This is a genomic window from Hymenobacter terricola (genome assembly GCF_017921975.2).
Classification (GTDB): domain Bacteria; phylum Bacteroidota; class Bacteroidia; order Cytophagales; family Hymenobacteraceae; genus Hymenobacter; species Hymenobacter terricola.
Genome location: NZ_JAGEMO020000033.1, coordinates 1 through 57,671, shown reverse-complemented (window position 1 = coordinate 57,671; position 57,671 = coordinate 1). Strand labels below are relative to the sequence as shown.

43 protein-coding genes and 1 tRNA gene (1 of these 44 running past the window's edge) are annotated in these 57,671 nt (G+C 60.8%); 14 read left to right on the top strand and 30 right to left on the bottom strand.

Going from position 1 to position 57,671, the window contains the following annotated elements; genetic code table 11:
* The 12 genes from J4G38_RS18730 to asnB form a co-directional block, all read right to left on the bottom strand.
* Positions 1-114: the 5' portion of a class I SAM-dependent methyltransferase gene (locus J4G38_RS18730; RefSeq protein ID WP_210519771.1), read on the bottom strand. It extends 711 nt beyond the left edge of the window; only the first 114 of its 825 coding nucleotides appear in the window; it begins with the start codon at positions 112-114; the stop codon falls past the left edge of the window.
* A 14-nt stretch (positions 115-128) separates the two neighbouring features.
* Positions 129-1,385, bottom strand: a complete 1,257-nt coding sequence (locus J4G38_RS18725) for an ABC transporter ATP-binding protein (RefSeq protein ID WP_210519773.1) — start codon at positions 1,383-1,385, stop codon at positions 129-131.
* Between the two features lie 60 nt (positions 1,386-1,445).
* The gene (locus tag J4G38_RS18720) at positions 1,446-2,342 is read right to left on the bottom strand and encodes an ABC transporter permease (protein ID WP_226163550.1); all 897 of its coding nucleotides are present in this window, start codon (positions 2,340-2,342) and stop codon (positions 1,446-1,448) included.
* A 276-nt stretch (positions 2,343-2,618) separates the two neighbouring features.
* The gene (locus J4G38_RS18715) at positions 2,619-3,545 is read right to left on the bottom strand and encodes a GDP-L-fucose synthase family protein (protein WP_210519777.1); all 927 of its coding nucleotides are present in this window, start codon (positions 3,543-3,545) and stop codon (positions 2,619-2,621) included.
* A 37-nt stretch (positions 3,546-3,582) separates the two neighbouring features.
* Entirely contained in the window at positions 3,583-4,695 is a 1,113-nt protein-coding gene (gene gmd / locus J4G38_RS18710; RefSeq protein ID WP_210519778.1) for a GDP-mannose 4,6-dehydratase, read from the bottom strand.
* A gap of 242 nt (positions 4,696-4,937) precedes the next feature.
* Positions 4,938-5,885, bottom strand: a complete 948-nt coding sequence (locus J4G38_RS18705; protein WP_210519780.1) for a glycosyltransferase family 2 protein — start codon at positions 5,883-5,885, stop codon at positions 4,938-4,940.
* Positions 5,886-5,924: 39 nt separating this feature from the next.
* A complete protein-coding gene (locus tag J4G38_RS18700; protein ID WP_210519782.1) occupies positions 5,925-7,022 on the bottom strand; it encodes a DegT/DnrJ/EryC1/StrS family aminotransferase in 1,098 nt (365 codons plus the stop codon).
* 9 nt (positions 7,023-7,031) lie between these two features.
* Positions 7,032-7,994 carry a GNAT family protein gene (locus tag J4G38_RS18695; protein WP_210519784.1) on the bottom strand — a complete coding sequence of 321 codons (963 nt, stop codon included), beginning with the start codon at positions 7,992-7,994 and terminating at the stop codon, positions 7,032-7,034.
* Complete coding sequence (locus J4G38_RS18690; RefSeq protein WP_210519786.1) at positions 7,976-8,398, bottom strand: sugar 3,4-ketoisomerase; 423 nt, start codon at positions 8,396-8,398, stop codon at positions 7,976-7,978. Before J4G38_RS18690 ends, J4G38_RS18695 begins: the two co-directional genes overlap by 19 nt.
* A 111-nt stretch (positions 8,399-8,509) precedes the next feature.
* Positions 8,510-9,457 (bottom strand): UDP-glucuronic acid decarboxylase family protein, encoded by a 948-nt coding sequence (locus J4G38_RS18685; RefSeq protein ID WP_210519788.1) that lies wholly within the window; start codon positions 9,455-9,457, stop codon positions 8,510-8,512.
* A 91-nt stretch (positions 9,458-9,548) separates the two neighbouring features.
* Positions 9,549-10,892, bottom strand: a complete 1,344-nt coding sequence (locus J4G38_RS18680) for a UDP-glucose dehydrogenase family protein (RefSeq protein WP_210519790.1) — start codon at positions 10,890-10,892, stop codon at positions 9,549-9,551.
* 85 nt (positions 10,893-10,977) lie between these two features.
* On the bottom strand, positions 10,978-12,885 hold the full coding sequence (gene asnB, locus J4G38_RS18675) for an asparagine synthase (glutamine-hydrolyzing) (RefSeq protein ID WP_210519792.1): 1,908 nt from the start codon (positions 12,883-12,885) through the stop codon (positions 10,978-10,980).
* 143 nt (positions 12,886-13,028) lie between these two features.
* Here asnB and J4G38_RS18670 point away from each other — a divergent pair, with 143 nt between their 5' ends.
* Both J4G38_RS18670 and J4G38_RS18665 read left to right on the top strand, forming a co-directional pair.
* On the top strand, positions 13,029-13,463 hold the full coding sequence (locus J4G38_RS18670; protein WP_210519794.1) for an acyl-CoA-binding protein: 435 nt from the start codon (positions 13,029-13,031) through the stop codon (positions 13,461-13,463).
* A gap of 219 nt (positions 13,464-13,682) precedes the next feature.
* On the top strand, positions 13,683-15,326 hold the full coding sequence (locus J4G38_RS18665; protein ID WP_210519796.1) for an amidase: 1,644 nt from the start codon (positions 13,683-13,685) through the stop codon (positions 15,324-15,326).
* Positions 15,327-15,598: 272 nt separating this feature from the next.
* On the opposite strand, the gene J4G38_RS18660 is transcribed toward J4G38_RS18665, so the two are convergent.
* Complete coding sequence (locus J4G38_RS18660) at positions 15,599-17,020, bottom strand: FAD-binding oxidoreductase (RefSeq protein WP_210519798.1); 1,422 nt, start codon at positions 17,018-17,020, stop codon at positions 15,599-15,601.
* A 44-nt stretch (positions 17,021-17,064) separates the two neighbouring features.
* Between J4G38_RS18660 and J4G38_RS18655 the strand changes: the two genes are divergently transcribed.
* The 4 genes from J4G38_RS18655 to J4G38_RS18640 all read left to right on the top strand — a co-directional run bounded on the left by J4G38_RS18655 (position 17,065) and on the right by J4G38_RS18640 (position 23,928).
* Positions 17,065-17,700: a C40 family peptidase gene (locus J4G38_RS18655; protein WP_226163549.1), complete on the top strand. Its 636-nt coding sequence runs from the start codon at positions 17,065-17,067 to the stop codon at positions 17,698-17,700.
* 210 nt (positions 17,701-17,910) lie between these two features.
* Positions 17,911-21,375 carry a TonB-dependent receptor gene (locus J4G38_RS18650; RefSeq protein ID WP_210519800.1) on the top strand — a complete coding sequence of 1,155 codons (3,465 nt, stop codon included), beginning with the start codon at positions 17,911-17,913 and terminating at the stop codon, positions 21,373-21,375.
* Between the two features lie 184 nt (positions 21,376-21,559).
* Positions 21,560-21,633 (top strand) — tRNA-Ala (locus J4G38_RS18645).
* Between the two features lie 354 nt (positions 21,634-21,987).
* Positions 21,988-23,928 carry a peptide-N-glycosidase F-related protein gene (locus tag J4G38_RS18640; protein WP_210519802.1) on the top strand — a complete coding sequence of 647 codons (1,941 nt, stop codon included), beginning with the start codon at positions 21,988-21,990 and terminating at the stop codon, positions 23,926-23,928.
* 359 nt (positions 23,929-24,287) lie between these two features.
* Here the strand turns inward: J4G38_RS18640 and J4G38_RS18635 are convergent, their stop codons facing one another.
* Positions 24,288-26,789, bottom strand: coding sequence for a GEVED domain-containing protein (locus tag J4G38_RS18635; protein ID WP_210519804.1), 2,502 nt, complete (start codon positions 26,787-26,789; stop codon positions 24,288-24,290).
* Positions 26,790-27,442: 653 nt separating this feature from the next.
* On the opposite strand from J4G38_RS18635, the gene J4G38_RS18630 reads away from it, so the two are divergent.
* Complete coding sequence (locus J4G38_RS18630) at positions 27,443-30,655, top strand: fibronectin type III domain-containing protein (protein ID WP_210519806.1); 3,213 nt, start codon at positions 27,443-27,445, stop codon at positions 30,653-30,655.
* 106 nt (positions 30,656-30,761) lie between these two features.
* Here the strand turns inward: J4G38_RS18630 and cysK are convergent, their stop codons facing one another.
* Positions 30,762-31,685 carry a cysteine synthase A gene (gene cysK / locus J4G38_RS18625; protein ID WP_210519808.1) on the bottom strand — a complete coding sequence of 308 codons (924 nt, stop codon included), beginning with the start codon at positions 31,683-31,685 and terminating at the stop codon, positions 30,762-30,764.
* A 116-nt stretch (positions 31,686-31,801) separates the two neighbouring features.
* Positions 31,802-32,635 carry a serine O-acetyltransferase gene (locus tag J4G38_RS18620; protein WP_226163548.1) on the bottom strand — a complete coding sequence of 278 codons (834 nt, stop codon included), beginning with the start codon at positions 32,633-32,635 and terminating at the stop codon, positions 31,802-31,804.
* A gap of 183 nt (positions 32,636-32,818) precedes the next feature.
* Between J4G38_RS18620 and J4G38_RS18615 the strand changes: the two genes are divergently transcribed.
* Together J4G38_RS18615 and J4G38_RS18610 are read left to right on the top strand one after the other, a co-directional pair.
* Positions 32,819-33,160 carry a cupin domain-containing protein gene (locus J4G38_RS18615; RefSeq protein WP_210519810.1) on the top strand — a complete coding sequence of 114 codons (342 nt, stop codon included), beginning with the start codon at positions 32,819-32,821 and terminating at the stop codon, positions 33,158-33,160.
* Between the two features lie 166 nt (positions 33,161-33,326).
* Positions 33,327-34,307 (top strand): aldo/keto reductase, encoded by a 981-nt coding sequence (locus tag J4G38_RS18610; protein ID WP_210519812.1) that lies wholly within the window; start codon positions 33,327-33,329, stop codon positions 34,305-34,307.
* Positions 34,308-34,410: 103 nt separating this feature from the next.
* Here J4G38_RS18610 and J4G38_RS18605 read toward each other — a convergent pair whose 3' ends face one another.
* The 7 genes from J4G38_RS18605 to J4G38_RS18575 form a co-directional block, all read right to left on the bottom strand.
* On the bottom strand, positions 34,411-37,620 hold the full coding sequence (locus tag J4G38_RS18605) for a PAS domain-containing hybrid sensor histidine kinase/response regulator (protein ID WP_210519814.1): 3,210 nt from the start codon (positions 37,618-37,620) through the stop codon (positions 34,411-34,413).
* A 180-nt stretch (positions 37,621-37,800) separates the two neighbouring features.
* The gene (locus J4G38_RS18600) at positions 37,801-38,616 is read right to left on the bottom strand and encodes a mechanosensitive ion channel family protein (protein WP_210519817.1); all 816 of its coding nucleotides are present in this window, start codon (positions 38,614-38,616) and stop codon (positions 37,801-37,803) included.
* A 51-nt stretch (positions 38,617-38,667) separates the two neighbouring features.
* Entirely contained in the window at positions 38,668-39,387 is a 720-nt protein-coding gene (locus tag J4G38_RS18595; protein WP_210519819.1) for a hypothetical protein, read from the bottom strand.
* A 93-nt stretch (positions 39,388-39,480) separates the two neighbouring features.
* Positions 39,481-41,535, bottom strand: coding sequence for a peptidylprolyl isomerase (locus J4G38_RS18590; RefSeq protein ID WP_210519821.1), 2,055 nt, complete (start codon positions 41,533-41,535; stop codon positions 39,481-39,483).
* A 111-nt stretch (positions 41,536-41,646) separates the two neighbouring features.
* Complete coding sequence (locus tag J4G38_RS18585; RefSeq protein WP_210519822.1) at positions 41,647-42,756, bottom strand: glycosyltransferase family protein; 1,110 nt, start codon at positions 42,754-42,756, stop codon at positions 41,647-41,649.
* 88 nt (positions 42,757-42,844) lie between these two features.
* Positions 42,845-44,419: a T9SS type A sorting domain-containing protein gene (locus J4G38_RS18580; protein ID WP_210519824.1), complete on the bottom strand. Its 1,575-nt coding sequence runs from the start codon at positions 44,417-44,419 to the stop codon at positions 42,845-42,847.
* 133 nt (positions 44,420-44,552) lie between these two features.
* Entirely contained in the window at positions 44,553-45,047 is a 495-nt protein-coding gene (locus J4G38_RS18575) for a redoxin domain-containing protein (protein WP_210519826.1), read from the bottom strand.
* Between the two features lie 257 nt (positions 45,048-45,304).
* Here J4G38_RS18575 and J4G38_RS18570 point away from each other — a divergent pair, with 257 nt between their 5' ends.
* The 5 genes from J4G38_RS18570 (at position 45,305) to J4G38_RS18550 (ending at position 51,406) form a co-directional block, all read left to right on the top strand.
* Positions 45,305-46,240 carry a hypothetical protein gene (locus tag J4G38_RS18570; RefSeq protein ID WP_210519828.1) on the top strand — a complete coding sequence of 312 codons (936 nt, stop codon included), beginning with the start codon at positions 45,305-45,307 and terminating at the stop codon, positions 46,238-46,240.
* Positions 46,241-46,361: 121 nt separating this feature from the next.
* Positions 46,362-46,838, top strand: a complete 477-nt coding sequence (locus J4G38_RS18565; protein ID WP_210519830.1) for a nucleoside deaminase — start codon at positions 46,362-46,364, stop codon at positions 46,836-46,838.
* A gap of 138 nt (positions 46,839-46,976) precedes the next feature.
* Complete coding sequence (locus J4G38_RS18560) at positions 46,977-48,524, top strand: FAD binding domain-containing protein (protein WP_210519831.1); 1,548 nt, start codon at positions 46,977-46,979, stop codon at positions 48,522-48,524.
* Positions 48,525-48,704: 180 nt separating this feature from the next.
* The gene (locus J4G38_RS18555; protein ID WP_210519833.1) at positions 48,705-49,076 is read left to right on the top strand and encodes a hypothetical protein; all 372 of its coding nucleotides are present in this window, start codon (positions 48,705-48,707) and stop codon (positions 49,074-49,076) included.
* A 20-nt stretch (positions 49,077-49,096) separates the two neighbouring features.
* The gene (locus J4G38_RS18550) at positions 49,097-51,406 is read left to right on the top strand and encodes a xanthine dehydrogenase molybdopterin binding subunit (RefSeq protein ID WP_210519835.1); all 2,310 of its coding nucleotides are present in this window, start codon (positions 49,097-49,099) and stop codon (positions 51,404-51,406) included.
* 122 nt (positions 51,407-51,528) lie between these two features.
* Here the strand turns inward: J4G38_RS18550 and J4G38_RS18545 are convergent, their stop codons facing one another.
* From J4G38_RS18545 to allB, 7 genes are all read right to left on the bottom strand, one after another.
* On the bottom strand, positions 51,529-52,965 hold the full coding sequence (locus J4G38_RS18545) for a DUF6986 family protein (protein WP_210519837.1): 1,437 nt from the start codon (positions 52,963-52,965) through the stop codon (positions 51,529-51,531).
* Positions 52,966-53,068: 103 nt separating this feature from the next.
* Positions 53,069-53,407: a hydroxyisourate hydrolase gene (uraH, locus tag J4G38_RS18540; RefSeq protein WP_210519838.1), complete on the bottom strand. Its 339-nt coding sequence runs from the start codon at positions 53,405-53,407 to the stop codon at positions 53,069-53,071.
* Positions 53,404-53,913 (bottom strand): 2-oxo-4-hydroxy-4-carboxy-5-ureidoimidazoline decarboxylase, encoded by a 510-nt coding sequence (uraD, locus tag J4G38_RS18535; RefSeq protein WP_210519840.1) that lies wholly within the window; start codon positions 53,911-53,913, stop codon positions 53,404-53,406. Before uraD ends, uraH begins: the two co-directional genes overlap by 4 nt.
* Entirely contained in the window at positions 53,891-54,175 is a 285-nt protein-coding gene (locus J4G38_RS18530) for a hypothetical protein (RefSeq protein ID WP_210519842.1), read from the bottom strand. Before J4G38_RS18530 ends, uraD begins: the two co-directional genes overlap by 23 nt.
* 68 nt (positions 54,176-54,243) lie before the next feature.
* Entirely contained in the window at positions 54,244-54,990 is a 747-nt protein-coding gene (gene allE / locus J4G38_RS18525; protein WP_210519843.1) for a (S)-ureidoglycine aminohydrolase, read from the bottom strand.
* Positions 54,991-56,241, bottom strand: a complete 1,251-nt coding sequence (locus J4G38_RS18520) for an allantoate amidohydrolase (RefSeq protein WP_210519845.1) — start codon at positions 56,239-56,241, stop codon at positions 54,991-54,993. It lies immediately after the preceding gene.
* Positions 56,242-56,245: 4 nt separating this feature from the next.
* Complete coding sequence (allB, locus tag J4G38_RS18515) at positions 56,246-57,583, bottom strand: allantoinase AllB (protein WP_210519847.1); 1,338 nt, start codon at positions 57,581-57,583, stop codon at positions 56,246-56,248.
* Positions 57,584-57,671: the final 88 nt, after the last annotated feature.

The window sequence follows — 57,671 nt, the reverse complement described above, 5'->3', positions numbered from 1 at the left end:
AGTTTGAATAAATTTGCATGATTCACATTGAAAATAAGATACTTGGTGCTTGTAAAGCACCTTACTTTCAAATAAAAAATGAGAATTTTTCAGACAAATTTTGCAGGTTTTCATATTAAAAATATTTATTATACTTTACTCCACTCACAATTGATAAATACACAGCCATAGTCAGTACCTGCATATTGAAACAATTCTGTTCCAGTTTCTTCAATCTCGAACATCAGCTTATCCTCAATAATAGTGATAATCTCAACGTTTGGAATATGTAATGCTACAGTAGGCGCATAGCTGTTAGGGGTTAGAACATTCGCAGGAATTATAGACTGAAAAGCATAAACACCAGGCTCTGAAACAATTGATTTTATATTAATTTCACTAGTGAATACTTTTCGTTCTGTCTGGTCCTTGATGTGAAATCCTAACGTGAAATTTTTCTCGGTATCCCGAATCACTATTTTGAATTTCAAGACTACTTCCTCTGAGAAGTAAAAACTTGTTGACGATTCACCTACTGTATTCAACAGGTCTACGCTTAGTAAATCATTCTCCTTCGGATTTTCATTTATGTATTTACTCGACGCCGCATTATTACCTAGCTTCAAATAGTAGTCCATTCCTTTGTTAACTGCCCCATCGAAAGCTACTAGCCCGTTGCTCATTACCAGCGCCTTATCACATAATGCGGTAACAGCTCCCATATTATGACTAACAAATAGAACAGTGCGCCCATCATTCACGCTCACATCCTTCATCCGGCCCAGGCATTTTTTTTGAAACTCCGCGTCACCCACGGCCAGAACTTCGTCCACAATCAGGATTTCAGGTTCCAAAAAAGCCGCTACGGCGAAGGCGAGGCGTACATACATGCCGCTGCTATACCGCTTTACAGGCGTATCGATATATCGTTCAACGCCCGAAAAATCGACAATCTCATCGAATTTGCTACGAATTTCGTCCTTCGTCATGCCCAGAATGGCACCGTTGAGGAAGATATTTTCGCGGCCGGTCAACTCCGGGTGGAAGCCGGTGCCCACCTCGAGCAAGGAAGCAATGCGGCCCCGCACCTTAACGCGACCGGTAGTAGGCGCGGTTACTTTCGATAGAATTTTGAGCAGTGTGGATTTGCCGGCACCGTTGCGGCCGATAATGCCCAGTACTTCACCTTGTTTTACTTCAAAGTTGATATCTTTTAGCGACCAGACAAAATCGCTGCTACCTTTAGCGGTACGGTCATTGGCTTCGCCAATGATAGCAGACGGGTCTTCCTTGCCACGTAACCGGGCCCAGGCCCTGTTCAAGTCGTGGCTGAGGGTACCGGTACCGATTTCACCCAAGCGATATAGCTTACTCAGGTCTTCAACTTTAATTGCGACATTGCTCATACTCACTCTCCCAGATGGTACTACTCTTGGTTCCTTTCCGACTAACGGGCTGCTCCAGGGCTATACGGTATCGGTAAAACTTTTTTCTACTTTATTGAACACCACTGTACCGATTACCAATACGACCAGTGTAACAACCGCGCTGTAGCCTAACGCGAGCCAACTAAACGAGCCGGAACCCAGGAAGGCAAACCTAAAGGTTTCGACAATGGCGCTTAGAGGGTTGGCCAGAATAAACGGCTTGTATTTTAGGGGTAGCTTTGATAAGGGATAAATGACGGGCGTGGCGTACATGAGGAGTTGCACCCCAAAGGTAAGTAGCATAGCCAGGTCTCGGTATTTGGTGGTGAGGGCACTGAAAATCATGCCCAATCCCAAGCCCAGAAGTCCCATCAATACGAGAAGAAGTGGCGTGAGCAGGATATAAAGGTTGGGATGCAGACTATTCCCCAGGACCAAGTAGTACCCCCACACAGCCAGAAACAGCGCGAACTGAATTCCAAAGCGCACCAAATTGGACACCACAATGGATAGTGGCATGGTAAGGCGCGGGAAATATACCTTGCCAAAGATGGCCGCATTGGTTGTGAATACCGTGGAAACGGTCGTCAGCGTTTGGGCGAAGTAGTTCCAGATGGTAACGCCCGCTAAGTAGAATGGCAGCTGAGGCAGCCCATCGGTGGAGAGATTGGCAATGCCCCCAAACACCACCATGTAGGTAATTGTGGTGAGTAATGGCTGGATGAAGAACCAGATAGGACCTAATATGGTCTGCTTGTAACTCGATACAAAATCGCGCCGGACGAACAGCAGCACAAGGTCACGATAGCGCCATACGTCGCGCAGGCCCAGGTCGAATAAGCGGGTGTGTGGTTGGATAACCTCCGACCAGTCCGCCTCGGGCGGGGTGCTAGGTGAAATGCGAGGAACCTCGTTTAAGACTTCGACAGATTGCACAGATAGCGGATTAGGAGGTACAACGGAAAGCATCCGAAAAAGCTGGACACTTTCAAAGCATGGCTGTCGAACAAGACGCCGGATGCTGCAAAGATAGTGACAAGGCGACGATGATACAGACGCAGCTAGGGATAAGCAACATAATCAGGCTCGTACTCAGAAGCCTTAGCACTTGGTTTATTGCCGTTTATATAAAGCAGTCAATACCCTACCTCCTTGCAAATCGCAGAAGCGCATAAACTAGTCCCGTCGGAATGGAACTGCAGCCTTTACGTGCTACACCGCAACAAACACGTCATTATACACAGACGTAATACCCTCGCGCAGGCCAATGGAAGCCTGCCAGCCCAGAGCCCGCATACGGCTTACGTCAAGTAGTTTGCGGGGGGTGCCATCGGGCTTGGCGGTATTGTAAACAATGTTGCCGGTATAGCCGGTGATGTCGCGCACCAACTCGGCTAGCTCGCGGATAGTCAGGTCTTCACCAGTACCAATGTTGACGGAGGCAGCGCCATCGTAGTGCAACAGCAGGTGCAGGCAGGCATCGGCGAGGTCGTCGACGTGCAGGAATTCGCGGTAGGGTGTGCCTGTACCCCAAATTTCGACTTCGGGATGCCCTTGCTCCCGCGCCTCGTGGAACTTGCGCAGCATGGCCGGCAGTACGTGTGAGGTTTGCAGGTCGTAGTTGTCGCCGGGGCCGTAGAGATTGGTGGGCATGGCGCTAATGTAGTGCCGGCCATGCTGGTCCCGGAAAGCCTCGCACAGCTTCAGGCCTGCGATTTTGGCGATGGCGTAGGGCTCGTTGGTGGGTTCGAGCGGGCCCGTGAGCAGGTATTCCTCCTTAATGGGCTGAGGGGCCATTTTGGGGTAGATGCACGAGGAGCCCAGAAACAGCAGCTTCTGCACATCGTGCAGGTGGCTTTGCCCGATGACGTTGTTCTGAATCAACAGGTTGTCGTAGAGGAAATCGGCCCGGTAGGTGTTGTTGGCTACAATGCCGCCCACTTTGGCGGCGGCCAGCAACACGTATTCGGGACGCTCCCGGGCGAAGAAAGTGGCCACAGCCGCCTGGTTGCGAAGGTCCAGTTCCTGCGAGGTGCGCACGATGAGGTTGTGGTAGCCGGCTCGTTCGAGGCGGCGCACCAGAGCCGCGCCCACCATACCCCGGTGTCCGGCCACGTAAATTTTAGCGTCTGGCTGCATTGGTCACGAAATGATAATGTGCGACAGGGCCAGCAGCCTATTCGTAAGCGTTGGTGATGACGTGGCCGCCGGCCTGCAGGTAGGCATCACGGCGGAACAACTCCAGGTCGGCCTGTACCATTTCGCGTACCAAGGCGGCGAGGTCGTAGCTGGGCTCCCAGCCGAGCTGGCGTTTGGCCTTGGCCGGGTCGCCGATGAGCAGTTCCACCTCAGTGGGACGGAAATACCGCTCGTCGATTTGCACCACGGTGGTGCCCACGGCCAATTGGAAATCAGGATTGGTGCAGGCCATTACCTGCCCCGTTTCGGCAATGCCCTCGCCGCTGAACGCGACTTCGATGCCCAACTCAGCAAAAGCCAGACGCACGAACTCGCGCACGGTGGTGGTCACGCCGGTGGCAATCACGTAGTCTTCAGGTGTTTCCTGCTGCAACATCAGCCACATGGCCTTCACGTAGTCTTTGGCGTGGCCCCAGTCGCGCTTGGCGTCCAGGTTGCCCAGGTACAGCTTTTGTTGCAGACCCAGCGCGATGCGCGAGGCCGCGCGGGTGATTTTGCGCGTGACAAAAGTTTCGCCGCGCAGGGGGCTTTCATGGTTGAAGAGGATACCGTTACAGGCATACATGCCGTAGGCTTCGCGGTAGTTCACCGTAATCCAATAGCCGTAGAGCTTGGCCACGGCGTAGGGCGAGCGCGGGTAAAAAGGCGTGGTTTCGGACTGCGGCACCTGCTGCACCAGGCCGTAGAGCTCGGAGGTACTGGCCTGGTAAATCCGGGTTTTGTGGGCCAGGCCCAGAATGCGCACGGCTTCGAGTAGGCGCAGCGTGCCCACACCGTCCACATCGGCTGTGTACTCGGGCGTGTCGAACGAAACCTTGACGTGCGACATGGCCCCGAGGTTGTAAATCTCATCGGGCTGCACTTGCTGCACGATGCGGATGAGGTTGGTCGAGTCCGTCAGGTCGCCGTAGTGCAGGGTGAGGCGCACGTGCTCTTCGTGTGGGTCCTGGTAGAGGGCATCGATGCGGTCGGTGTTGATGAGTGAAGAGCGGCGCTTGATGCCGTGCACCTCGTAGCCTTTACTCAACAGCAGCTCAACCAGGTAAGCCCCGTCCTGACCGGTTACCCCGGTGACAATCGCACGTTTCATATGTTTTTGTGGTAAGAATGTTTCTGATTTTCAAGCAAAAGAATTCTAATGCATGTAATGAGCCGTCGACACCAGCGGCAACGCATCGCGAACGTGCGCCAGCAATCAATCGATGATATTTTGGCTAAAATAATTCAAGCCCGCCTATTTGTTGCACTTCAGGCATTGGCGATGGCCGAAATTTACAGCAATAATAAATATTAATTTTTATATTAAAAATTTTCCAAATCTAATACGGGTTGCTATTTTCCCGGCAATGACTCTTCGTAAATTTTGTTGATGACGTACAAAGGTCGGTTACGGGCCGCGTCCAGCCCGCGCCAGACGTATTCGCCAATCACCCCCAGCGCTATCATTTGAAACGCGGAGACGAACAGCAGCACCACCATGAGCGTGGTCCAGCCGGCGGGCTCGTTGGGGGCAATGATTTTAAGAATGATGACGTACAGGCCATAGACCAACGCAATGGCCCCCAGGCCCAGGCCCAGCACGGATATGGCGCGAATGGGCACGAATGAAAAGGCCATCAGCGAATCGATGAACAACTTTATTTTTTTAGAAAGCGTCCAGCGGGACTGGCCAATCTGGCGCTTGCGGCGCACGTAGGGAATGCTGACGTAGGGAAATCCCAGCCACACCATGAGGTAGAACACGTTGGAGTTGCGCTCGTGGATGTTGAGCACCTCGGTAGCCACCTGGCGGTCAAAAAAGACGAAATCGAAGCCGCCGTCGGGGATGTTACGCAGGGCCAGGTTCTTCATCAACCAGTGAAATACCTTAGCCATGGTTTCCAGAAAGCCGGTTTCTTCCCGGTCCTGTCGGTTGCCGAGCACCAGCTTGAAGCCCTGTTGCCAGTGGCCGTACATCTGGGCCATCAGCTCGGGAGGGTCCTGCAGGTCGGCGGTGATAACGGCCAGGCAGTCGCCGGTAGCATGGGCTATGCCGGCCACGATGGCATTGTAGGAACCCACGTTGCCGGCCAAATCGATGATGCGAATGCGGCTGGGGTAGGTGGCCTGCGCTCGGCGCAGGGCCCCCAGCGTGTCATCGCCCGAGCCATCATTCACAAACACGTACTCAAAGGTGACTTCGGGCGGAAAATTCGCTTCGTTCGCCACCAGCTCCTGGGTCGTTACGGGAATATTCTCCTCGTTGAAGTAGCAGGGAATGATGACGGAGAGCTTGGGCATGGGAGCAATTATACGTTAGCAGTTTTCAACTATCCACTGCTAACGACTGCGAATGGCCGCCGCCACGGTCGCAACATGAGCTTCGGTCATGCCGGGCCAGATGGGGAGGCTCAGGCAAGTGGCTGCCAGCTCTTCGGCAATGGGGAAACTGCCCGCGGGCAGTTGCAGTTGCTGGTAGGCTTGCTGCCGGTGCGGCGGCACGGGATAGTGGATGAGCGTGCCGATGCCCTGGGCCGTGAGGTGCTGCTGCAAGGCGGCGCGGTGGGGCGTGTGCACCACATAGAGGTGATAGACGTTAGTGGCGCCTTCGGCCACGGCGGGCAGGCGCAGGCCGGCAATACCGGCGAGGTGCTGGCCGTACCAGGCTGCTATTTGCTGGCGCTGGCGCGTCCAGGTGGGCAGTTCGGGGAGCTTTACGCGCAGCACGGCGGCTTGCAGCTCATCGAGGCGGGAGTTGTAACCGATTACTTCGTTGTAATATTTTTGCTGCGAGCCGTAGTTGCGCAGCACCCGCACTTGCTGGGCCAGGTTATCGTCGTTGGTAGTCACGGCGCCGGCATCGCCGAGGGCCCCCAGGTTTTTGCCCGGATAAAAGCTGGTGGCGTTGATATGGCCAAAACTGCCCGTGCGCTGGCCGGCGAACGCGGCGCCCTGCGCCTGGGCATTGTCTTCGACCACAAAAAGACCATGCTCCGTTGCCAGCGCCATGATTTCCGGCATGCGGCAGGCCTGGCCATAAAGATGCACCGGCACGATGGCGCGGGTACGCGAGGTAAGCGCCGCTGCTATGCGCGCGGGGTCGAGGTTGCTGGTGGCAGGGTCGGGCTCCACCGGCACGGGCACGGCTCCTACCTGCGTCACGGCCAGCCAGGTGGCAATGTAGGTATTGGAAGGCACGATTACCTCGTCGCCGGGGCCGATAGCCAAAGCACGCAACGCCAGGACCAGCGCGTCGAGCCCATTGGCCACCCCCACGGTGTGCGCCACCTGATTGAAGGCTGCGTATTCCTGCTCAAATTGCCGCACCTCCTCCCCTAGCACGTACCAATACGAATCGACTACGCGGGTGAAGGCATCCGTGAGGGCAGCGCGCAAAGGAGCGTGCTGGGGCGCGAATGAAAGGAACGGAACTTCCATGCGGTAAAGTTAACGGCAATTGCAAGCCAGTACATGGCTGGTGGCCCCAAGCCGGAAGCCCAGCTTCTCACACGTCCGAAACACGGCGTGGTTGGTGGCCTGGGTGGTCATCACCACGGCTTCGTGGCCCAGCGCGTGGGCGCGGTGCAGGGTTTCGGCTACCAGCTTTGCGTGCCACCCGCGGTTGGCCGGGCCCACTGCCGTGAGCAAAACCCGCGACAGCCGCGTGCCCAAGGCGGACGCGTCGATTTCGAGGTCGCTAATAGCCAGAAAAGAGTCAACGGGCAAGCCGGGCACGTTGGGTACCAGCACGGTAGCTGCCAGGTCACCCGTCACGGCGTTCTCCGCATACCGCGCCGAGTAGCCATCGGCCTGGGCTTCGCTAAACCAGTTATCGGCATGAATCCGGTCGTAAGGATTGCGAGCCGCCGCCGCAATCCGGCCAATATGGGCCGCCTCCCCCAAAGTCGCGGCCCGCACTGTATGCCGAGGATAAGTAAAATCCTCCAAATGGTCGCGGTAATACGTGAGCCGGGTTTCCACCAATTGCCAGCCGGCGGCAGTGAGGCCTTGCAGAAGCCGCACGTCCTCGGCCGGCACGATGCTGAAGGCGTAGAAAGTGCCGTTGCGCTCGGCCAGATGCTGGCGCAGCGCGTGGGCCGCCGTCACTAATTCGGCCGCCGTGACCTGGGCAGCGAACAAGCCGGTGAACAGGCGAAACGTGGGTAGCCCAAAGTAGTCGGAATCCCAGGGAAGGGAGCGCAGCAGCCAGTACACATCCGCCCCCGGTTTCTCACCAGTTGTACGGTACGTTTTGGTGCCCGCTTCCTGGCCCCAGCGGGTGGCCGTGCCCGTCCCAAACAAGGCCTGCTGAAGCTCGCCAGAGAATTGCCGCAGAAAATAATACGGCGAATAATAGGCCAGCTCCGCCGCGCGGGCCGCCACCAATGGGCTCAGGCTTTCGGTGCCCATCGCTGCCGAAATGCTTCGTAATCACGGATATAATCACCCTCGTCGTAGGGCTGGGAAGCCAGAATCAGCTGCACGGCCGTGTGCGAATACTGCATGGTGTGCCACGCACTGGGCGGGATGTAGAGCCCCACGGAAGGGTCTTCCAGCCTAAAAATCTGGATGTCGCCATTGGCCAGCTCCGTGGTAACGATGATGCGCCCGGCGGCAGCAATCAGCACCTGCTCCATACACTGGTGGGCATGCCGGCCGCGCACAATGCTTTCGGGCGTGTAATAAGTCCAAAAGACCCGCTGCACCGGAAACGGCAGCGGGTCTTTGGCATTTTCACCAACGGAGATGTAACCGATATCCGGAGCCCCCAGCTTTGGAAACTGAATAAGATACGGGGCCGGATAATCAATCATTTTATCAGTTAACAATGAGCAGTTAACAATGAGCAGTTAACAATGAGCAGTGAGCAGCTATTAATGCGAAAGACCAATTGTTAACTGTCCACTATTAACTGCTCACTGACCTTATTTAACGTGTTCCTTGAAATACTCGAGCGTCCGGCGCAGGCCTTCGGCGCGGTCCACTTTGGGCTCCCAACCCAGGATTTCCTTGGCTTTGGTGATGTCGGGCCGGCGCTTCAGGGGGTCGTTTTCGGGCAGGGCCTGGTACGTGGGCGTGAATTCGACGCCGGTGAGGCGGGCAATTTCTTCGCCAAACTCCTTGATGGTGATTTCCGACGGGTTGCCAATGTTGACCGGCAAGTGGTAGTCGCTGAGCAGCAACCGGTAAATGCCTTCCACCAAATCATCGACGTAACAGAACGAACGGGTCTGGGAGCCGTCGCCGAACACGGTCAGGTTCTCACCACGCAGGGCCTGCGAGAGGAAAGCGGGCAGCACGCGGCCGTCATCGAGCCGCATGCGCGGACCGTAGGTGTTGAAGATGCGAATGATGCGCGTTTCCAGGCCGTGGTGGTTGTGGTAAGCCATGGTAATGGCCTCCTGGAAACGCTTGGCCTCGTCGTAGCAACCACGCGGGCCCACGGGGTTCACGTTGCCGAAATATTCTTCTACCTGAGGATGGATTTCGGGGTCGCCGTACACCTCTGAGGTGCTGGCAATCAGCATGCGGGCGCCCTTCACGCGGGCCAGGCCCAGCAGGTTGTGCGTGCCGAGCGAACCCACTTTTAGGGTTTGAATCGGAATTTTGAGGTAGTCAATCGGCGAGGCGGGCGAGGCGAAGTGCAGGATATAATCAAGCTTGCCGGGCACGAAGACGAACTTGCTCACATCGGCGTGATGAAACTCAAAGTCTTCTTTACCAAATAAGTGCTCAATATTCTGGAGCGACCCCGTAATCAGGTTGTCCATCGCAATGACGTGGTAGCCTTCGGCCAGGAACCGGTCGCAGAGGTGGGAACCCAGAAACCCGGCCCCACCGGTGATAAGGACGCGTTTTTTTTCTTCGGACATGTTGGTCATATAGTCGTTGGTAATGCTGATGGAACGCCAGGCTTCTGCCAGCGGGCGCCGGACAAAGCATGACGTTCTTAATTTTCCATTCTTAGGAAACCGCCGGCTCTTTGTGCTCGGTTTTTACCCCAATGCAGTGGTAAGCAAAGCCGAGCTCCTGCAATTCCTTGGCTTCGTAGATGTTACGGCCATCAAAAATAGCTTTCTGCTTCATCAGGCGCGCCACCACTTCAAAGTTCGGGGCGCGGAAATCAGGCCACTCCGTCACTACCAGAAGTGCATCAGCATCAATCAGGGCCGCGAATTCGTCTTTGGCATAGGTAATGGTGTCACCGAGGGAATGCCGGGCTTCGGGCATAGCCACGGGGTCGTAGGCCGTTACGGTGCACCCGGCCGCCAGCAGCTTCTCGATGATAACCAGCGACGGCGCCTCGCGCATGTCGTCGGTTTTGGGTTTGAAGGACAGGCCCCACAAGGCTATTTTCAGACCGCGCAGTTCGCCACCGAAATGCCGGCTCACTTTGTCGAAAAGCACCGACTTCTGGTCCTCGTTCACGCTTTCCACGGCGCGCAGCACCTGCATGTCGTAACCGTTTTCCTGGGCGGTTTTAATCAGCGCCTTCACGTCCTTGGGGAAGCAGGAGCCGCCGTAGCCAATGCCGGGATAGATAAACTTGGTGCCGATGCGCGCATCGGAGCCAATGCCGCGGCGCACCATATTCACGTCGGCCCCCATGATTTCGCAGAGGTTGGCCACGTCGTTCATGAAGCTGATTTTCGTCGCCAACATGGAATTGGCCGCGTATTTAGTCATCTCCGCCGACGGAATATCCATGAAGATAATCGGGTGGCCGTTGAGCAGGAAGGGCTTGTAGAGCCGGCGCATCACCTCTTCGGCGCGGTCGGATGCAATGCCTACCACAATGCGGTCGGGCTTGAGGAAGTCATCAATGGCAGCGCCTTCCTTCAGGAACTCGGGGTTAGAAGCAACGTCGAACTCGATGTCGTCCCCACGCTTGGCCAAGGCCTTCTCAATTTCGGCGCGCACTTTGGAGGCGGTGCCCACGGGCACGGTGCTTTTGGTCACGATGACGCCGTAGGCATTCATGTGCTCGCCGATGCCACGAGCTACGGCCAGCACGTATTTCAGGTCGGCCGAGCCGTCTTCGCCGGGCGGCGTGCCCACGGCAATGAACGCAACGTCGCAGTCTTTGATGCTTTCGGCCAGGTTGGTGGAGAAATGCAAGCGGCCCTTTTCTACGTTGCGGCTCACCATTTCCTCCAGCCCGGGCTCATAGATGGGCAGGATTCCCGCGTGCAGGTTGTCAATTTTTTTCTGGTCGATGTCGATGCACGTTACGTCGATGCCGACCTCGGCAAAGCACGTACCCGTAACCAAACCAACGTAGCCGGTGCCTACTACTGCTATTTTCATACGAAGATTTTATTGGAAATAAACCTGGTGTCAACCGGGCAAAGGTAGCTTTATCGCCCTTCCGTTGGTTCTGCTAACATGATAATTAGCTATTCATATACTGCTTCCACCACGTCTGGAACACGATGAGGCCCCAGATACGGGCATGCACGTCGCCGGGGCTGCGCGAGAAAAGCTGGGCCTTAAGCGCCCGAATGGCTTCAACATCAAAAATTCCCTGGCTTTCGATAAACTCGTCGCGCAACAGGTCTTCTTCGATGAGGGACCGCAGCTCGCCGCGCATCCACTTCAGCAAAGGCACCTCGAAACCGTGCTTGGGGCGGTCGTAGAGCTCGACGGGCAGCTCGGAGCGGAAGGCGTCCTGCACGATGCGCTTCTTCATCGTCGCATCGACCTTGCTGGTCACGGGAATGGAGAAGGCGAAGTCGACGACCTTATAATCCAGGAAGGGGGTGCGTACTTCCAGCGAGCTGGCCATACTCATCATGTCCACTTTCGTGAGCATGTCGTAGGGCAGCACCAGGGTCATATCGGTGAGCAGCACCTCATTGAGGTCGCCGTCGGTGTGCAGGTGCTCCAGAATGTCCTTGCGGCGCTTGGCGGCCAGCTTCTTGCCCACTTTGCGGCGGCTGGCGGCGCTGAGAAGGTCGCGGGCATCGGCGGCCGAAGCGAAGCTGGCCCAGTCCCAATACCGGTCCTTCACACCAGCTACCATGCCGCGTGAGAAGCGTTGCAGCTGGCGCACCCGGTTGCCGAAAAAGCCGCTGCGCGACTTGGGCAAGGCATCCCAGAGGAAGCCCAGCGCGGTTACGGCTTCGGCCTTGGCGCCGCCCTGCCGCACCTTGAACTCGCCCATGTGCTTGTTGTAGCCGCCGAACATCTCGTCGGCGCCGTCGCCGCTGAGGGCCACGGTCACGCTCTGGCGGGTGCGCTGGCTGAGGATGTACACGGCCAGGGCCGAGGAGTCAGCAAACGGCTCGTCGAGGTAATCCAGCATGTCGTGGATGTGCTCGTAGAGGTCGTTGTTGGTCAGCGAGAAGACGGTGTGGTTGGTCTTGTGCCGGGCCGCTACCAGGTTGGCGTACTTGGTTTCGTCGAAAAACGGCTCGTCTTTGAAGCCGATGCTGAACGTGTTGAGGTGCGGCGTGTGGCGAGCGGCCAAAGCGGTAATCACGCTGGAGTCGATGCCGCCGCTGAGGAAGGCGCCGAGCGGCACGTCGGCCACGAGGCGGCGCTGCACGGCCCCGTCCATCAGGTCGACCAGCTTGTGCTGCTGCTGCTCGTAGGTGAGCTTGTTTTTGGCGACTTTCTTGGCGTCGTAGGGGATTTTATACCACGCCTTGCCGACTACTTTATTGTCCTTGATGTAGAGGTAGTGGCCGGGCAGCATTTTTTTCACGCCCTTGAAAATACTGGCCGGGCCGGGGATGTAGTTCAGCTGCAAATACTGGCTCAGAGCCACGTAGTCGAGCTTGCGCGGCACGCCCAGGGCCATCATCGACTTCATTTCCGAAGCGAAAAACAGCTTGTCTTCGTCGCGGTAAATAAGGAGCGGCTTCACGCCATACCGGTCGCGGGCGATGAACAGCGAATTCTCTTCCTTGTCGTAAATGGCAAACCCGAAAAAGCCGTTGAGCTTCTTGATAAAGCTGCGGCCCTCCGTGATGTACAGCTGCAGGATGACTTCCGTATCAGTCTGCGAATGGAATGCACAGCCGCGCTTTATCAACTTTTCGCGCAATTCGCGGTAGTTGAATATCTCGCCGTTGAAGACGATGGTGTAGCGCCCCGACGCGTCGGTCATCGGCTGATTGCCATCGGCCGAAAGGTCGAGAATAGCCAACCGACGAAAGCCCAGCCCTACTTTATCGTAGGTGTAATGGCCCTCGGAGTCGGGTCCGCGGCGAATGATGGCGTCGGTAGACGCTTGCAGGTTGGCCAGTGACTGACGACCTGTTTCCGTAAAAGCAAATACTCCTGTTATTCCGCACATAGTAGCACGCAAAAGTACGACCCCGCAACCTAAAGGCCATCCGCGTGGTATTGCGAAGAGCACAAATGGCGACAATTTCTACCAAAAGGCCACCACAGTGCCTTCGCTGCTCTTTTTCATTTCCCATCTATTCTGTCCAACCCATGAACCTCAACGACCAATTTCAAGCGGCGGCACAGCAAGTAAACAACCTGCCCGGCGATGCCGCAGCCGCGCACATGACCGAACTCTACGGCCTCTATAAGCAGGCCACGGAGGGCGATGTGAACATGAAAACCAACGAAGTAGACCCCGATGCTGCCGACCAGGCCAGTGGCCCCGCCGGCCTGTCGCAGGCCCAGTGGGATTCGTGGGACCAGTTTAAGGGCGTGCCCGAAGAGGAAGCCAAGCGGCGCTACGTGGCCAAAGTCGCTGAAATTACCGGCAGCGCTGGCTTCGGTACGGAAGCCAGCGAAGTGCCCACCGACCGCCAGTCGGGTGCCCCCCGCACCCACGACCACGGCGGGCTGCGGGGCGACATCGAGGCGGGCTCCCCGTATGGTGGCGAGGACAAGCTAAAAAGCCAGCAGGCCGAATAAGCAGCACGGCAGCCAGGCCATTGGCTTTGGCAGCAAATGCGTAGCAAAGCCGGCCCCGTGCGGGGCCGGCTTTTTGTTTTTGGCGGGAATTGGGCTAAGTAAAAAATATTCCTACTCGCTTAACTATCAGCCACCAATCGCGCAGTATCATTGCTGGCAGGAGCTTTTGGCTTCCGGTTTCGCGTTTTCAGCGCTGTCTTTTTCGCTACTTATTACCTTATGAACCGTCGTCTTTTTTTGAATCATGGCACGCGGGCCGCCCTCACGGCCGCGCTACTGCCCGCCGTGGCCTGCCAGGCTACCACCGACAAGCCCACCGCCGAGGCACCCACCACGGCCGGGGCGCCCGCAGAAAAAAGCACCGACGAACCCTTCGCCCTGCACGAAGCCACTGTGGCCGACTTGCAGGACCGCATGGCCAAAGGCACGGAAACGGCCCGCAGCCTGAGCGAGAAATACCTGGCCCGCATCCAGGCCCTGAACGAAGCCGGCCCTCTGCTGCGCGCGGTCATCGAAACCAACCCGGATGCGCTGACCATTGCCGATGGCCTTGACAAAGAGCGCAAGGCCGGCAAGGTGCGCGGCCCGCTGCACGGCATTCCGGTGCTGATTAAAGACAACATCGACAGCGGCGACCAGATGATGACCACGGCCGGCGCCTCGGCCCTGATTGGGCACAAGGCCAAACAGGACGCCTTCATCTTGCAGAAGCTGCGGGCCGCGGGAGCGGTGCTGCTGGGCAAAACCAACCTGAGCGAGTGGGCCAACTTCCGGTCTTCGCACTCGGTGAGCGGCTGGAGCAGCCGGGGCCGCCAGAGCCGCAATCCCTACGCGCTGGACCGCAGCACCAGCGGCTCCAGCTCCGGCTCGGGCGCGGCGGTGGCGGCCAATTTGTGCGCCGTCGCCATTGGCACGGAGACGGATGGCTCGGTGGTTTCTCCCTCGTCGTGCAACGGGCTGGTCGGCCTCAAACCCACCGTGGGCTTGCTCAGCCGCAGCGGCATCATTCCCATTTCGAGCACCCAGGACACGGCCGGTCCCATGGCCCGCACCGTGCGCGACGCCGCCCTCCTACTTGGCGCGCTCGCCGGCCCCGACCCGGCGGACCCGGCCAAGCTGCCCATTCCCACCGGCTCGCCAACCGAGTACACCACGTTTCTCAAAGCCGATGCGCTAAAGGGCCAGCGCCTCGGTGTTGAGAAAGCGCACCTGAACGGCCCGCCTGCCGTGGCCGCTCTGCTGAAAGAAGCCGTGGCCGCGCTCAAAGCGCAGGGCGCGACCGTGGTGGAAGTCGAATTGAACAAGCTGATAAACCCGCTTGGCGAGGCCGAATTCGACGTGTTGCTGTATGAGTTCAAGGATGGGGTGAACAAGTACCTCGCCGGGGCCGGGGCCAGCGTGAGCAACCTGGCCGACGTGATTGCCTACAACAACGCCCACGCCGCCGAAGCCATGCCGTTTTTCCAGCAGGAAACGTTGATTAAGGCCGAAGCCACCGACGGGCTCAACAACCCCAAGTACAAAGCCGCCGTGCAAAAAACAGTGTCGGGGGCCCGCAAAGCCATTGATGAGCTGCTGCACACGCAGCAGCTCAACGCCATTGTGGGGGTGACGACCGGGCCAGCCTGGTGCATCGACTGGGTGAACGGCGATTACTCGACGGGCGTCGATTTCTCGTCGCCGGCGGCCATGGCGGGCTATCCGCACCTGACGGTGCCGATGGGGCAGGTGCTCGGCCTGCCGGTGGGCCTGTCGTTTGTGGGGCCGGCTTACCACGAGGGGCAGTTATTGGCTTTGGGCTACGCCTATGAGCAGGCCACGCACAAGCGCACGGCCCCGCAGTTTTTACCGACGGTGGCATAGCAAGACGGCTCCTATCCTAATCAGCTGGAACGCCAAAGCCTGCCTTCCCAACGTTGGGAAGGCAGGCTTTGGCGCTAAAGGGAGGCTTCCAAACGTTGGGAAGCCGGGTTTGGTGCTAAAGGGAGGCTTCCAAACGTTTGGAAGGAACTTTTGGCGTTAAAACTCCCCATCCAAACGTTTGGAAGGAACTTTTGGCGTTAAAACTCCTCATCCAAACGTTTGGAAGGGGCATTTGGAGCCAAAACTCCTCATCCAAACGTTTGGAAGGGACCTTAGAAAATCTTCCCCGGATTCAGAATCCCGTGCGGGTCGAATACGCCTTTGATGCCGCGCATCAGGTTCAGGTTGGTTTCGGCCAGGGCGATGCCGATGTAGCCTTTCTGGACCAGCCCAATGCCGTGCTCGCCGGAAATGGTGCCGCCCAGCTTCACGCACAGCTCAAAGATTTCCGAAATGGGCTGGCGCAGGCCCACGTTCCACATCTCGTCGTCGAAGTCGCCCCGGATGATGTTGACGTGCAGGTTGCCGTCGCCGGCGTGGCCGTAGCACACGCTTTTGAAGCCGTAGCGGGCGCCTATTTCCTTCACCCCTTTCAGCAGCGTGGGCAGCTCGGCGCGGGGCACCACGGTATCTTCTTCCTTATACACCGAGTTGTAGCGCACCGAATTGCCGATGTTGCGCCGGATGCGCCAGAGGTCGTCTTTTTGGCCGGCGGTATCGGCCAGCAGGATTTCGCCCACGTCGTAGTGCTCCAGCACGCCGTACACCTGCTCGGCCTCCTTATAAAGCTGGTCCAGGTCCTGGCCGTCGAGCTCAATGAGCAAGTGGGCCCGGATATCCTCGGGCAGCGTGAGCGGGATTTTCAGGTAATCGGAAGACCAGGCAATGGCTTCGCGCTCCATAAATTCCATGCCCGACGGGATGATGCCCGCCCGGAACACGGCCGAAACCGCGTCGGCGGCCTGCGCCTCCTGGCGGAAAGGCACCAGCATCAGAATGTTGTGCTGCGGATACGGCAACAGCCGGAACACTACTTTGGTGATGATGCCCAGCGTGCCTTCCGAGCCCACCAGGAGCTGCGTGAGGTTGTAGCCGGTGGAATTTTTGAGGGTGTTGGCGGCCGTCCAGATAATCTCGCCGGTGGGCAGCACCACTTGCAAATTCAGCACGTAGTCGCGCGTGGTGCCGTATTTCACGGCTTTGGGGCCGCCGCTGCTATGGGCCAGGTTGCCGCCCAGAAAGCAGCTGCCCTTGCTGGCCGGGTCAGGCGGATAAAACAGGCCCACTTCTTTCACGGCATTCTGAAACGCCTCGTTCACCACGCCGGGCTCCACGGTAGCCTGCAGGTTGCGCTCGTCAATCTGAATGATTTTGTTCAGCCGCTCGGTGCTCAGCACCACCCCGTGGTGGATGGGCAGGGCGCCGCCGCTCAGACCCGTGCCGGCGCCGCGCGGCGTGACGGGAATGTGGTGCTCGTGGCACAGGCGCAGTATCTGGCTGATTTCGTCGGCATCGGCCGGGCGCAGCACCACATCGGGCGCAAAATGCAGGTCTTCGGTGTGGTCGCGGCCGTAGTCGGCGTAGGCATCGGCGGTGGCGGTGGCTTCGGCGCGCTGGGCCGTTAGGACGTGCGCGGGGCCGACAATGGCCTCGAAGGCAACCAATAATTCGGGGGTGAGGGCGTTAAAATTCATAAGCGGCAAAGCTGGAAAGGCCGCGCAAACTATCTTTGCGGCCAATGGGGAGGGTGACAACGAAGATACTACCGGGGCTGCTGCTGGCTTTAACCTTGCTGGCCAGCTGCCACCGCAAGCTCAACTACCGCGACGGCCAGTACCGCTCGGCGCGCGAAATGGTTCGCCTGAAAAAGGGCGGCCGCTACGCCAGCGCCCGCCCCACGGGCAAAACCAAGGTTATCGGCAGCACGCCCAGCGGCGGCAAAACCAAGGTGGTGACGCGCCGGCCCGCCCGCATGGGCAGCGCCACCGGCACCTTGGCCTCGGTGATAGAAGCCGCCCGCTCCTACCAGGGCACGCCCTACCTCTACGGCGGCACCACCCGCCTCGGCCTCGACTGCTCGGGGCTGCTCCAGCTCTCGTTCGGCGAGGCGGGGGTCACCATTCCGCGCTCGTCCAACGAGCAAGCCGTGTGGGGCGACCCCGTGAAGACCACCGAACTCCAACCCGGCGATTTGGTCTTTTTTGGGGCCTCGCCCGGCAGCCGCACCATCACCCACGTGGGCCTGGTGACGGTGGTTGACGACGAAGGTGTTGACTTTATTCACGCTTCTACTTCCCTGGGAGTAGTGGAAAACAGCTTGGAATCTGATTATTACCTCAGTCGCTTTATCCGGGCCGTACGGCCTCTCTTATGAGGCGCGTCTACTACCTTTGCCCTGTAAATGGTTCATTGTGTAAGGCTCAATAAATGGTAAAGTTGTCATAATGTTGGCCCTTTCGTGCCAGCATTACCTTTGCCCCCCCGTTCTATCCCTCTATCTCTGTTCCCATCAACCCCATTGTTTCACCAAGTTTCTTTTGTTATGAATAATCTACGTTTACGCCATTTACTGCTTTTGGCGGTAATGCTTTTTGCTGCCCGACTAGGCTGGAGCCAGGGTGCAACCACCGCCGCAATGAGCGGCGTTATCTCCGATAAGACCGGCGCAGGCCTGCCCGGTGCCACCGTCATTGCCATTCACACGCCCACCAACACGCAGTACGTAGCCCCTACGAACTCCGACGGGCGTTTCAACATTCAGAACATGCGCGTGGGTGGCCCTTACACCGTGCGCGTCACGTTTGTGGGCTATAAGGACCTGACCCGCGAAGGCATCAACCTGACCCTGGGCCAGAACCAGCGCTTCGACCAGACCTTGAGCGACGCCAGCACGGAGCTGGCAGAAGTGACCGTGAGCGGCCGCCGCGACCCTATCATGAGTGCCGACCACACCGGGGCCAGCACCACGGTGCAACGCGAAACCATTGAGCGCCTGCCCACCCTGAACCGTTCGCTGAACGACTTCACCCGCCTCACCCCGCAGGCCAACGGCCAGAACTTTGGCGGCCGCAGCGGTAGCTATAACAACATCACGGTTGACGGTGCCATCTTCAACAACGCCTTCGGCTTGTCGTCGACGGTGGGTGGCCAGGCCAGTGCCCAGCCTATCTCGCTGGATGCTATCGACCAGATTCAGGTGAGCATTGCGCCGTTTGACGTGCGCCAAGGCTCGTTCACGGGTGCCGGCATCAACGTGGTGACCCGCTCGGGCACCAACAAGGTGCAGGCTTCCATCTACGATTTCTACCGCAACCAGAAGCTAGTGGGCAGCAAAGTAGCCGACGTAACCAGCGACTATCCTACGTTCAACCTGAACAACATTGGTTTCCGCGTAGGCGGCCCGATTATAAAAGACAAGCTATTCTTCTTCATCAACGCCGAATCGGAGCGCCGTAACGACCCGCCCGCCAACAACTTCACCGCCAACCGCGCTACTGATGGCTCGGCTCCTCCTGTCGGCGGCACGGTTTCGCAGGCTTCGGGCCGCGAGCTCGATATCCTGAGCAACTTCCTGCAGCAGCAGTATGGCTACAACCCCGGCCCGTACGAAAACTATAACCTGAAGTCGAACAGCGACAAAGCCACGGTTAAAATCGACTGGAACATCAGCGCCAACAACCGCTTCAACATCAAATACAACTACCTGAAGTCGTATGCCGATATCCCCCCGAGCACCTCGGGTGCCATTAACAACCAGCGTTCGCAGTCGCAGTTTGGCCTGCCTTACCTGTCGTCTTACTACCGCATCAACAACAACCTGAACTCGATTATTGCGGAATTGAACAGCACGCTGGGCGCGGGTAAATACTCGAACAACCTGACGGCCGGCTACTCGGCTTTCCGCGACTTCCGCGAAAGCAGCGGCGGCACTTTCCCGCTAGTAGACATCGGCACCAGCGTGGGCCTGACCCCCATTGGCACGGCCAACACGACGGCAGCGAACTCGCTGACCTCGTTTGGTTTCGAGCCCTTCTCGGCCTTCAACATCCTTAATTCGGACGTGTATCAGCTCGGCGACAACTTCACGGCTTACCTTGGCAAGCACAACGTGACGGTGGGTACATACAACGAGTACTACAAGTTCAAAAACGGCTTCTCGCCGAACTACTACGGCAACTACGCCTACAACTCGCTGGAGGACTTTTACGCCTCGGCTGGTTTCAACTACAACCGCACGGCGGGCACGTTCTCGCCCTTCACCGGCACTCGTCCCGGTGCGCAGCGCTACAACTTCTCGTACTCGGCCCTGCCCGGCGGCTTCCCCTTCGCCGAAATCTCGGCGGCTCAGCTGGGCCTGTACCTGCAGGATGAATGGTCGCCCCGCAACAACCTAAAGGTAACTTATGGTATCCGCGCCGACTTGCCTTACCTGACGTCGGACCTGACGCAGAACCCCAACGTCGCGAACCTGACTGGTTTCCGTGACAATGTGCAAATCAACACCGGTAACGCCCCCAAGAAAAGCGTGCTGTTCTCGCCCCGTGCTGGTTTCAACTGGGATGTGAACGACGACCGCAAAACGCAGCTTCGCGGTGGTACGGGCATCTTCACCGGCCGCGTGCCCTTCGTGTGGCTCTCGAACCAGGCCAGCAACAACGGCGTGCAGTTTGGCTCGTTCAGCTCAATTGGTTCCAGCACACTTGTGCCCGGTAACACCACTCCATCGTATTTCAACCCCAACGTGGACGCCTACCGCCCGCAGACTGCAGCTGCCAACACGAACTACAACATTGCAGTTACGGCCAACGACTTCAAATTCCCGCAGGTATGGCGCACGAACCTGGCGGTTGACCAGGAACTGCCCGGCGGCGTAATTGCTACCCTAGAGGCTTTCTACACGAAAGATATCAATGCCGTGTATCACCAGAACGTGAACCTGCCCGGCAGCGAAGCCAACCCTTACAACCGCGCTACTGCCGTAGGTGTGAACGGTGGTGACAGTCGTCCGATTTTCTACACCGTGAACAGCCCGGCAGTGATTACGAACGGCCTAGCGGCTACCACCCGCAACAACCAAATTTACGCTGGCCGCGGCGGTGTTTCGGTTACCAACCCCAACATCAGCGACGCCATTGTGATGAAGAATACCAACAAAGGCTATTCCTACGCCGTGACGGCCCAGTTGCAGAAGACTTTCAGCAGCGGCTTCTACGCTAGCCTGGCCTACACCTATTCCGATTCGCGCTCGATTAACGACGGCGGTTCGATTGCCCAGTCCATCTGGCGCGACCGCTCGGTATCGGGTGACCCGAACGCCAACGTACTGAGCTACTCCAACTTCCTGCAGCAGCACCGCGTAATTGCCTCGGCTTCTTACCGCAAGGAGTACGTTGGTCACCTGGCCACCACCCTGTCGCTGTTCTACGAAGCTGCTCCTGCCGGTCGCTACTCGTACGTGTACGCTGGTGATATGAACGGTGACGGCCAGACGGCCAATGACCTGATGTACATCCCCCGCAACCAGAGCGAAATCCTCCTGAACCCCATCACGCTCACGACCGCTCAGGGTGGTGGCTCATACTCGGCGGCTCAGCAGTGGACCGACCTAGATAACTTCATCAACCAAGACAGCTACCTCAGCAAGCACCGCGGCGAGTACGCCGAGCGCAACGGTGCCGTGCGTCCGTGGCAGAACCGCTTGGACTTGCGCCTGTTGCAGGACATCTTCACCAACTTGGGTGAGAACCGCAACACGCTTCAGCTGAGCATCGACATCTTCAACATCGGCAACCTGATTAACAGCAACTGGGGTACTTTCCAGACGGCTAACAAGGCGAACCCGCTGTCCTTTGCCGGCTACAATGCTCAGGGCCAGCCGGTGTACACGTTCCCCTACCTGACCAACCCGGTCCTCGTTACAGCTGCTACCCCAACCACCCCCGCAGTGGTAACGCCCGGCGCTCCGCTAACCGACACCTTCCGCAAAGACACGGGCGGTATTGGTTCGCGCTGGCAGGGTCAGATTGGCATCCGCTACATTTTCAACTAAGCCTTCCGGCTTGGCGTAGCTCCGAAACGGGCAGGAAGAAATTCCTGCCCGTTTTTTTGTGGCTGATTGTTTGGCCATTGCGCCGACTGGGCAAAAAAAGTGCGCGCTGGCCTTGCTAAACCGGCAGCGAGCCGTACTTTTGTCGAACCAATGCGCAAATGGCACGGCGGGAACCCACAAATTTGGGGGATTAGCTCAGCTGGCTAGAGCGCTTGCATGGCATGCAAGAGGTCATCGGTTCGACTCCGATATTCTCCACTGAAGATGTGAATGAAGACAAACAGGCAGTTACGACCCCGGTCGTGGCTGCCTGTTTTGTTTTAAGGCCCGGCGGGCTCCTACGCAATGGGCCAGCGGGGCCAGGGCAAAATTTGGCCGGATGAGCAAGTATTTGCCTCATTCCCTGAATGGCAAGGTTTCCGGCGATATGGTGAAAGCAATAGCAGCTTTGCCCGCAGAATTTTGCAACCTTCGCCAAAAAGTATATTCTGGGGCCTGGCGCGGCTGAGAATGCGTGACCTAAGAGCTGCTAATCTGCGGGTTTCGTTGTGATAAAAGCAGGTGGGTTGGGGTTTCTATTTCTATCTTGAGCAGTAAATTATTCATCTGCTCATGCTTAAAAAACTACACGTTCTGTTTTTCCTGCTGCTGGCAGGACTGGCCCTGCCCGAACGCAGCCTGGCGGCCCCGGGCGATACCACCCGCGTTACCGTCTTCAGCCGGCGCGCCCTCACCTACCACGGGTACTACGATACCACCGTGACGATGCCCCCGGCCGGCCGGCGCTACCGCAAGGTGCTGATGCATTACATCCTGGGCCGCTACGCCTGCGCGCCCGGCAGCCAGTATTGCGGTTCCTGGGACTACACCACGCGCCTGATGCTGCGGCCCCCGGCCCACGACTCGCTGGAACTGGCCCGCATTATGACGCCCTACGCCACCGACTGGAGCCTGAGCCGGACCCACGACTACGTGGTGGATGTGACCGATTACGCGCCCCTGTTGGTGGGCCGCCCCGGCTACCGCTTCGATTACCAGGGGTATTCGTGGGGGTTTACGGTGACGGTGCGCTTCGACTTCATTGAGGGCACGCCACCGCAGGACCCGGTGGACGTGCGCAACGTGTACGACGGCACCTTTGCCTACGGCGTGATTACCGACCCCATCGACAATCACATGCCGGCCCGCAGCCTCACGGCGCCCTCGGCGGGCACCATTGCGCTCAAGAGCCTGATTTCGGGCCACGGCTCCGACCCGTTGAACTGCGCCGAATTCTGCCGGCGCGGCTACACCCTGCTGGTCGACAACGTGGCCCGCGGCAACACGTTTCTGTGGCGCGACGACTGCGGCAAGAACGAGGTGTACCCCCAAACCGGCACCTGGGTGTATAACCGGGGCAACTGGTGCCCCGGCGCGGTGGTGCGCCGCATTGTGCAGCCGCTCACGGCCCTTACCACGCCGGGGCAGCCCTTCACGCTCGATGTGAACATGCAGACCTACACGGCTTCCAACCAGGCCTCGGCCACGGCCCAGTACATCTGGAGCAGCCAGCTGGTGACGGCCGGGGCCATCAACTTCCAGACCGATGCCTCGCTGGATGAAATCATTTCGCCGAACTCGAACGAGAACTACGTGCGCGAAAACCCCAGCTGCGGCGGCCCCCAGGTGCGCTTAAAAAACCTGGGCAGCGCCCGCCTCACGGCCGTCACCATTGCCTACCGGGTGAAGGGGCGCGGGCCGCTGCAGACCTACAGCTGGACCGGCAACCTTGCCTACGGCCGCGACACGCTGGTGGTGCTGCCGGCCCTCACCGCCCTGATGAACAACACGACGGGCGGCCGCTTCCAGGCCTGGACGGCCGGCCCCAACGGCGCCCGCGACCAGAACGCCTACAACGACACGCTCAGCACGCGCTTCTCGCCGTCCATCACCCTCCCCTTCTCCCTCACGGTGGCCATGACGACGAACAACGCCAGCGCCGGCCCCCTCACCAATGAAACCAGCTGGCAGATAGTGGACGTGGCCGGCAACGTGGTGGGCCAGCGCACCGGGGCCGCCAACCTCACCACCTACAACGACAACCTGCGGCTGCAGCCCGGCTGCTACTCCCTGCGCGTGACCGATGCCGGCTGCGACGGCTTTGCCTGGTGGGCCTCGCCCACGGTGGGCAACGGCGCCATGCGCATCCTCGACGCGGCGGGCAACGTGCTGAGGACCATCAGCGGCGATTTTGGCTGCGAGTACACCCTGAATTTCCAGGTGGCCGGCACCGTGGCGGCCGTGGCGAATGCCCAGCTGCTGAACGCGCTCGACGTGTACCCCAACCCCAGCCAGGACGGCCGCTTCATGCTCGACCTGAACCTGGCCGCCAGCCAGAACGTGCACCTGCGCGTGCTGGACGCCCTGGGCCGCCGCGTGTGGACCCAGGACTTGCAGCAAGTGAAAGCCACCGTGCAGCCGCTGGCCCTCACCGGCCTCGCGCCCGGCATCTACGCCCTGGAAGTGGGCCTCGCCGATGGCACCAAGCTGAACCGCCGCCTGGTGATTGAGTAGCCAACCCCGCACCTGCCAACAGAAACGAGGGATGCTCCGGCTGGCGGAGCATCCCTGTTTCTGTTGGCAGGTGTCTACTCTTTTTCAGAGGCCCACATTTTTCTGTAGGGGCCCGTAGCGCGTGCTACGGACCCTCACATTTTTCTGTAGGTGCCCGTAACCCGGTTTTCAGAGGCCCACACTTTTCTGTTGGTGCCTGTAGCGCGTGCTACGGGTACCCACAGAAAAGTGTGGGCCTCTGAAAACCAATTTTGAGCCTAAACTGGTAATGCGGAGGGCTGGCATAGTTCGCCTGGTATCATGCAAAAAGCCCCCGCAGCGTTACTGCGGGGGCTTTTTGGGTCTGAACCGAGGGCGGGCTATTGCTTGCTCACTTTGATGGTGCTGGTAGTGCTTTCATCCTGGTAGCGCACCAGGTAGATGCCCGCGGCCAGGCTGCTCAGGTTGAAGCTGGCCGTTTGGTTGGTGACGGGGGCCGTTTGCAGCACCCGGCCGGTGAGGTCGGTGAGGGTGACCTGGGCCCGGGGGCTGGCAGCGCCGACCTGCACCGTGAGCTGGGCCGTGGTGGGATTGGGAAAGGCGCTGAGAGCGACGTTGCCCTGGTCGGCCCGGCTGGCAGTCACGACGGCGATGTTCACGAGGTAGTCTTCGGCTTCGCCGTAGTCCGACTGCGAGGCCCCGCAGGCCTGGGTAGCCAGCGGCACCACATCGTCGCCGCCCCGGATGCGCATTTTGGTCTGGCCGAGCACGGCGGAGCCGGGCACGCCGAAGGTGATGGTGGTGGTGCCGTTGGCCCCGGCGTTGGTGCCCAGCGTGGCGTACTCGGCGGCCTCAAAAATGCCGTTGTGATTGAAATCAACCCAGAGGGCGCTGTATTGATTAACATCCGAGCCGAAGGAGAGCGTGACAGCGCCGGTGAGGCCCAGGCCGAAGGTTGGGATAATGAGGGGGCTGGGCTGCTGGGCGCTGTAGTCGTGGTAGTAGGGCGCCGCGTTGCCGAGGGCGGCGGTGTTGTTGCTCATCGAGCCCACCGTTACGGTTTTGATGACGTCGTTGCCGCCGCCGCTCACGTAGGTGGGCGTGCAGTAGCACTGCGCGAAGGGGGCCGCCGTGACGCTCACCGGGGTTGAGAACGCCGAGGTGCCGCTGGCCGTGCAAATCACCTGCAGGCGGTAATCGGTGGCCGAGGCCAGGCTGGGCACGGTGTAGGGCACGGTGGTCGCGCCGCTGATATTGGTGAACGTGCTGCCGCCCGCCGGGCTGCTCTGCCACTGAAAGGTGAGGCCCGTATTGGCGGAGGAATAGCCGCTGGCGCGCAGCTCGAATGGAGTAGCCGGGCAGACGGACGGGATGGATGCCGTGGCCGTGCCCCCGGTGGGCATGCCCGCGCAGGCCGTAGCCGCCGCAATGGTGATGACGTAATCTTCCACTTCGCCGAAGTAGCTGCCGAAGCAGGCCTGGTTGCCCACCACGGCGCCGTTGTTGGAGCGCACGCGCAGGCGGGTTGGGCCGGTGAGGGCGGTGACGGGCACCGTGAGGCTGCCGGTCAGGCTCAGGTTCAGGCTGGCGAAGCCGGTGGCCGGGCCCGTGCCGATGAGCGTGTATTCGCTGGCCTCGAAGGTGCCGCTGTGGTTGTAGTCAATCCAGACGCCGGCCTGGCTGTTGGCGGCGTTCACATGCAAGTCCAGCGTGACGGGGTAGGTGGCGCCTTGCAGGAGCGTGGTGGTCAGGGCCGCGTTGGCGACGTAGCTCGCGTAGCCGCCCGTGGTGCAGGCGGTGTTGGAGTTGCCCAGCGCCCCCAGGGTCACGCCCCGAATCCATTCGCTGGCGCAGCTGCCGCCGGTGGGCGTACAATAGCAGCTCAGAAACGAGCTTTGGGGCACATTCACCAGGGGCGAGGTGGACGAGATGCCGCTGCCGGCGCAGGTGACGACTACGCGGTAATCGGTGGCGGCCGCCTGGCTGGCCACGGTGTAGGGCACGGTGGTAGCCCCGCTGATGGCCGCGAACGTGTTGGCCCCGGCGGGGCTGCTCTGCCACTGGTAGCTCACGCCCGAGCCGGACGCGGAACCGGTCAGCGTCAGGTTGAAGCTGTTGTTGGTGCAGGCAGTGGCGGTGCTGGCGGCGGGCGTGCCGGCGGCGGGCGTGCCGCTGCACACCGAATTAATGCTCACGCCCATGACGTTGAGCACGCCGGTAGTCGACGTTTTGGCAAAGTCAATGCTTTGGATTTGCCTGGCAAAATTGGCCGGCGAAATCGTGAGCAGGACCTGGTACAGGCGAGGGTCGGAGGCGTTGTTTTCGCGGTTTTCGACGCCGCGCTGCACCCGGCCCAGGCCCAGCACCGCGTAGCCCGAGCCCCCGTACCAGTCGGCAATGGTCTGCGCGCTGAATACCTGGGTGGTGCCGTCGCTGAAATTCACCGTGATGTTGGCCGTGCTCGGCCCGCTGCCCGACGTGGCCAGCAAGTACACCTCGCCGGCCGATTGCGGCGTGGCCAATGTGAGCGTGCCGGTGCCCGTGCCCGTCCCGGTGCCGGTGGCGGGCATGCGCAGCGAGTTGTTGCCGGTGAAGGCCCCCAGCTGAAACGTAACGCCCGCCGTGGCCGCACTGCTGATAAGGCCGCTGTTGGGCAGGTAGGAAGTGCCGGTAGGGTTGTAGTCCTGCGCCATAAAGACGTAGCCGCCCGCATCGATGCCGATGGTGGACGAGGCCAGGGAAGTGCCCGTGCCGTTGGCCACCACATCGGCGTTGTAGCCCGCTACGGTGACCGGGGTGTACGCGGCCCGCGCCACAGGCGCAGTACCGAAGCTCAGCGTGAAAAGGGCCAGCTTTACAAAGCGTGTAAATTTTTTTTCCATGCGGTGAATAAGTTTTTGTCCTCACTAAAAGTATCGCAAAAAATTACCCGCGAAGTAAACCATCATTTCGAATTCAATTATTTATATCGCATTAATTTCAATATTTCCAAACTTAACCTAAGCTTTAAATAGATTTTCCAATAATCTGCTCAGTAAAAAATATTTTGCTAAAAACGGCTCACAACCCACTAACCAGCTGACAAATGATTATCCCCAGAATACCGCTTAAATAGTTTTATTATTTCGCTATTTAATTCAATAATTAAGCCGATGCTTTAGCACCAACAACGGCACCTCTCTCTGGACTGGGCACAACGAATGATAAGTGAATCTATATTTGAGCAAGCCATTATTCAGCCGGCCAGCTGGTTTTCGGCGGGTTAATTTCGTGTATGTCAGCAGCATGGAATATATCGCTCGTTTACGGTGCCTCACATTCCGAATACCGGTAGCGCTTCGCTGTATAATCAGATGCAAAAAGCCAGCAGCCATCCAATCTTACGGGCATCTGGTAAAAAACCACTGACTTACAGCAAAAAGGCTGCTTGAATACAGGGGTTTGTTTCCTAGTTTTGACTCAACCATTGCTTTCCCCTTTTACATCTTCACCCCAACTGTTTTACATGAAAAAACCCCCTACTCAACTTCTCCGAATGTTGCTGTGCACCCTGGGCCTCGGCTTGGGCGCGACTTCGGCAAAAGCCGCTTTTGCTCCGGTCGTGGTCACTGGTTTCAACCAGGACGTGATTGCCAACGGCAGCGGCACGGCCGTTTCTTCCACCACCTACGACGTGGACGGCAGCGCCGGTACCGGCTACTGCTTCATGGCGCCCAACTTCGTGAACCCGGCCGGCCTGAGCCCCACCAGCTTCCTGCCGGCCAACGGCCTCATCAGCAGCGCGGCCACCAGCGGCCTGACGTTCCAGATGGCCTCGTACTCAGCCAACAACTCCCTGCGCCTGCCCCTCACGGGCTCGGGCACCACCGGCACCGGCACCCTCACCCTGGCCACCCCCCAGACGGCCGGTGAAGTGTACGCCCTGGTAACATCCGGCGGCGGCGTGAGCACGGTCACGGTCACGGTTACTTTTACGGACGGCACCACGCAGGTACTGGCCGCCCAAACGGTGGCCGACTGGTACGCCGGCGCCAACCCGGTGCTGCTCGGCCTGGGCCGTGTGGGCCGCGACGCCACCAGCACCATCGACAACAATACCGCCGACCCGCGCCTCTATCAGCTTCGGGTGCCCCTGCTGGCTGCTAACTACACCAAGCTGGTGCAGAGCGTGGCCTTCAACAAAACTTCCACGACCGGGGTACTCAACGTGTTCGGCATCAGCCTGAATTCGGTGTGCTCGGGGGCGCCCACGGCCGGCACGGCCGTTTCGACGGCCGCCAGCGTGTGCGCGGCCACGAGCATCACCCTGTCGCTGACCGGCGCTACCGGCGACGTTGGCATTGGCTACCAATGGCAGGCGTCGACCGATAACGGCGTGACCTGGACCGACATCACCGGCGCCACCAGCGCTACTTACACCACTTCGGGCCTCACCGCCACCACACTCTACCGGGCCCGGGTGAGCTGCGGCACGCTGTCGGCCAACTCAACGGCCGTAACCGTAAGCACCGCCACGGCTGTTTATGCCACGCTGCCCGTCACCGAGAGCTTCGAAAACACCTGGGTGAACGGCTGCAACACGCGGGATGTGCCCTCCACGTTCTGGCGCAACACGCCCGCGACGGGCAACGCCTCGTGGCGGCGCGATGACGACGGCGTGGCCGCCGCCTGGACCTCCCCCACTTCCTACATCTACTCGCCCGTGAGCAGCCAGGGCAGCCACTCGGCCCGCTTCCACAGCGGCTGGACGATGGGCGGGGTGATGGGCACCCTCGACCTGCTGGTAAACCTGAGCCCCACCGGGGCCAAGCGCCTGAGCTTTGACTTCAGCAACATCACCGGTACCGATTCGCTGATAGTCGAGTTTTCGGCCAACGGCGGCACCACGTTTAGCCGGCTGGCGGGCTTCAAGCTGAGCGGCACGGGCTTTAGCAACCAGGTGCTGCCCATCAGCAGCACGTCGGCCACGTCCATCATCCGCTTTCGCGGGCGGGGCGACTACGCCAGCAACGACATCGGCCTCGATAACATCATCCTCGAATCGGCCACGGGCTGCCTCACCCCGGCCGGCCTGACGGCCACCACTGCCACCACCACGGCCGCGCTGAGCTGGCTCACGGGCGGCACCGGCACCTACACCGTGCTCTACGGCCCCACCGGTTTCAACCCGGCCCTGCCCAGCTCGGCCACCAACCTCTACACCACCGTCAGCGCCCTCGCCGCGCCGCCTTATAACGTGACCGGCCTGACGCCGGGCACTACCTACCAGTTTTACGTCACGCTGAACTGCGCGGCGGGGGCCAGCTCCGGCACGGCCGGCCCGGTGGCCTTCACCACCCAAATTGTGAACGACGACCCCTGCGGCGCCACGCTGCTGCCGGTTACCAACACCTGCACGCCGCTCTCGACCACCAGCGTGGGCGCGGGCACCACGGCCAGCACCGTGTACGCCTCGGGCGCGCAGGGCACGGGCTGTGGCACGGTCACGGCGCCGCACGATGTGTGGTTCAGCTTCACCACGGCGGCTACCGGCCCCACCAGCACGCAGGTTCGCATCAGCGTGACCGGCGGCGCGGCCAGCGCGGTACGGGCTTACTCGGGCACGGCCTGCGCCGGGCCGCTGACCTACATGAGCTGCGCAGGCACGGCGGCCAACACCGCGGCGCCCAACCTGGACCTGCTGACGCTGACGCCCAGCACGACCTATTACATCCGCGTGAGCGAATACAGCACCACCTATACGCTGGGCAACTTCACCATCTGCGCCACGCCGGTGCCCAACTGCCCGGCCCCGAACGGCCTGACGGCTACCGGCCTCACCAACACCACGGCAGTTGCCGGCTGGGCCGCCGTGAGCGGCGGCACGGGCAGCACCTACACGGTTATTTACGGCCCCACGGGCTTCTCGCCCACGGGCGGCGGCACCACCCTTTCGGGCATTACGGGCACCAGTGCCACGCTCACCGGCCTGGCGCCCACCACTGCTTACCAGTTCTACGTGCAGCAAATCTGCGGGGGCTTCAACGGCAGCAGCACCCTCACGGGTCCATTCTCCTTCACCACCCCGCTCACGGCCCCCACCAACGACGAGCCTTGCGGAGCCCAGCAATTGACCTCTGGCACCGTCTCGGGCTCAAACCTGGGAGCCACCACCAGCGTCCAGAACGGCATCAACACGCCGGCCTGCGCGGGCGGCGCCCTGCCCAAGGACGTCTGGTTCGCCTTTACGCCCAGCGGCACCAGCACCACGCTGACCTTCACCGGCAGCGCGGCGGGCGCGGTTCGCATCTTCACCAGCCCCAGCTGCTCGGCGGGTCCGTTCAGCCAGGTGTTCTGCCAGGGCAGCGGCACGGCCAACACGGCCCTGGGCGCGGTTCCGGTAACGGGCCTCACGGCCGGCACGCGCTACTACGTGGCCGTGAGCGGCTTCGGCGGCTCCGATGCCACCGGCTCGTTCACGCTGGCTGGCACGGCTTTGCTGGCCAGCCAGGCGCAAATTGAGAGCAGCGCCCTGCTGGTGTTTCCGAATCCCAGCAACACCGGCCAACTCACCGTGCGCCTCAACGGCCTCAACGCCGCCGGCCAAGCCACGCTGCTGAACGCCCTGGGCCAGAAAGTGCTGACCAAAACCCTGGCCGCCGGCTCGGCCGAGCAGACGCTGACCACCCGCGGCCTGGCCCCAGGCCTCTACACCCTGCGCGTGCAGGTGGGCAGCGATGTCCTCACCCGCAAAGTGGTGCTGGAGTAGCAGAAGCTGTTTTTAGCGCTTATAAAAAAGGGCCGTCCCGGTTGGGGCGGCCCTTTTTTTGTTAATTGATTGAGGCAATTCCTCTCCTTGTCCGTAGCACGGCGCCTTACACAAACAGGCCATCTACCGACAGGTACCGCTCCCCGGTATCGTAGCAGAACGTGAGGACACGGGCTCCCTGGGGCATATCGGGCAGCTTCTTGGCGATGGCGGCCAACGATGCGCCCGACGACACGCCCACGAAAATACCTTCCTCGCGGGCGGCGCGGCGGGTCATCTCGTACGCTTCCTGCTGCGAAACCTGGATGGCCCCGTCGAGGACGTTGACGTGCAGGTTGTCGGGGATGAAGCCGGCGCCGATGCCCTGAATGGGGTGCGGCCCCGGGGCGCCGCCGCTGATAACGGGCGACGCTTCGGGTTCCACGGCGAAGGTCTTCATGTTGGGAAAATGGGGCTTCAGCACTTCCGTAACGGCCGAAATGTGGCCGCCGGTGCCCACGCCGGTGATGTGGAAGTCGAAGCCCTCGGGGGCGTCGCGCAGGATTTCCAGGGCCGTGGTTTGAGCGTGAATTTTTGGGTTGGCGGGGTTCGAGAATTGCATGGGCAGCCAGGCACCGGGCGTGTTGGCCACTATTTCCTGGGCTTTCTCGATGGCGCCCTTCATGCCTTTTTCGCGGGGCGTGAGCTCCAGAGTAGCCCCGTAGGCGGCCATGAGACGGCGGCGCTCGATGCTCATGCTTTCGGGCATCACGAGGGTGAGCTTGTAGCCTTTCACGGCAGCTACCAGGGCCAGGCCCACGCCGGTGTTGCCGGAAGTGGGTTCCACAATGAGGCTGTCTTTGGTAAGAGTGCCATCCTTCTCGGCCTGCTCAATCATGCTCAGGGCAATGCGGTCCTTGATGGACCCGCCGGGGTTGGCGCGCTCCATCTTCACCCACACCTCCACGTCGGGGCGCACGGCGGCAAATATTCGGTTGAGGCGCACCAGCGGCGTATTGCCAATGGTTTCGAGAATGGAATTGGCTTTCATTTTTTTAATGAGTGAATGGGCGAATGGCTGAATGATTGGACGGAGAGCAAATGGGACGAGCGAGCGAAAGAAATTCCTTCATTAACCCCTTCAGCACTCGCTCATTCACTCAGTGGTCAGATGGAAAAAACCAGCTCGGCGGCGGGGTCCACGCTGCGGGAAATGTTGATGTGGGCGCGGTGGTACACGCGGGAATGCGAGGGTACGCTTTCCGTGAGCCAGACGTTGCCCCCGATGATGCTATGGGCGCCGATAACGGTGCTGCCTCCCAAGATGGTAGCCCCGGCGTAAATCACTACATGGTCCTCGATGGTGGGGTGGCGCTTCATGCCCTGCAGGCCTTTGGTCACGCTGAGCGCGCCCAGCGTGACGCCTTGGTATATCTGCACGTTGGCCCCGATAATGGCCGATTCGCCGATGACGAGGCCCGTGCCGTGGTCGATGCAGAAAGCCGGCCCAATGTGCGCGCCCGGATGAATGTCGATGCCGGTGCGCTGGTGGGCGTACTCGCTCAGCAGGCGCGGCAGGCGCGGCAGGCCGCGCTGGTACAGGGCGTGCGCCAGCCGGTACAGCGCCGTGGCGTAGAAACCGGGGTACGAGCTGATGATTTCGCCCAGGCCCTGGGCGGCGGGGTCGCTGGCTAGAATGGCGCTGGCATCGCGCAGCAGCGCGGCCCGCAGGGCCGGCAGCTGGGCCGTAAACTCATCGGCCAGCGCCGAGGCAGGGGCCGGCAAGGCCGGCACTTCGGCTAGCAGCGCGGCCAGCTGGGCGCGGAAGTGGTAGAGCTCGGAAGCGACGGCATCGACGGTGGGCAGGGCGCGCTCGGCGCGCTGCGGAAACAGAAGGGCCAACAGGCCATCGGCCAGGGCGCAGAAGGCGGCCCCGGGCAGGGCGTCGGGCACGGCCGCGTGGGCCTGGGCCAGCTCGGCAGCAAAAGAATCAGGAAGCACGATTACAGAAAAAAGTAGCGAAAAGAACCGGGGGACTCAACCATTGAGCCTGCCAAAGGTTTCGGCGCGGGCGGGCAACGGCCGGGCGGTTTCGGCCGTTTAGCCACCGTGCCCGTCCCGCTGCTTCACCGCCGCTGAGGCCCGGCCAAAAGATACGCTTTTCCACCTTTCTTCCTTACCACCATGTCCGATACCACCATCACCAAGATTGATTCGCGCCACTCGCCCAAAGGCCCCGATGGCGAGAAATATCTAGCCTCAGGCACGCACATTGCCATGCGCATGTGGGAAAACGAGCAGCCTGGTGCCCCCAAACCTTCCGCCTCGCGCCCCTACGAAACGGTGGGCTACGTGCTCAGCGGCCGGGCCGAGCTGCACCTGGCCGGCCAGATGGTTATCCTGGAGCCGGGCAATTCCTGGGTGGTGCCCAAAGATGCCGAGCACACTTACAAAGTGCTGGAAAGCTTCTCGGCCGTGGAGGCTACTTCGCCGCCGGCGCAGGTACACGGTCGCGAAGGCAAGTAGCGCATTTGGCTTGCAAGCACGGATAAATCAAGGCGGTCATGCAGCGCGCAGCGCAGCATCTCGCGTGCAACAGTAACTCAATCAATTGGTTTACCATGGCAGGCAAGATGCTGCGCTGCATGCTGCATGACCGTTCATTACCCAGAAAAAACCATCCCCTACCCTTATGAAAACCCGTGAACTGGGCCGCACCGGCCAGCAGCTTTCGGCCCTCGGCCTGGGCTGCATGTCGATGGCTTCAGACTACGCCTATGGGCCCAGCGACGAGCGGGAGGCGGTGGCCACTTTGCACCGCGCCCTGGAGCTGGGCGTCACGTTTTGGGACACGGCCGATATCTACGGCTTCGGGGCCAACGAAACGCTGCTGCGGCAGGTGCTGGTGCCCAATCGCAACCGCGTATTCCTGGCCACTAAATTCGGCTTCGTGGCCGACGGGGCGGGCGGCACCAGCCTCGACGTGCGCCCCGAGCGCATTGCCGCCGCCTGCGACGCCAGCCTGCAGCGCCTGGGCATCGACACCATCGACCTGTACTACGCCCACCGCATCGACCCGGCGGTGCCGGTTGAGGAAATGGTGGGGGCCATGGCAGCCCTGGTGCAGGCCGGCAAAGTGCGGTTTCTGGGCCTGTCCGAGGCCTCGGCCACGTCGCTGCGGCGGGCCCAGGCCACGCATCCCATCGCGGCGCTGCAGTCGGAATACTCGATATTTACCCGCGACGTGGAGGCCGAAATCCTGCCCGCCTGCCAGGAATTGGGCGTGAGCCTGGTGCCCTTCTCACCGCTGGGCCGGGGCCTCCTCACCACCACCGGCCCGCAGCTGGCCGAGAAGGACTTACGGCGCAGCATGCCCCGCTTCGGCGAGGAAGTGGGCGACGCCAACGCCCCGCTGATAGCCGGACTCAAAGAGCTGGCGGCCGCAAAAGGCTGCGGCACGGCGCAGCTGGCCCTGGCGTGGCTGCTGGCGCAGGACGCGCACATCATCCCCATTCCCGGCACCAAGCAGCGAAAATACCTGGAGGAAAACGCCGTCGCGGCCGATACCGAACTGTCTCCGGCCGAGGTGGAGCAGTTGCGGGCCCTGCTGGCGGCCCACCCGGTGGTGGGTGCCCGCTACAGCGAAGGCGCGCTGAAACTGGTGAACAGGTAGCCATGCAGCCCGCCGCAACCTTGAGGGCAGCGGCGCTGATTTGGGGAGCTGCTTCGTCAATAAACAGCCCCGGCCATCGGGGCCGCAGGCCTTTGCTGCCCATTTATTTGAGTGGCCCCAGCACCCAGTCGTACACCATTTTCAGGAGGCTGGCTTCCTGAAACGGCTTGGTCAGGTAGTCATTCATGCCCACGGCCAGGCATTTTTCCCGCTCACCGGAAATGGCATTGGCCGTGAGGGCGATGATGGGCACGGACGGGCCCGACTGCTGGCGAATGAGGCGGGTGGCATCGTAGCCGTCCATGACGGGCATTTGCACGTCCATGAGTATCAGGTCGAACGAGTGGTTTTTGGCCAGCGCTACGGCTATCTCGCCGTTGGCGGCTTCGGTCACGTTCAGGCTGCTATTGGCCAGGATAACGCCGGCCAGCATGCGGTTGAAGTCATTGTCTTCGACGAGGAGCACCCGCTTGCCGCGCAGCCGATGGCGCAGGCTGCTCAGGTCGGGGCCGGCTTCTTTGCGGGGCAGGTCGGCGGCGGTGCCCACCGGCAGGCGCAGGCTGAACCGGCTGGTAGTGCCCCAGTTCTTGCGACTGGTAATCAGCAGCTCACCGCCGAGCAGCCCGACCAGCTTTTTGCTGATGCCCAGCCCCAGCCCGGTGCCCCCAAATTTGCGGGTAACGGACGAGTCTTCCTGGCTGAAATTATCGAATAACTGGGCCAGGTAGCTGGCTTCCATGCCGATGCCCGTGTCGCCCACCACGAATTCGACCAGGGCCTCGCCGTCCGGCAGCAGCCGCACCAGCGAGCAGGCCACGCTCACCGACCCATGCTCCGTGAACTTGACCGAGTTGCCGGCCAGGTTGAGCAGAATCTGGGTGATGCGGTAGGGGTCGCCGAGGAGCACGGCCGGCACCCCCGGCCCCAGGTGCGTGGTGAAGCTCAGGCCTTTCTCTTCGGCTTTGTAGAGCAGGGTTTTCTCTACCTGAACGTGCAGCTGGGCGAGGCTGAAGCCGATGTGCTCCATGGTTAACCGGCCGGCCTCAATCTTGGACAGGTCCAGAATGTCGTTGATGATGACCAGTAGGTTTTCGGCCGAGGTGGTGATGGCGCGCAGGTAGCTGGCCTGCGGGCCGGCCAGCTTGGTCTTGGCCAGCAGCTGGCTCATGCCCAGAATGGCATTCATGGGGGTACGGATTTCATGGCTCATGTTGGCCAGGAAATCCTGCTTGGCACGGGTGCTGACTTCGGCCAGCGCTTTGGCTTCGCGCAGGTTGGCTTCGAGGTGTTTCTGGGGCGTCACGTCGAGGTAAATACCGATGGAGCCGACGTGCTGCCGGTCGTTGTCGTAGAGCGGAGCCCCGCTCACCAGCATCCATTTCATGTCGCCCCCTCTGGTGGTGATGGCAACTTCATACGAGTCGGCGATGCCTAGCTGGCGGGTTTCGAGCTTGCTTTCCACCAGCTCCAGGTCGCCGCCCGTGAGCAGCAGCGGCGAGAGCCGGCGCCCCGCCAGCTGATCGTTGCAGAAGCCGGTCATGTCGCAAAAGCTTTGGTTGGCGAAGATGAGGTGGTCGTTCAAATCGGCCTCGACGAGCCCGAGCGACATGTTTTCGATGATGCCGCGGTACTTCTCTTCGCTTCGCTTGAGTTTTTCTTCCTCCTTGGCGCGGGCCGAAATGTCCTCAAACTTCCACAGCTGGCCAATGTAGCGCTCGTGGTCATAAATGGGCGTAAAATCTCGCCGAATGACGCGGCCGTCGCGCAGCTTCAGCACATCGCCCACCACCATTTGGCGGCGGCGCAGCAATGCCGTGATGCGGGCCGCGTACTGCACCGGATTTCGCATAAAATCCACCGACTTTTCGGCCAGCCAGGTACCGTCCTTGCCCATGAGTGATGCCGGGGTGAAGCTTCCCGGCAACAGGAGGCAAAAGGCGTCGTTGGTCAGCATGATGTGCCGGTTTTCGTCCTCCAGCACCAGTCCTTCCGGTAAGTTGGCGATGACCGTGGCCAGGCGCCGGCCCGACTCTTCCGCTTCGCTCTGTGCTTTTTTCAGTTCGGTGATGTCGGTTTGGAGGCCGGTGAGCATGCAGGCGGCCCCGTTCGCGTCGCGGGCCGTTACCATGGCCCGGCCCAGCACCCATTTGTACGCGCCGTCTTTGCATCGAATGCGGTACTCGGCAACTCCGAGTGGCGCATCGCCGTGCAAGTGAGTAGCCATTATATCCTTTACGCCCGGCAAATCATCGGGGTGCACATGCTCCAGCCAGGTGCTGTACTCGTTCGAAAACTCATCGTCCTGGTACCCCAGCATGGCCTTGTAGTCGGGGGAGTAGAAGATGTGCCGGGACTGCAGGTTCATCTCCCAGGCGCCGTCGCCGAAGCCCTCCACCGCCAGGCGCCACCGAATCTCGCTTTCGCGCAAGGCCGTTTCCGCTTGCTTCAGGGGCGTAATATCCTGTAGGATGCCGCTGTATTTTATTCCGGTGGCGTCGATATCGGTTACAGCAGAGTTGCCTTGCAGCCAGCGCATTGGCTGCCCTTCCACCACCACCCGGCCCGCAAACGACCACGCCCCCCGGGCCTGAACGGCCTGCACTATGGACGCCCGAAAGGACGCCAAATCATCGGGATGGATGAACTTGGGCATCCGGTCAATTTCCTCGACGCGAATGCCAAACAGCTCGTACAGCTTGGGGCTCACGTAGCCGAACTGAAACGTGCCATCCCAGTTTTTGCGCCATTGATAGAGCACGCCGGGCGTGTTCTCGGCCAGGGCCTGAAACCGGCGCTCGCTCTCGTCCAGGGTAAGCTGTGTTTTTTTCCACTCCGTGACGTCCTCCACCATCCCAACCATCATCATTGCCTCGCCAGCCGCGTCGTGAAGGAACTGCACCTTAACCCGAATCCAACCGGCGACAACATCGGGCCGCGGGTTGGGCACTTCGTAGGTAAAAGGCTGCCGGGCCTGCATGCTGGCCCGCAGGTAGTCCAGGGCCTGGCCGGCTTGCAGGTTTGGCCGCAGCATCGAGGCGGCGTTGCGCCCCAGCACTTCGTGCAGCTCGAAACCACACAGCGCCGTGAAGCCCTCGCTCACCCACAAAATGCCCCCGGCGATGTCGGCTAGCACCACGGCCGGGGCCAGCTCCTCCATCAGGCGCACCATCTGCTCCTTGCCCAGCAGCGGTGAACTCGCCGCCCATCCCCCGGCCTTCGCTTGCGCCAACTGCGCCCGGAGAGCCGCATTTTCAGCCTGCTGCTGCTCAAGTGCCAGCTCCAGCTCGGTGCAGGTCATGTTGGGTTGAGTCACAGCAAACGAGGGTTAAATACACGACCAAGCCGCGCAAGCTGAGCAAGTGGGACACGAATTTAACTATCTTCTACCGGCATCCAAGTCTTTGCTAAGCGGAACCGTTGCGAAGAGGCCGCAAAGGCAATTGATTTCTGGCGTAATTATCAGGCTCCGGCGGCCTGGGCCGATACTTGCTGGCTAGCCCGGCAGCGTACCCACGTAGCTGTGCGACACGGCCACCGGGCTGCCCACGCCCTGCTGGGCCAGCGCGCGCTGGAGCTGTTCGATGAGGCGATTTTGCGCACCGCCGTTCTCGCCGGCCGGGGTGTAGGCGCGGAAGGCCACTGCCATGCCGCCGGGCTTGAGGGCCGTGACCACCACCTGCGGCGCGGGCGTGGCCAGCACGTGCTCATCGGCCTGCATGAGGGGCACGGCCCAGCCGCGCAGCGCCTCCAGGTTGGTGTTGCCGTCTACTTCGGCCAGAATCTCAACCAGGGCCTTGTTCTGGGCCGTTTTGTTCACGATGACGTTGTTCGACGTGGCCCCGTTGGGCAGGATAATGGTGTCGCCCTGCGGCGTAACGAGGATGGTATTGAAAATCTGAATTTCGCGCACTTCCCCCGATTTCCCCTGCGACTCAATGGTGTCGCCCACCACGTAGGGCTTGAAAATGAGGATGAGCACCCCGCCCGCAAAGTTGGCCAGCGTGCCCTGCAAAGCCAGGCCCACGGCCAGGCCCGCCGCCCCCAGAATGGCCACAAACGACGTGGTTTCAAAACCCACCATGCCGGCCACCGTTATGAGCAGCAGCACCTTTAGCACGATGCTGACGAGGCTGGTCAGAAACGAAGCGAGCGAAACATCGAGCCGCGCGGTGGCAGCGGCAATAATCCGGCTGGCCCGGCCAATAACCCACCAGCCCACTACCAGCGCCACCCCGGCCATGAGCACGCGGGGCAAATACAGGATAATAAGCGTTTGGAGCTGCTGGGCGTAGGTAGTGACCTGGTTCATAGCTGGTAAAAAGGAGATAGAACGGCTAACTGCATTGGGTGCTGGCGGCTATTATTTCGCCAAATGGGCGTCAATTTCCCGAATAATCTTGCGGTTTTGCCGGAGCACCTGGTGGTAGCGGTCAGTAATGAACTGAATGGCCAGCCCCTTATTCAGGTAATTATACATTTGGTCGGATTGCATCACGGCCAGGAAGTTATCGCCCGAGCGCTGCAAATGCTCGTCGAGGTGGTGCTGGATGTTATTTGCCTTGTATTGGGTGAAGTCCGTGGTCATGCGCACCAACGCCGGAATGAGTTCCTGGTAATTGTCCAGAATGTCATTCAGCAGTTCGTCGTCTTCAATCAGGCTGAGCTTGCCGGCCGACTTGAACCCTTCAAACCGGGACGAGTTGGGCAGCAGGTTGGTAGAGTTGTACAGTGTCCACTGGTACTTGCGCACCGTATCGGCGTTTAGCGTTTTCGGGCTCAGGCCACGGAAATAGCGGTAGCCCTGCACCAGTTGCGCGTACGCCAGCGAATCGCCGCGCAATTCGACCAGGTCACTGGTTAAGTCAGCCCGCAGGCCGGTGAGGAACTTGCGCTCTTCGGCGCGCTCCACCGAGTGCTCGTGCCAGGAATGCAGCTGGATGGACAGCGTGATAGCAAACACGATGATGCCTATTTCCAGCAGAATTTCGGGCAGCCGGTGCCGCCAGCCGGCCGGATGCTTGGCGTCTTCCATGCCTAAGGCTTTTTTTCCGTGTTTGGTGATAAGGTCTATTTCAATCATGGCATCCGACCTAGAAAAGCTGCTACGGGCCCCACAACAGCCCATTGCAATGGCGCAAAGGTAAAAGTAAACGCCAATCGGAATTACCCGCCCTTACGGCAGCTGCACCAGTTCGATGCCCAGAATCTGGTCGCCTATTTCGAGCTTGTGCACCACGTCCAAGCCGCCCACTACCTGAGCGAAAATAGGGTAGCGGCCATCCAGGTGCGGCGTGGGCGTATGGGTGATGAAGAACTGACAGCTTTCCGTGTCCTTGCCGGCCGAAGCCAGGCCCACGCTGCCTTCCTCATAGCGCAGGTCGCCGAACTCGGAGCGCAGGTTGTAGGGCGCGCTGCCATTGCCGTCGCCGCGCGGGTCGCCGCCCTGGGCCACGAAATTGGGCACCACGCGGTGGAAATACAGGTTATCGTAAAACTTCCGGCCGACGAGCGTCACGAAGCTGGCCACCGCGCCGGGCGCTTCCTCAGGCTTCAATTCGAGCAGAATAATGCCTTTGGACGTGCGCAGCCGCACCTGCTGGCCCAGCGATATGCCTTGCACCACGGCCCAGTCTATCGGGTGCTGGGCGGCCGTGGCAACGGGCGTGGGCGTGGGCTTCGGGGCTTTTTCCAGCTTGTCCAGCGCTTGCTGAATGCCCTGCCAGGCCTCAATTTCGAGCGGCAGCGCCAGTTTGGCCTGCGCCCGGCGCAGGGCCGTCAGGTCGTCGGCCTGGGCTTCGGGGTAGAGTTTGGGGTCGGCCAGAGCCTCAGCGGCCGTGCCAATCTGGGCCACATCGCCGCCGTCCAGTCCGTGGCGCATGGCGGCGGCAAAATCGGCTTGATGGGCGGCCGGGAAGTCGGCGCTGCGACGCATGGTGAGCAGGGCCGCCAGCGCGTAGCCGGCCACCACCGGCGACTGGCCCGGCGCGAAGGCTTCGGTACGCACGAAGTCGAACGCGGCCGGGTCTTCGCTCAATGCTTCCAGCAAAAAGCCCTTTTCATACACCGTTGGCGCGGCCGGGTAGCGCTTCTCAATGGTTTCGACCAGGCTGGGGCGAGCGGCCGGGCTGGCGTGGCGCACAGCCGCCCGCAACAACGCCGCCCGCACCCGCACCGAGGCCTGTTTATTGCCGTCGGCCAGGGCGGCCAGCGCCGCGCCCGATTCGCCTTTCGCATGAGCCAGCAGCCACTCCGCTGCTGTGAGGGCCACGGGAGCCCGGTCATGGCTTAGGGCATAAAACACGGCTGCGCGGCTGGTGGCATAGTTTTCGGGGCCAAAAGGCAGGGCCCGGATGGCGCTGAGCCGCACCCGGTAGTCGGGGTCTTTGGTGGCGAGGCGGGCCAGCACGGTGGCCGGAGCAGTCGCTTTCGCGGTCAATTTAGCCGCCGCTTTCCGGCCAGCCGCAGGGCCCACGGGCGCCTTCTTCGCGGTGGCCGCAATTTTGCCCAGGGTGGTGGCCGTAGCCGCCCGCACGGCATACGACCGGTCCTTCACCGCTACCCGCAGCAGCGTGGCTTCCGCCAGCCGGGCCAAATCTGTATCGAGCCCACGAGTGCGGCTCAGACCCACCACGGCCGCCAGCCGGCCGCGCACGGGCAGCCGGGGCGAGTTCAGCACCGCCACCGTGCGCCGGATGCTCTCGGGCGAGCTGAGGCCGCGCAGAGCGGCGCGGCTCAGGCCCCAGGCCAGGGCGGCGGCGCGGGCCGTGTCATTCAGAAATTCGACGCGCCACAGCTCGGGCAGGCTGTGGCGCGTGACGGTGCGGCCCAGGGCCTCGTGCACGTAGCGGCGCACCTGGCCGTCGTTTTCCTTGAGCACGCGCACCCGCAGGCTGTCCACGGCGGTGCTGTCGCCGATTTGGCCCAGGGCGTAGGCGGCGGCGCGGCGCACGCTGTAGTCGCCATCGCGCAGCAACGGAATCAACCCTGGCACCGCCGCCGGCGCCTGCACCGAAGCGAAAGCCAGGGCGGCTTCGCGCCGGTAGGTAGGGTTGGCATTGCTCAGAAAAGGCAGCAGCGCGGCGGTGTTGCGCTCGTCCTGCGCCGTACCGATTTGGCGAATAGTGGCGTCGTGGTACTTGTTGGCGAGACCGGCGCTGGAATGTGGAGTACGGGTACAGGCGGCCAGCAACAGGAGCAGCGGCCAGAGGCGAAAGGAACGGATGGGCATGGGGTAAAAGTAGCGCAGACCGCCCGGCACGGAGTTAAAAGTGAAGAGTTAAAAGTTGAAACATGCTCTGGTTTCAACTTTTAACTCTTCACTTTTAACTCTCCCTTACTGCTACTCGCCGCCCCACGACGCTTCCTGCGGCGCGGCTTCGCCGGCCAGGTGCTGCGTGCCGATTTCCCGCAGCGTGGCGTCGAGTTGGGCGAACAGCACCTCATTGCCCTGCTGTCGGTAGCCGGCCAGCGCGGTTTCGAAGGTGGCCAGGCCGTAGATAAACGCCCGCAAATTATCAGCCGTGATGGCCTCAAAATGTCGGCCGTAGCCCATTTTCTGCACTTCGGCGGCGTTCAGCCACTGCTCAAACTGCGCCGGAATGGGAATGGCGCAAATGGGTTTGTGCAGGAACACAGCCTCCGAAATCAGCGAGAAGCCGCCGTTGGTGACCACGGCGCGGCAGCTGGCCAAATCGGCGATGAAGCCGGCTTCGGAAAAGGAGCACAGCTGCACGTTGGCGTGGTTTTCTTCTTTGTTGAAGCCGTAGACGCGGAACTGCTGGCCGGGCAATTGCTGGAGCAGCGGCACTAGGTTTTGCTGCGTGGTGGCCGACTGATACACCAGGACGTGGCCGCCGTTGGTGGGCGTGGCGGCCAGGATTTCGGGCCGAATAATGGGCGGTACCAGCGTGGTATCGTCCTTGGCCAGGGGCAGGTCGAAGAAGGTGGTGACGAAGTAGTGGCGGCTGCGCGGCAGCTTGGCCCGCACAATGCTTTTGGCCAGGTTGTAGTTGCCCCGCTCCGATTTCGGCACTGCCACATTTAGCTTGGCCCGGCTGATAATCTGCATGTTGTCGATGCTGACAATAGGTAACCGGTGCATTTTGGCGAACAGATAGCTGAACGATTCAAAATCCGAAATCACGATTTCCGGCTCAAAACCGCCCAGCAGCTCGCGGTACCGGCCAAAGTTGATGCGCAGGTCTTCCGGCGCGGTGCGCAGCGTGAGCACGGCCGTGCGCATCCTGCTCACCGCCAGCCCTTTGTACGCCAGATGAAAACCCCGGATTTCGTGCACCCGGCCCGGAAACGCGGCGGCCAGCATCTTGTAGGCGCGGCTGCTGCTCACCACGCACACCTGGTGGCCCTGGGCCAGTAAGTGGCCGATGACGACTTTGCTGCGGGTGGCATGGCCCAGGCCTTCGCCGGGCACTCCATATAGAATGTTCACTCTGGAAATGAGGAATGAAGAATGAGGAATGAAGAATTGGCAAGTTCGGCCGAAATTCCTCATTCCTCATTCCTGATTAAGCATCGCGTCACTCCGCTACCACCAGCTTCTCGTTGCGGGTGCCTTCGTTCGACTCCAGCCGAACGATGTAAATGCCGGGGGCCACGCCCGTGAGCGGCAGCGGCAACTGCTGCGGGCCGGCCGGGTAAGCTTTGCTGCGCACCACGGCCCGCACTAGGCGGCCGGTGCCATCAAGCAGCGAAACGGTGACGGGGCTGGCGCGCTCCATCTGGAAATTGATGGTGGTGGTGGCGCTCGTGGGGTTGGGGAACACGGCCATTTGCACGGTGCCAGGGGTAGTGGCCACGCCGGGCACGGTGCTCAGCACAATGTTTTCGTCGCCGGCGCGGTAGGGCAGCACGTCGAAGTAAGTGAGCAGCATTTCGGCGGTGGTGCTTTCGCCCCATTGCACGGTTTGGGGCGGGCTATTGGGGTTGCGCGGGTTTTGGGCCGTGTTGTCGTAAGTGGCATCGGCCATGAGGCGCGAGCCGGCCGGGATGCGCTGCAGGCTGGTGAAGCGGTAAATACCCTGCCACCGAAAGTCCCAGTCGTTAATTTTCACCAGCCGGATAGTGTCACCGTTGGGTTTCACGGCCCATACTTTCCAACCTTTGCTGAGGAAGTGCGCGTGCGGCGCGATGCTCAGCATGGTGGCCTCAAACGGCACCACAATTTGAGCATGGAAGGTGCTTATCTGGTTGGCCGGAATGATAAACGGGCCGTTGGTGAGCGTGACCGGCGAGATGGCCGGCAACGTCTGGATGTAGCGCGTGACGGGCTGACGGGCAAAAAACACGTTTACCACCGAGGAGTCGGTCTGCGTCACGTAGTTGGGGCCGTAGTGCACCTGCACCAGCAGCGAGGAGTGGCGGTACAGCTTTTTGCCCATGCCCGTGGGGTAAAACCGCGCCTGCATGCCCGGCACCCAGGCTGCAAAGTTGGTTTCGACGGGGTTGAAGCCGAAGCCGCCGAACTGCGTGTAGCCGTAGCCGGGCGCAGCCGCATCAAGGGCCTGGGCCTGCTGCGTGGTGTCCATCCCGATGATGACGTGGTGTACGATGCTCTTATTGCCGGCCCGGAACTCGATGGCGGCAATGTCCCGGTCGGCCGGCATGTTCACCGGCAGCACAAAAATGCGGTACATATCCTGGCCGTTACCTAAGTGCGTGAAAGCCTGCGCCATGGGAATAACCATATCGGGCGTACCCAGCTGCGAGCCGCTGGGATAGGCAGGCACCGCCGGTATGAGCGCGGGGTTGCCCTGCGGCGTGCCGCCATCCACCCAATCCCGGATTTTCGCGATTTCCGCGTCCGTCAGCGTGTTCTCATCGAGGTAGTGGCGGTAGTTGGGGTCGGGTTTCCACGGCGGCATGTAGCGCGTACCCGTCACGTACTTAATGGTTTGGGCGTGGCTTACCACCTCGGCGTAGGTCGTGAGCGGAAACGGCGCTACTTCGCCCGTGCGGTGGCAGCGGGTGCAGTGGTTGTACACCAGCGGCGCAATATCCTGGCTGAAGGTGTACTGCGTGGTTTGGGCCTGAGCGGCGGGCAGTACGCCGAATAACGCCAGGGCCAGCAGCAATAAAGAGAAGCAGTGTTTCATATTGGTTTCCAGTTTGTTTCAAACGTCATGCTGAGCGCAGCCGAAGCATCTCTCCCGCGCAAGTAATTCATTAGTATTGCAGTAGAGATGCTTCGGCTACGCGCAGCATGACGTTCCTTAGTTGTTTTCAAATTTACTCAATAAAGCAACCCACGGGCTCCGTGCGGGGCACGGCTACCGGCTTGCCGGCGGCCACGGCGGCCAGCGCATCGGCCAGCTCGTGGTGATTGGTGACGGCGCGGTGCTGGCCCAGGCCGGCGTAGGCATCGTTCAGGCGGCCCTGGTAGAGCACGGTGTGGCCATCGGCCGCTACCACCACGGCTTCGGGGGTGACGCGGGCGTGCAGCTGCCTGGTGAGCCGGTGGCCCGCATCGGCTTGCAGCGGGAAAGTCAGCTGGAAGGTTTTGGCGAAGGTGGCCAGGCTGGCCGGCGTGGTTTCGGCCGCCGGAAACACACCCACAAACCGCACGCCCTGCGTCCCGTAGCGCCCGTGCAGCTCCCGCAGCGGCAGCGTAGCCGCCTGACTAATGGGGCAGGTTTCGGCCAGAAATACGTACACTGTGGCCCGCGGCGCGGCGGCCGGGCCGGAGCCGAAAAAGGTGAGTAGCAGGAGTAACAGAATCGGCATAAGGGTGTAATCAGCTGTCGAAACCAACTATTTCTAAATGCGGCAGCAAGAACCCGCCCCGCCATTGCGTTGGGGTTGCGACCGTTGGACTGGGTTATCGCTCATAAGTTACATATAGAACGCATAATGTTTTGAACGAGCGCCAGGCACCATCCGCGTTGCCAAAGCCGCGTAGCAGACACCGGCCAGAGAGCCGCGGTTCCGGCTTTTTCGGCCCGGTTTTCGTTTAGGCCAGATAAAAACCTCATTCCTACCTCATGAACGCGCTTTTTTCAAGTTTAACCCGTCGGCCATCGGTGGCCACTTTCGCCGCCTCGGCATTGCTTTTTGCTAGTTCGTGCAGCGCCCCGCGCGCCATTGTGGCCACTGGCAAAGTCACGCCCCAGGGCGAATTTCGGGTAGGCTATAACCAGGGTTTTAACATTGCTTCGGCCCCGCTGGCCAAAGTTGGGAGCGCGGTGAAGGACGCCGCCAGCCAGGCCGCCAGCCAACAAAAAGTGGACTACACCGACGCCACCACGCAGCTGCAAGCCGCTGCCCTGGCCTACATTCTCGACCCGGTGCAGCCCACCGCCGACCTCAACATTCGCTACGGCATCGTGCCGCGCCTCGATGCGGGCTTCAAGTACGCCTTCGGCTCCTACGTGTTCGACACGCAGTACCAGCTGCTGGGCCCCACCGGCACGCCCGAAAACCCCGGCCGGGGCGCCGAGTCGGGCACTACCTACGCCAGCATCGGCCTGCAGTTTGCCACCCAGCGGGCCAAGCTGCCCAGCTTTTCCTTCCTCACCGACATCAACTCGGTGCTGAACTTCCGGGCCACCCGCAACGACTTGCTGATTCCGCTCACGTTCAGCCAGTCTTTCGGGCCGGAGGAGGAAATCGGCGCCATCAGCTACGGCCTGGTGTACGCCCACAGCTGGGTGAACTACGGCTTCGCGCCCACCAAAATCTATAGCGGCGCGGTGCAGGTGCCGGAGCTGCCGCTGCAAAGCCGCAATTTTTCCTCGTTCGGCGGCTTTCTCAACCTCAAGCTGGGCTACCGCTATTTTTATGTTATTCCGGCCGTGTCGCTCTTTTACCAGAACTACGGCGATTACGCCCTGCTAAATGGCCAAAGCACGTCGCTGAGCGGCATTACTGTGGTGCCCTCGCTGGGCTTCCAGCTGCGCATCCCAAACCTCACGAAGTAAGCCCACTGCCCGGAGCGCAGGCCTGGCGGCGCGGTATTAAGGCAGGGTTACCGTTCTTTGTCCCCCGTTTTTTAACTTTAAAAGCGGCTACCTCTCAACTTACTCCTCCCGCCCCTTCTCGATGGAAGCTCCCAACCCCGAATTCATGCGCGAAGCCATTCGCCTGTCCATTGAAAAAATGCGGGCCGGGCACGGCGGCCCCTTTGGCGCGGTGGTGGTGAAGGATGGCAAAATCATTGCCCGGGGCTTCAACCAGGTCACTACCACCCACGACCCTACCTGCCACGCCGAGGTCGACGCCATCCGCAAAGCCTGTAAGGAGCTGGGCACTTTCCAGCTCGATGGCTGCGACCTCTACACCAGCTGCGAGCCCTGCCCCATGTGCCTGGGGGCCATTTATTGGGCCCGGCCGGCCCGCGTGTTTTTCGGCAACACCAAGGCCGATGCCGCCGCCATTGGCTTCGACGACCAGTTTATTTACGAAGAGCTGGACCGCCCCATGCACGCCCGCCAGCTCCCCATGACCCAGCTGCTGCGCGAAGAAGCGCTGGCTGGTTTTCAGGCGTGGACGGAACTGGAAGGCAAGACGGAGTATTAGTTAGTTAGCACGAATTTGAGGCAGTCATGCTGAGTGAAGCCGAAGCGTCTCTACCGCAGGAGTAATTAATTAGTATTGAGGTAGAGATGCTTCGGCTTCGCTCAGCACGACGTTCTTTAGAAATTGACTTATTGCCCCATGATTGAATTTTACCTCAACGACCAGCCCATCCGCACCACCGAGGCCCCGGCCAGCGCCCTGCTCGATTTCGTGCGCTACCACGAGCAGCTGAAGGGCACCAAAATCGGCTGCCGCGAGGGCGACTGCGGGGCGTGCACCGTGCTGGTGGGCGAACTGGCGGCCGATGGCCTGACGGTGAACTACCAGAGCATGACCAGCTGCCTCACACCGCTGGGCAATTGCGCGGGCAAGCACGTGGTCACGGTGGAAGGCATCAACGCGGCCGGCAGCCAGCTCACGCCCGTGCAAAAAGCCATTGTGGACGAAGGGGGCTCGCAGTGCGGCTTCTGCACGGTGGGCTTCGTGATGTCGCTGACGGGCCACAGCCTGAGCACGCAGCCAGCCACCGCGAAAAGCACCATTGCCGCCATTGATGGCAATATCTGCCGCTGCACGGGCTATAAGAGTCTGGAGCGGGCCGCCGCCAAACTCACGGCCGAATTGGCCGACCGCCCAACCGAAAATGCCCTGGCCTGGCTCAGCGAGAAGCAGTTTGTGCCCGGCTACTTTGCCGAAATCCCAACTAAGCTCGCGAAGCTGCGACCCGATGAAGCGAAAGCAACGGCAGCTTCTTCGGCGGCCCCAGCAGCTTCCGCTACGGCCCACGCCAACGGCGGCAGCACCATTGCGACCTCGCCCAACGGCCACGCTCAAAGCCAGAATGACCACGGCCACCTGGGCACCACTTCTCCCTTCACCCACGCCCTACTGGGCGGCGGCACCGACCTGCTGGTGCAGCGCCTCGAAGAACTGCGCGAGCAGCCGGGCGTGCGCCTCATTTTCGACCAGCCCGGCCGGCGCGGTATCCGCCACGAAACCACCGGCCGCGTGGTGCTGGGCGCTGCCACCACGGCCAGCCAGCTGCTCGAATCGGACCTGATGCGCGGCCTGCTGCCGAACCTGCCGCAGTACCTGAAACTGGTGTCGAGCACGCCCATCCGCAACATGGGCACGGTGGCCGGCAACTTCATCAACGGCTCGCCGATTGGCGATTTGACCATTATGTTTCTGGCGCTGGGCGCGTCCATCACGCTGCTCGATGCCGCCGGCAACACCCGCGAGCTAGCCCTGCCCGACCTCTACCTCGGCTACAAAAAGCTGGCGAAAGCCGCCGATGAGCAGGTTGTCGAAATCAGCTTCCCCGCGCCGCTGGCCGGCGACTTTTTTCACTTCGAGAAAGTATCCAAACGCACCCACCTCGACATTGCCAGCGTGAATTCCGCTGCCTGGCTGCGGGTCGAAAACGGCGTTATTTCCGAAGCCCGCGTGTCGGCAGGTGGCGTGGGGCCGGTGCCGCTGCTGCTGGCCTGCACCAGCGCGTTTCTGGTCAGCCGCGAGCTTTCGGCTGAAACCGTGAACGCCGCCAACGCGGTGATGCAGGAGGAAATCAGCCCGATTTCCGACGTACGCGGTACCGCCGACTACAAGCGTCTGCTGCTGCGCCAGCTGCTGTGGGCACATTTCCTGCAGTTTGCGCCGGAATTGGCGGTGGATGAGTTGATTTAAATTTTTAGCGTCGCCCTCCGCGTTCGCCTCACCCCCGGCCCCTCTCCGAAAAGGAGAGGGGAGCCTGACGACTTCCGTCCGCACATAGCCGGTGCCCCCTCTCCTTTTCGGAGAGGGGCCGGGGGGTGAGGCGAACGCGGAGGGCGACACCCAAGCCATTACACTTCACCCCTTACTTGCGTGGCAAATAGCTTTTTCAAAACTGGCAGCAAGTGGGTATTGGGCGTGGCTTTAGCAGCCGGATTAGCTTGGTGGCTCCTGCCGCTTTCTATTACTCACCATGCGGAAGTCAGTCGCGGCAATACTTTGAGGCAACGGTTAGAAGACTACTTCAGCCAAAACCACACGCTCCCCGATGATGATGACTGGCAGCAGCTTAAAAAAGTTGGCTTCACCAGTCAGGAATTAGAAAAAGCGTACCCCGAGTACCACAAAATCGACGACGATGCCTTCGAATTGCTATTTGTGAAGGGCTTTGATGGCCCTTACCTGACGTGGAATTCGTGGGAGCGGAGGTGGAAAAAGGGCTTCGCAACGCTTCCCGTCCGCTGATTTTTGATTGTTTAGAACCCATGAACCACCTCGACCCCAACCGCCACGTGCGCGGCGAATCGCAGTACCTCGACGACGTGCCCGTGCAGCAGGGCACCCTGTACGCGGCCGTGTTTGAAAGCCCGCTGGCCCACGGCGTGCTCCGCAGCCTCGATTTCAGCGCCGCGCTGATGGCGCCCGGCGTGGCCCGCATCCTCACGGCGGCTGATATTCCAGGGCACAACCAGATTGGCGGCATCGTGGCCGACGAGCCGCTGCTGGCCGAGGGGCACGTGCATTTCCGGGGGCAGCCGGTGGCGCTGGTGCTGGCCCGCACCGAGGCGCAGGCTCATGCCGCGCTTAAGCTCATCAAGGTGGAAATCGACCCGCTGCCCATCATCACGGACCCACGTGTGGCCGCCGCGCAGGGCGAGTTGATTGTGCCGCCGCGCACCTTCAAAATCGGTGATTCTCAGGCGGCCTGGGCAGAATGTGCGCACGTATTTGAGGGCGTGGCCGAGAGTGGCGGGCAGGAGCATCTGTACATCGAAACGCAGGGCGCGTACGCCTTCCCCACGGAAATGGGCGGCGTGCGGATGATTTCGTCCACGCAGGGGCCGACGGCCGTGCAGCGCCATACGGCGCACGTTTTGGGCCTGGGGATGCACCAGGTGGAAGTGGACGTGACGCGCCTCGGCGGCGGCTTCGGGGGCAAGGAAGACCAGGCCACGCCCTGGGGGGCGCTGGCCGCGCTGGGTGCGTTCATCACCAAAAAGCCGGTGAAGCTGGTGCTCGACCGCATGGCCGATATGCGCATGACCGGCAAGCGCCACCCCTACTCGTCCGACTTCAAAATTGGCCTCGGTGCCGACCTAAAAATCGTCGCCTACGAAGTCACGTTTTTCCAGAACGCGGGCGCGGCGGCCGACCTCTCGCCGGCCGTAATGGAGCGCACGCTCTTCCACGCCACCAACGCCTATTTCGTGCCCAACGTGACGGCCACGGCCTTTAGCTGCCGAACAAATTTGCCACCGAATACGGCCTTCCGGGGCTTCGGCGGGCCGCAGGGCATGTTCGTCATTGAGTCGGCCATTGCCAAAGCCGCCGAGGAATTGGGCGTACCAACTTTTGAGATTCAGCGGAAGAACCTGCTGCGTGAGGGCGACCTGTTCTCGTACCGGCAGGCAGCTGAAATGTGTCATGCCGAGCAGGCCTGGGACACGGCCGCGACGGAGTTCAATTTGGCCGGAATCAAAGCCGAAGTCGCGCAGTTCAACCAGGCCAATAAGCTGAAGAAGAAGGGCTTCGCGGTGATGCCGATTTGCTTCGGTATTTCCTTCACCAAAACGCCCATGAACCAGACGCGGGCGCTGGTGCACATCTACTCCGACGGCTCGGTGGGCATCAGCACGGGCGCGGTGGAGATGGGCCAGGGTGTGAACACGAAAATTGCGCAGGTAGCGGCCCGCACGCTGGGCATTTCGATTTCACGCATCAAAATCGAAACCACCAACACCACCCGCGTCGCCAACACCTCCCCCAGCGCCGCCAGCGCCACCGCCGACCTCAACGGCAAGGCCACCGAAATGGCCTGCACTGCTCTCCGCGAGCGGCTCCTCGCCCACGCCAGCACCGAGTACACGCTTAATTACGAGGGCCTCGAAATCCACGACGAGCAGGTGCTGGCCGCCGGCGTGCCCGCCGAAACCAACTGGGAAAAGCTGGTGTCCTCGGCCTTCTGGAAGCGGGTGGCCCTCACCGAAAACGCTCACTACGCCACGCCCGACCTGCATTTTGACGCGACCGTGAACCAGGGCCACCCCTTCGCCTACCACGTCTACGGTACGGCCCTGACCACCGTGACGGTGGACTGCCTGCGCGGCACCTACACCGTGGACGCCTTGCGCATTGCCCACGATTTCGGCCAAAGTTTAAACCCTGTTATCGACCAGGGCCAAATTGAGGGCGGCGCAGTGCAGGGCATTGGCTGGATGACGATGGAGGAAATCGCCTACAACGCCGAAGGCCGCCTGCTCAGCAACTCGCTCAACAGCTACAAAATCCCGGACATCTACGCCGCCCCCGCCGTGCTCGACGTGCATTTTCTCGATACGCCCGGCCACCCCAGGGCCATCCTGCGCTCCAAGGCCGTGGGCGAGCCGCCGCTCATGTACGGCATCGGCACCTACTTCGCCCTGCGCGACGCAGTGCGGGCGTTTCAGGGGCATACCGCCCTCCCCTTCTCGGCCCCGATGACGCCGGAGAAGGTGCTGGTGAGCTTGTATCCGGAGTTTGCGTACGAATCAAGCCAGTCATTGCGAGAAGGCACGACGAAGCAATCCGTCCTGTGAATATTCAGACACTTTTTTTAAGCGACCAGCCCCGGTCCTACGCAGAACCGGGGCTGGTCACATCTTAGGGTTGGTCGCATCGAGAGGACGGATTGCTTCGTCATGCCTCCTCGCAATGACAATTACGCGGCCTGCTTGCGCCGGCCTTCCAGAATACGGAAGAACGAGCGGGTCTGCACCTCTTCCAGCGTCAAACCCGTCGCCAGAATCTCCTCTTCCGAAATCGCGCCGCAGTTCAGGGCCTTGAGGAAGAAGTTGAGCAGGCCCTGGCCCGTGGCGGCGTCGTCGAAGATGTCGCCGGTGAGGGTGGAGATGGCGGCGCGCTCCACGAAGCTTTTCAGGCGAAAAACCGCGTCGTCGTAGCTGCTGAGAAAAAAGTTGTAGGTAGCGGCGTAGCGCATGGGCAGCTGCGCGGGGTTCAGGTCCCAGCCCTGGTAGAAGCCATTTATCAGTGAATGCGTGGTGTGGCGGTAAGCCTGGCGCCAGGCGTTGTGCACCGATTCGCGGTTTTCGCGCAGTTGGGCGAAGGTCAGGTTGTCGCCCCGGTGCGGGCCGATGGGCATCACGTTGGTTGCGCCATCTGAGAGGAAGATGCCAGTGCCGCCCAGCGCTACTTTGGTCATGTGGTGGGCAAAATCGCACACGGGGTGACTCATGGTCTGGTACCTGGCCGTGATGCCGCAGGAGGCCGTGTAGTCGTAGGTGCCGAAGTGGGCCGCGATGCAGCGCCCCTCGCTGGCCCGGATGATGCGCAGGAGCGGGTTGCGCCCCTCCTCGTCCATGATAATTTGCGTGGCCTCTACCATTGTTTCCATTTTGAGGGTGCCGGGGGCCAGGCCGTTGGCCTTTTCCAGCAGCTCAAACAGGCGCACCATGGTGGTCATCTGCTCGGGGATGGTCACTTTGGGCAGCATCACCACGAAGTTATCGGGCAGCTTGCCACCGGTTTCAGCCAGCAGTGCGGTCAGGAAAATATCGAGCGTACGCACGCCCCGGGCCTTCATATCTTCCGTGAAAGGCTTGATGCGGATGCCGATGAAGGGCGACAGCGTGCCCTGGCTCATGCCTTTGGCCACTTCCTTCGCGGCGCGCACGGCGGTTTCGTCTTCCTCGGCATCGGGCCGGTTGCCGAAGCCATCTTCGAAATCGATGCGGAAGTCTTCCACCGCCTCGCGCTTCAGCTTCGCCACGATTTTGTTGTAGACCGAATAGGCCAGCCAACCGGGCTCCTGCTTGCGGTCCTCGGGACTCAGCGCGTCGAGCCTGGCGGTGAGGGCGGCTACGTCAGCCTCCGGATGCGGCAGGTACTCGTGATTTTTGAGTTGCAGCACGCGGGCCAACTCCACGAAGTTGGGCGCGTAGGTGAACAGGTTGTTGAGGGCGATTTCGCCCATCTTCACGCAGGTATCGGCCTTGAAAAGGTTGGCGCCGCCGTACACGGTGTGCACGGCCTGGCGGTCAGGCCGGTCGCCGGGATAGGTATGCTGGAATTTGATATTGGCCGCGCCGAGCTGGTCGAGCAGGGCCGTTTTGTCGGATTCGGGTAAGCTGAGTTTCATGATGGGAATTGATGTCGTAGAGACGCGTATTCGCGTCTTGTCGTTGAACGATGATGTGCGGGCAGCACAGACGAGGAGACGCGAATACGCGTCTCCACATCGTTCACGACCCGCGGTAAGTGGAATACCCAAACGGATTCAGCAGCAGCGGGACGTGGTAATGCTCATTGCCAGCCACGTTAAAAACGATTTCCACGAAGGGATAAAAATTGGCTGTGCCGTCTTGTGCGAAATATTCCTGCGTGTCGAATTTTATTTTATAAACGCCAAATTCCAGCTGCTTTTCATGAGGCAATAAATCGGCAATTCGGCCATCCGCGTTGGTGACACCGCGCGCTATTTCCTGCCAACTATCGCCGGCCTGCTGCAATAGCGCGATGGTGACATTTGCCGCCGGCTTGCCCTTGGCTGTATCGAGAATATGGGTGGATATCTGGCTCATGCAGCGAGGAGTTTTTCGAGGCGAAGTCGGGTAATTTTATTCTGTTCGCCGGCGGCAATTAATATTTCATCTTCCGACTTATTCGACAGCCGGGCTTGCAATAAAGCCAGCATCTCATCGGCTGATTTACCGGTGGCATACACGATAAATATGTAGCCGAATTTCCGCTCGTATTCTTCGTTGCCCGCCGCTAAAGCTTCCAGTGTTTCCTGCGAAGCCTGCTTTACGGAGGCCTGCTCGCCTTCGGCCCAGGTGCTGGAAGTGGCGAATTTCGCCCGTAGTGCCGCCACATCACCGCCGATTTTGGGGTGGTGGGTGAAGGCTTCGCGCCAGTCGGCTTCGCTCAGGCTGTTCCACTGCGTATTGGCCTCATCCATCAGCGTTTCGACGTCGGATACGGGAAAGCTGGCCACCATTTTTTCAACCCACGCCGTGGAGCCGCAGCACGTTTGCAGCGCTTCGGTGAGGGCGGTTTTGGGGAGGTTATTTAGTTCGGTCAGGGTCATTCGCTAATTCTTTTTCGCGCAATTCCGGATGGGCAATTGCGCGCGACATAAATTCAATGGTGCCTTTGCCACGCCGGGCTTTTTCAGCAAAAATTACGCCTGCGATGCAGCCAATCAGCGCAGTTACTATTGCAAGACCCAAGCTCAATCCATTACGCTTGTTCAGCCAGACAATTGCACCGATAATTACGCCGATAATTGCTGGTGAAATAAAGATTTGCAGCCACGCCAGCGCCAAGAGTAACCGTTCAATGAACTTCATCAGAGCAATTAATTACTCATGCGGTAGAGATGCTTCGACTGCGCTCAGCATGACGTCCCTTGTATGGCTCAAATCACCGTCGGAAACCGGTTCACGTTCTTGTAGTAGATGTACACCGATGGCTCTTGGCCCATGGCCGTGGCCCACTGCTGACAATACGGCGCCATCCAGATGGAATCGCCCTTTTTCACGGGGTACCAGCACTGGTCGAGCATGTAGATGGCCTGGCCTTCGAGGTACAGCAGGCCGTGCTCCATGATGTGGGTTTCGACCATCGGCAGGTTGCCACCGGTGCCGTAGGTGAAGATGTTCACGGCCATATCGAAGCCCGGCACGTTCGGCAGCAGCTCCTGGATGCGCAGGGCCTCGTCGTTCATGTAGACGGGCGCTTTGCTCAGGTCGCGCTCGCCCCAGCAAACGCCCGGCGTGGCGTGGCCCGCCAGCGGCTCGTACACTTTATGGAAGGTCAGAAGCTGCGTACCGGCTTCCGGCTGGCTGAACTCATACGCCTGGCTCACGGGCACATACACGTACTGGCCCACTTTCAGCGGGCGGGTTTCGCCGCCCACGGTGGCCTGGCAGCCGCCCTGCACCACGTAGAAGAAAATCTGCGAAGCCTCGGTCTGGCCCTTCACATTGCCGGCTTCGGTGAGGGTGATGAGCGTCTGGCAGAGGTGCGCGCCCATCTGCTCGTTGATGATGACGTTGACGGTGCAGTCGGTCCAGCCGGGCACGTTGCTGTTGATGTAGCCGTCGGGGGCGATGATGGCGTGGTTGCGCTTCACAACCGAGCGGGTCAGGGCAGACATTTCCATTTAGCGGGTGGGAATTTGGAGGCGGAGGAGGTGTAAAAAACGGTCGGCTACTTCGATGGCGGAAGCCAGGTCCGCCAGCTCTACATCCTCCAAGGGATTGTGGCTGATGCCTTTGTAGCAGCGGACAAACATCATGGCAATGGGCGCCACGGCCGAAACCGGCACCGCGTCGTGCCCCGCGCCGCTGACCAGGGCCAGCACTTCGTGGCCGGTTTCTTCAATGGCCTGCGTGAGCAGCTCGTTCAGCTCGGTGTTGCAATTGACGGGCGCGGTTTGCTGAATCAGGGTCCACGTCAGCTCCACGTTGCGCTGGCTGGCAATGGCTTCGGTGTAGGTTTTCAGGGCCTGGTAGGCGGCGGCCAGCTGCGCTTCGTCGGGGCTGCGCAGGTCGAGGGTGAGGGTGGCTTCGCCGGGAATGACGTTGCTGGCGGCGTGGCTCAGGGCCAGCTTGCCCACGGTGGCCACCAGGCCCTGGCCGTGGGTGAGGGCAAACTGCTCGGCGATGAGAATAAACTCGGCGGCGGCGCACAGGGCGTCCTGGCGCATGGCCATGGGCACGGTGCCGGCGTGGCCGGCCATGCCCGTAAAGGTCAGCTCGACGCGCTGCTGCCCGGCAATGGCCGTGACCAGCGCCACCGGAATATCCCGCTCCCAGAGCACCGGCCCCTGCTCGATGTGCATTTCGAAATACCCCAGCCAGTCGGCGGCCGGAATGGCATCGGCGGCCAGCTGGGTGGCATCGGCTTTCATTATTTCCAGCGCCCGCGCCAGGGTAATGCCGCCGGCGTCGGGCCGCATCAGCAGGGCATGGTCGAAAGCACCGGCCACTACTTTGCTGCCCAGATACGTGGTGTGAAACCGCACGCCTTCCTCGTCGCTGAAGGCAATCAGCTCGATGTGAAAGGGCAATTCGGCTTTCTGCTCAATCAGCTGCTCCACCAAATCGAGCCCCATGAGCACGCCCAGCGGGCCGTCGAACTTGCCGGCGTTCACTACCGTGTCGATGTGCGAGGCCAGCACGAAGGTTTTGGCTTCGGGATTCGGGCTGAGCAGGCGGGCGCGCAGGTTGCCGATGCCGTCGACGCGGGTGACGAGGCCAGCGGCTTCGAGCCAGCCCTGCACCAGGGCACGGCCCTGCAGGAAAGCGGGCGTGCCGAAGGTGCGCGTCACGCCGTCAGTGTCTTCGCTGATGGCGGCCAATTGTTGAATGCGCTGCATGATTCGCTCAGCGCGGGGTAAGTACTGCTGCATTCAGCTACCGGGTTAAAAGTTCGCCGCGGTTGAGGTGGAGAAAATCCGGGCGCTGATAGACTTGCTCACCACCCAGAAAAGTATGTTCCACCACGCCCGTCAATTCCTGGCAAATGTAAGGCGACACTTTGTGTTTATGCTGAAGCAGCTCCTCCGTCACCATGAAGGACTGGTCGACGTCCACCACGATAAGGTCGGCATCGTAACCGGCTGAAATACGGCCTTTGCGCTGGCTTTGGCCAATGAGCCGGGCAGGGGTTTCACTCAGCCATTTCACCAGGTCGTTCAGGGTGGCGCCGCGCTGGCGGGCGGCCGTCCACAGCACCGGCAAGGCCAGCTGCAACGAAGCAATGCCGCCCCAGGCCGTGGTGAAATCGCCGCTTTCGAGCTGCTTCAAATCGGGCGGCGCGGGCGAGTGGTCGGTGGCCACGAAGTCGATGATGCCGGCCTGCAACGCGGCCCACAGCTGGTCGTTATTGGCCTTTTCGCGGATGGGCGGCGCGCACTTAAACTGCGTCTGGCCATCGGCAATGTCCTCGGCATTGAAATACAGATAGTGCTGGCCCGTTTCCACCGTCAGGGGCAGGCCGCGGGCCTTGGCGGCGGCAATGGGCGCGATGGAACTGGCCGACGACAAATGCACGATGTGCACCGGGCAGTTGAATTCCTCACACAGGCGAATCATGAGCGCCACGGCGGTATCCTCCCAGCTTTTGGGGCGCGAGGCGAGGTAGTTCGGGTACGAGCGGTGGTCGTTTTTCTTCCACGCGTCATCGTCTTCCGACAGCTCACAATGCACCAGCAGCGGCAGCCCGTGCCGGGCCAGAATCGGCATCACTTGTCTTAAATCATCTTCCGTGGCATTGGGAAAGTCATCGATACCCGAGTGCGTCAGAAAGGCCTTGAAGCCGAGCACGCCGGCCGCAATCAGGGGCTCGATTTCGGCCGCGTTGCCGGGCACTACGCCGCCCCAGAAGCCCACGTTGGTGTGCAGCTGGCCCCGCGTAGCGGCCCGCTTCAGCCCCAGGTTGGCCACCGAAGTTGTGACCGGGGCCGAGTTCAGCGGCATGTCCACCAAACTGGTGAGGCCGCCGGCCAGCGCGGCTTTGGTGGCCGTATTGAAGCCTTCCCACTCGGTGCGGCCGGGCTCATTGATGTGGACGTGGGGGTCGATGACGCCGGGTAGAATTGCGCGGTGGCCCACGTCGATTAGGGTGGCGTCGGCCACGTCGACGTCGTGGGGCAGCAGGGCACTGATGCGGCCGTTTTCAATGAGAATGGTGGCGGCGCGCTCGCCCTCGGGCGTGACGACGCACTGGCTACGCAGGGCAAGGTTTGGCATGGAAGCAAAGTTTGGCGCTAAATTGAGGACTTTTTCCTGGCCCAATTAAATTGGAGGGGGTTGCAAGAACGTTTATTCAGCCTGTCAT

Excerpts from the sequence above, each read along its gene's own strand:
- J4G38_RS18680 (WP_210519790.1), bottom strand. The coding sequence starts at position 10,892 with ATGAAAATAGCAGTAGTAGGCACCGGCTACGTTGGTTTGGTTACGGGT.
- J4G38_RS18640 (WP_210519802.1), top strand. The coding sequence starts at position 21,988 with ATGCTTAAAAAACTACACGTTCTGTTTTTCCTGCTGCTGGCAGGACTG.
- J4G38_RS18565 (WP_210519830.1), top strand. The coding sequence starts at position 46,362 with ATGGAAGCTCCCAACCCCGAATTCATGCGCGAAGCCATTCGCCTGTCC.
- allB (WP_210519847.1), bottom strand. The coding sequence starts at position 57,583 with ATGCCAAACCTTGCCCTGCGTAGCCAGTGCGTCGTCACGCCCGAGGGC.
- J4G38_RS18665 (WP_210519796.1), top strand. The coding sequence starts at position 13,683 with ATGAACCGTCGTCTTTTTTTGAATCATGGCACGCGGGCCGCCCTCACG.
- J4G38_RS18655 (WP_226163549.1), top strand. The coding sequence starts at position 17,065 with ATGGGGAGGGTGACAACGAAGATACTACCGGGGCTGCTGCTGGCTTTA.
- J4G38_RS18695 (WP_210519784.1), bottom strand. The coding sequence starts at position 7,994 with ATGGGCACCGAAAGCCTGAGCCCATTGGTGGCGGCCCGCGCGGCGGAG.
- uraD (WP_210519840.1), bottom strand. The coding sequence starts at position 53,913 with ATGACCCTGACCGAACTAAATAACCTCCCCAAAACCGCCCTCACCGAA.
- J4G38_RS18520 (WP_210519845.1), bottom strand. The coding sequence starts at position 56,241 with ATGCAGCAGTACTTACCCCGCGCTGAGCGAATCATGCAGCGCATTCAA.
- J4G38_RS18600 (WP_210519817.1), bottom strand. The coding sequence starts at position 38,616 with ATGAACCAGGTCACTACCTACGCCCAGCAGCTCCAAACGCTTATTATC.
- J4G38_RS18580 (WP_210519824.1), bottom strand. The coding sequence starts at position 44,419 with ATGAAACACTGCTTCTCTTTATTGCTGCTGGCCCTGGCGTTATTCGGC.
- J4G38_RS18660 (WP_210519798.1), bottom strand. The coding sequence starts at position 17,020 with ATGAATTTTAACGCCCTCACCCCCGAATTATTGGTTGCCTTCGAGGCC.
- J4G38_RS18630 (WP_210519806.1), top strand. The coding sequence starts at position 27,443 with ATGTTGCTGTGCACCCTGGGCCTCGGCTTGGGCGCGACTTCGGCAAAA.
- J4G38_RS18575 (WP_210519826.1), bottom strand. The coding sequence starts at position 45,047 with ATGCCGATTCTGTTACTCCTGCTACTCACCTTTTTCGGCTCCGGCCCG.
- J4G38_RS18725 (WP_210519773.1), bottom strand. The coding sequence starts at position 1,385 with ATGAGCAATGTCGCAATTAAAGTTGAAGACCTGAGTAAGCTATATCGC.
- J4G38_RS18715 (WP_210519777.1), bottom strand. The coding sequence starts at position 3,545 with ATGCAGCCAGACGCTAAAATTTACGTGGCCGGACACCGGGGTATGGTG.
- J4G38_RS18570 (WP_210519828.1), top strand. The coding sequence starts at position 45,305 with ATGAACGCGCTTTTTTCAAGTTTAACCCGTCGGCCATCGGTGGCCACT.
- J4G38_RS18615 (WP_210519810.1), top strand. The coding sequence starts at position 32,819 with ATGTCCGATACCACCATCACCAAGATTGATTCGCGCCACTCGCCCAAA.
- allE (WP_210519843.1), bottom strand. The coding sequence starts at position 54,990 with ATGGAAATGTCTGCCCTGACCCGCTCGGTTGTGAAGCGCAACCACGCC.
- uraH (WP_210519838.1), bottom strand. The coding sequence starts at position 53,407 with ATGAGCCAGATATCCACCCATATTCTCGATACAGCCAAGGGCAAGCCG.
- cysK (WP_210519808.1), bottom strand. The coding sequence starts at position 31,685 with ATGAAAGCCAATTCCATTCTCGAAACCATTGGCAATACGCCGCTGGTG.
- gmd (WP_210519778.1), bottom strand. The coding sequence starts at position 4,695 with ATGAAACGTGCGATTGTCACCGGGGTAACCGGTCAGGACGGGGCTTAC.
- J4G38_RS18635 (WP_210519804.1), bottom strand. The coding sequence starts at position 26,789 with ATGGAAAAAAAATTTACACGCTTTGTAAAGCTGGCCCTTTTCACGCTG.
- J4G38_RS18590 (WP_210519821.1), bottom strand. The coding sequence starts at position 41,535 with ATGCCCATCCGTTCCTTTCGCCTCTGGCCGCTGCTCCTGTTGCTGGCC.
- J4G38_RS18705 (WP_210519780.1), bottom strand. The coding sequence starts at position 5,885 with ATGCCCAAGCTCTCCGTCATCATTCCCTGCTACTTCAACGAGGAGAAT.
- J4G38_RS18700 (WP_210519782.1), bottom strand. The coding sequence starts at position 7,022 with ATGGAAGTTCCGTTCCTTTCATTCGCGCCCCAGCACGCTCCTTTGCGC.
- J4G38_RS18550 (WP_210519835.1), top strand. The coding sequence starts at position 49,097 with ATGAACCACCTCGACCCCAACCGCCACGTGCGCGGCGAATCGCAGTAC.
- J4G38_RS18545 (WP_210519837.1), bottom strand. The coding sequence starts at position 52,965 with ATGAAACTCAGCTTACCCGAATCCGACAAAACGGCCCTGCTCGACCAG.
- J4G38_RS18595 (WP_210519819.1), bottom strand. The coding sequence starts at position 39,387 with ATGATTGAAATAGACCTTATCACCAAACACGGAAAAAAAGCCTTAGGC.
- J4G38_RS18610 (WP_210519812.1), top strand. The coding sequence starts at position 33,327 with ATGAAAACCCGTGAACTGGGCCGCACCGGCCAGCAGCTTTCGGCCCTC.
- J4G38_RS18690 (WP_210519786.1), bottom strand. The coding sequence starts at position 8,398 with ATGATTGATTATCCGGCCCCGTATCTTATTCAGTTTCCAAAGCTGGGG.
- asnB (WP_210519792.1), bottom strand. The coding sequence starts at position 12,885 with ATGTGCGGAATAACAGGAGTATTTGCTTTTACGGAAACAGGTCGTCAG.
- J4G38_RS18650 (WP_210519800.1), top strand. The coding sequence starts at position 17,911 with ATGCTTTTTGCTGCCCGACTAGGCTGGAGCCAGGGTGCAACCACCGCC.
- J4G38_RS18530 (WP_210519842.1), bottom strand. The coding sequence starts at position 54,175 with ATGAAGTTCATTGAACGGTTACTCTTGGCGCTGGCGTGGCTGCAAATC.
- J4G38_RS18670 (WP_210519794.1), top strand. The coding sequence starts at position 13,029 with ATGAACCTCAACGACCAATTTCAAGCGGCGGCACAGCAAGTAAACAAC.
- J4G38_RS18685 (WP_210519788.1), bottom strand. The coding sequence starts at position 9,457 with ATGTCCGAAGAAAAAAAACGCGTCCTTATCACCGGTGGGGCCGGGTTT.
- J4G38_RS18560 (WP_210519831.1), top strand. The coding sequence starts at position 46,977 with ATGATTGAATTTTACCTCAACGACCAGCCCATCCGCACCACCGAGGCC.